A 47,523-nucleotide genomic window follows, 5' to 3' on the forward strand; every position below is an offset into this window, starting at 1 on the left:
TGCCGGCGAGGCGCAGTCCGAATTCCTGGCAGGCTCCTGGACGGTCGATACGACCTTTGATGTTGTGGCCGCCGCGCGCGACGACGCCGAAAATGCTGTCCGCTTTCGCCGCGGCTGGTTCTTGGGCGATGGCACCGGGGCGGGCAAGGGGCGGCAGGTTGCCGGGATTCTGCTCGACAACTGGCTCAAGGGCCGGCGCCGTGCGGTCTGGATCAGCAAGTCCGACAAGCTGATCGAGGACGCGCAGCGCGATTGGTCCGCGCTGGGCATGGAGCTGCTGCTAGTCACACCTCTGTCCCGGTTTCGCCAGGGCACCCCGATCCGGCTCTCGGAAGGCATCCTTTTTACCACCTACGCCACGCTACGGACCGACGAGCGCGGTGAGAAGCTTTCGCGTGTCAGGCAGATCGTCGAATGGTTGGGTTCGGACTTCGACGGAGTGATTGTCTTCGACGAGAGCCACGCCATGCAGAATGCGGTCGGGGGCAAGGGCGAGCGCGGTGAACAGGCTGCCTCTCAGCAGGGGCGCGCCGGCCTTAGGCTCCAGCACGCCTTGCCGAATGCTCGCGTGGTTTATGTGTCGGCGACGGGCGCCACCACGGTTCATAACCTCGCTTATGCCCAACGCCTCGGCCTTTGGGGCGGCACCGACTTTCCGTTCGCCACCCGCGCCGAGTTCGTCGAAGCGATCGAGGAAGGCGGCGTCGCGGCCATGGAGGTGCTGGCGCGCGACCTCAAGGCGCTCGGTCTCTACGCGGCACGCTCGCTCTCTTACGAGGGCGTCGAGTACGACTTGGTGGAGCACCAACTGACGCCGGAGCAGGTTCGCATCTACGATGCCTATGCCGGTGCGTTCAGCGTCATCCATAACAACCTCGATGCGGCGATGCGGGCCGCCAACATCACTGGCGCAACGGGAACGCTGAACGGGCAGGCCAAATCAGCGGCACGCTCCGCTTTCGAAAGCGCGAAGCAGCGCTTCTTCGGCCACCTCCTGACTTCGATGAAGACCCCGTCGCTGGTCCGATCGATCGAGCGCGACCTTGATGCTGGCCACGCTGCTGTTATCCAGATCGTGTCGACGGGCGAAGCGCTGATGGAGCGCCGGCTCGCCGAGATCCCGACTGAAGAGTGGGGCGACGCCCAGGTCGACATCACGCCGCGCGAGTATGTCCTCGACTATCTCGCCCACTCCTTTCCGGTCCAGCTCTACGAGCCCTTCACCGACTCGGAGGGCAACCTCTGCTCCCGGCCTGTCTATCGCGACGGCCAGCCGGTCGAGAGCCGGGAAGCCGTCGCACGACGCGACCGCCTTATCGAGAAGCTTGCATCACTACCGCCTGTACCTGGGGCACTGGATCAGGTCATCCAGCGCTTCGGCACCGAACTGGTCGCCGAGGTGACCGGCCGCTCGCGCCGCATCGTTCGAAAGGGCGACCAGCTGGTGGTCGAAAGTCGAGCCGGTTCAGCCAACCTCGCCGAGACCTCGGCTTTCATGGACGACGTCAAGCGCATCCTCGTGTTCTCCGACGCCGGGGGCACGGGGAGGAGCTACCATGCCGAACTGTCGGCCCGGAATCGCCGCTTGCGCGTCCACTACCTGCTCGAGCCCGGCTGGAAGGCCGATGCTGCGATCCAGGGCCTCGGCCGCACAAACCGGACCAATCAAGCGCAGCCACCGTTGTTTCGTCCGATTGCGACCGACGTGAAGGCCGAAAAGCGCTTTCTCAGCACCATTGCCCGCCGGCTTGACACCTTAGGGGCCATTACGCGCGGCCAGCGTCAGACCGGAGGGCAGGGCCTGTTTCGCCCCGAGGATAATCTCGAAAGCCAGTACGGACGTGATGCGTTGCGTCAGCTCTACGCGCTGCTCGCGCGAGGCAAGGTCGACGGCTGCTCGCTCGAGAAGTTCGAGGAGGCGACCGGCCTGAAGCTGACAGATGCCAATGGGCTCAGGGATGAGCTGCCCCCGATCACGACCTTCCTCAACAGGTTGCTCGCGCTCACCATCGACCTACAGAATGTGCTGTTCACCGCCTTCGAGCAACTCTTGACCGCGAGGATCGAAGGCGCGGTTGCATCCGGCACCTACGACGTCGGGTTGGAAACCCTCCGTGCCGAGAGCTTTGTCGTCACCGACCGGCGGACGATCTATGACCATCCGGGGACCGGCGCCGAGACCCGGCTGCTCACGGTCACCCAGCGCCAACGCAATCATCCGGTGAGTCTGGATGACGCTCTTGCTCGTCTTTCCGATCGTCAAGCCGTCCTGCTCGTCAATGAGCGCTCGGGACGAGCCGCCGTGCAGGTCCCCGCGGCGAGTGTCATGCTCGACGACGGCGAGATCGAGCGTCGCGTCCGTCTGATCCGGCCGATGGATCAGCACACGGTCCCCTTGACCACCATGGCCGAAAGTCATTGGGACGAAGCGGATCGCGAACGCTTTGCCTCGACCTGGCTGGCGGAGCTTGCCGAGGTGCCCGAGTTCACGGAAAGCACGATCCACGTGGTGTCGGGATTGTTGCTCCCCATCTGGAAGCGGCTGCCGAACGAATCCACCCGCGTCTATCGGCTCCAGACAGATACGGGCGAACGCATCATCGGCCGCAAGGTATCCGCGACCTGGGTCGCGAACGTGCTAGCGGCCGACGCTCCGGCGCTGACGCCGGATGCAGCCTTTGCCGCGCTCGCGGAAGGGCGCACCGTTCTCGACCTCGCGGAGGGGCTCCAGCTTCGTCGCGTCCGGGTGATGGGTGCTTATCGCATCGAGCTGTCGGGCTTCAACGACACGATGCGCGATCGACTGCGGGCCCACGGCCTCTTTGGGGAGATCATCTCCTGGAAGCTACGCATGTTCGTGCCCATGGACGCGAGCGGTGTGCAGGTCCTATCGAAAGTGCTCGACACTTATCCGGTAGCGCGCATCTGCGAGCGGGTGGCCGCCTGATGTCCCGCGATGCTTCCGAACTGGCACGCCGACTCGCGCGCGACGCCGAGGCGGTGTGCCGACACTATCTCTCCCACGGCAAGCGCGCGGGGCGATACTGGGTGGTCGGCGACGTCCACAACACGCCAGGCCGCTCGTTGTTTGTGCGGCTCCAGGAATCGTCGAAGGGCCCCGCCGGCAAATGGACCGATGCCGCGACCGGGGAGCATGGCGATCTCCTCGACATCATCCGCGAAAGCCTTGCCTCGCGAGACTTTCGCGAGGTCGCTGAGGAGGCGAGGCGCTTTCTGAAGCTACCTCGTTCAGAGCAGCAGCTGGCGCCGAAACCCATTCGTTCAGTCGCGCCGGCCGGATCGCAGGAAGCCGCTCGTCGGCTCTTTGCGATATCCAGCCCCATTGAAGGGACATTAGCCGAGGCGTACTTGCAGCGTCGCGGAATTACTTGCATCCACCATGGTGGCAGCTTGCGCTTCCACCCGCGTTGCTACTATCGACCGGACGAGCATTCGTCGACCGAAACCTGGCCGGCGATGATAGGCTCTGTCACGGACCTCGAGGGACGGATCACGGGCGTGCATCGCACCTGGCTAGATCCACACGGCTTTGATCGCGTGCGGCTCGGCAAGGCCCCGATCGACACGCCACGACGGGCAATGGGCGACCTGCTTGGTAACGCCGTTCGCTTCGGCGTGGTGGACGACGTGCTCACTGCGGGCGAGGGGATCGAGACCATGCTGTCGCTGCGTTATGTACTGCCGACCTTGCCCATGACCGCTGCTCTCTCGGCCAATCACCTCTCAGCCATGTTGCTGCCGTCTGGCCTACGCCGACTCTATATCGCCCGTGACGCAGATGCCGCCGGAGATGCCGTACAGGCTATTCTCACCCAGCGCGCAGAAGCCGCCGGCATTGAAGCGATCGCATTGTCGCCCCGGCTGGGCGACTTCAACGAAGATCTGCACATCTTCGGCCTCGAGGCCCTCCGAGCAGCGTTGCTACTGCAGCTCGTACCGGAGGACGTCGTCCGTTTCCTGCATTCGTCGATGGCAACCGCGGAATAGCCCCGTCAATTCCATGGGCGTCGACAGGTCGGTCGCGGTGCGGCCACTGCCGGAAGAGGACGCGACCACGGCCTTCTAGAGGGCGATCGGACGGCAAGCGGCTCGGGCCGGCAATGGCTGCGTCCGGCTATTTTCCGCCGCGCGCTGGCGACAAGAAGACACATTAGCCATCTGGCGAGCGCGCTTTGCATCGCGAAGCAAAATACCGGCCTCCGCCATCCTCCGCTGCGCTTCGGCCCTCCGCTCTGCTGCGGGTTCTGGCCCGTTCCGCCTGCCGTCTGAGTGATCGCCACGAAGGCCGCGATGGTCGCGGCCGATCCGGCAAAGGATCGCCTCCATGACCGACCACGATGACATCGAATCGCCGCACGTCTCTTCTCCGACCGAACACGTTCTTACCGAATTGCAACTTTACGGCTACCGCCGGTTCGACGATCGGCCTGATCCACGACCACTCCCCGAGGGCAGGATCATCGCCGGCGCCGTCGCCGATATATTCGATGCCCTGGTCGCGACGTTGAGCGACACCCGGCTAGAACCAGACCTCGACGATCTGCTCTGGTCGACCGTCAACTTGTTCCACCGGGCCGTCGACCGCATCGGACGCCAACTCGACGACAACGAACAGGCGCAACAGAAGAGTCAGCGCGAGCAGGACGGTTCCGAAGTTCGATCCGTCGAACTCGAACGCATCACGACGGAAGGCATCACGTTGATTGAGCGCCGCAACTGCCTAGAGCTCTTCCGTGATCAGGCCATAGAGCGCTTCGAGACTCACACCGGCTCATTCTGGCGCCCCCGATCAGGATCGCTAGTGAACCATCGTACGCTGACCGCAGCGATGATCGACTCCCGCGACTTCATCGCGGCCAAGCGCCGCGCCGAGACCGAGGTCATGCTGCCTGCTGGGCCGAAGATCGCGCTCACCGGAGGGCTCGACTTCAACGACCACCACCTCATCTGGGATCGTCTCGACAAGGTTCATGCCAAGCATCCCAACATGGTCCTGCTCCATGGCGGCTCCCCGAAGGGTGCCGAACTGATCTCATCCAAATGGGCGACGATCCGCAAGGTGCCTCAGATCGCCTTCAAGCCTGATTGGACGAAACACGCAAAGGCAGCACCTTTCAAGCGCAACGATGCCATACTCGAAATCCTGCCGATCGGCGTCATGCACTTCCCGGGCACGGGGATCCAGGACAACCTCGCCGACAAGGCGAAGCGCCTCGGCATCCCCGTCTGGAGGTTCGGCGGCGCGTGAGCGCCGTCTTCTCGACCTGAAGTCTTCGAGGCGAAATTGCTCACGCCGCAACTCCGCCTCGTTTCGGTCTCATATCCAGAGTTGCGCCGTGGTGGTGGTGGAAGGCGCAACTGGTACATCTATGCACATGGAGCCACCACTATGCTCGCACTTGGGCTCGTCCTCAACTCACTCGGCATCGGCTTGTTCTGCTGGGCGATCTTCGCGCTCGCTCTGTACGCGCTGCCATTCTTCGTCGCCCTGAGTATCGGGATGGCGGCGTTTCAGAGCGGTGCCGGCCTCATCGGCGCGCTGATTATCGCAATGGCCTGCGGTGCGCTGACGCTCGTCCTCGGTCAGGTTGCCGTCGCTATTACCCGGTCCTTGGCTTTGCGGATCGCGATCGCTACGGCATTCGCTGTTCCCGCCGCCGTCGCCGGCTATCACATGGTGTTCGCCCTGTCCCAGATCCTGGTGCCTTCGCTGGCTTGGCGTGAGGTCTTCGCTTGCCTGGGCGCGGTTTGCATTGGCGTTACGTCACGGACGCGCTTGATGGTTTTGGCGGAGACCCGCCCATTGGCGCCGGGCGGGGTGGTTGAGAACCCGTCCTAAGCAGTTCTTACGGCCGCATTGGCCGAGCGATGACCGTTCCCGCCTTCATCGAACAGGTGCGTAGATCGGCGCGGCGAACGGGAGATTATCGAAACCTGAGCGCGGAAGAGGTAGTCCTCCTCGGGACTCCTCGATCAAGCTGCCGGCATTCGGTCCGGCCCACCCAGCCGCGGCAGAGCGATGTTACCTCGATCGGTTCTTGGCGAGACGATGCCGCCTTTTGCAGGAGATTGTTTCTCTTTCCGCGCTGAATCGTTCCGGCCTCTTGTTCGTCGAAAACGAGATAGCCACTCTTCTCCAGAGATTGTGGTTCAGCACGCGGACGCACGTGGCCTCGTTGATGGCTTGATCTGGCCGAAGACCGGCTTCGCCTCGATCGTCTGAGCCGCAACGCCGTTGATGCGACTTTCTTCCCCTGGGCTTCGCCCATTCCTCGCGAGACAAGAAAGTCGCCACAACGACGTCCTCCGCTGCGCTCCGGCCCGAGCGGGTGCGTCGCCGATCGTCCTCGGCCCTAGATCGCCATCGAGGCCGCGGTGGTCGCGGGCTCGAAACACAACAGGAGAAGAGACATGGCTAACATCGGTTCTTTCAAGAAGGTCGGTAACGAATTCCAGGGCGAGATCGTGACCCTGAGCCTGAAGGCCAAGGGCGTCCGCATCGTCGCCGAGATCAACCGATCCAACGACAACGCTCCCAGCCACCGCATCTATGTGGGTCGCGCGGAGATCGGCGCGGCCTGGTCGAAGCGCTCCGAAGAGGGCCGCGACTACCTCTCGCTCAAGCTTGATGACCCCTCGTTCAACGCGCCGATCTACGCGAACCTATTCGACGACGAAGGCGGTGAAGGCTACACCCTGCTCTGGTCGCGGCCGCGCAAGACCGGCGAGTAAGAGCGCCCCACCAAGCCCCGTCCGGTCCGCCGGGCGGGGCTTCTCATCCTTCCAGGCATCAGTGAGCGCGAACCGGCCGCCGGATCGAGCGGCTCGACATCAATCACTCGGCTTGCCCCCGAGTCTTTTTCTTGGCGCTTGCGGGCGGGCGAGTGAGCAGGTCGGCGGCCTCGACACCCAGGCTGCGCGCGAGCCGATCGACAACGTCGATACCCGCCGCATAAACGCTTCGCTCGAGTGCGCTGATGTAGGTGCGGTCAATTTCAGCACGATGAGCCAATTCCTCCTGTGACAAACCACGGGCCTGCCGGAGCTTCCGCAAATTGATTGCAAGTATCTCGCGTATATCCATACGCGAGAGGGCATGTCCTTGAAGAGTATTTCACCACGGAGTATTCTCGACAAAACGCCCTCCGGACGGCTCCCGCGACAGCTTTAACGCTTCTGCTCCTTCCGGCCCGCGTGTTAGAAATTGTCTAATCTAAGGCGTGGAGTCTTATGAGGAAGCCGCCGCTCGACCCAGACGTCGCCGATGCTGCACCTGCAGATCAAATTCTCACTGCCTACGATGAGCGGCACGTGGTGACCTACATGCGCCTTCTGCAGGCCGAAAGCGACGGGGCTGACTGGACGGAAGTCGCTCGAATCGTGCTGCATATCGATCCGGTGCTGGAGCCGGACCGCGCGCGGAGCGCATATCAGAGTCATCTTGCCCGCGCCAAATGGGTGACCGAGCAGGGGCGCCTCTTGCGCGGCACCGGTTCGAAATAGAAAAAATCACCGGCTCGCGACTTGCAGGCAGAACGATTTTCTTCTGCCAACCGGTGGTCATTCCGGTGCACCACGTGGTGCCAAACTAGGGTCTTCCTACAACCGCTTCGTTCATACCTATTGCGCCGCAATCGTTGTTAGCAGCGTGCAATGGGGCGGAAGCAATGCCTGAATTCGACTGGCGGTCGCCGGATTCCTACAAGAGCCTACAAGACGCGGAAGTCACCGACATCGCCTGGGAATGTCTCCGCCGCAACGCCGACTATCGGCGTGAGTACGAGGTGATGATTGCCGACAGTCCGAACGGCGAAGTGACTGACGAATTCAGGAGGAAATGGGGCATCTGCTTTCGCCCATGACCCGCAGAGGTCGTTCGACGAACAGACGATCTTTTGGGCGCCTGAGGTTCTAGCGGCGGTCGTTCCGATCAAGGTTGCCTCGACGGCCGACCTCGTGTCGGCGTCTCAGCCACTGCTTGACCTTGCAGTTGGCCAGGTGCGCCGCGCCGTCGACGGCTGGCATGCCGTGCTGCGCATCGGTGCGGTAGATCACCGTGTTTGGTCCAAAGAGCCGCCGGTGCTCGGCGCGTCATATGCAGCCGAACTGCCGTTTGATGGCGATTTCGGCGCACGTGCGTATGCAGCCCGCCGGCTGTGGCGCGCGATGAATGGACTCGCGCCGGGGCCTGCATTTCATCAATTATCTAAACAGCGGCGCGAACGCCTGAGCGCAGCGATCCGTGCGCTCGACGCCCATGGCGCCGGCGGCAGTTATCGCGTTATCGCCGAAGCGCTGTTCGGCAAAAAGCGTATCCCCGATCGCGCCTGGAAGACGCATGATCTGCGCAATCGAACGGTCCGCCTGGTGCAAGGCGGCATCGCGTTGATGCGTGGGGGCTACCGCAAACTTCTGCGGCCCGGGCGCAGGGACGAATAGCCCTTCCGCTTGGGGGGTATCGAAAACGGCGCCCTCCATATTCGGCATCCCCCTCCGAGATCTTGCTTCTCCATGATGACCGCACACACGCTGGCCTAGCCAGGCGTAGTGCGATGTCCTCCTGGAGTCCTCAAATGCCCGATCCGATGGCCGGCCTACCACCGCGCTTCCTGCGTACGCCTGAGGCCGCGCGCTATCTTGGCCTGTCCGGTCGCACACTCGAAAAGCATCGGACATATGGCACAGGGCCGACGTATCGGAAGATCGGCGGACGTGTTGTCTACGCCGTCGATGACCTGAAAGCGTGGGCCGACCTCGGCGCCAAGACGTCGACGTCCGACCCCGGGAAGGGGACCGTGCTGCCGGCTAAAAAGCACCCGGTTCTGCGCCCGTATGCAGGCCAAGAACGTCGCTGATCACCGCGAAAGGAGAGTGATCATGCGGCGCAGATACCATTCCGAGCGCGATCAGCTTGAACTCTTTAGGGCGCTGACCGGCGATCTCGCGCCCCGCGATGCGCAGGATCTGATGGCGTATCCGTTCTTCTCCCTCGCAAAGACCAAGCGGATCGTGCCGATCGATTTTCGTGCCGGTGCGATCGCAATTCGTGTCGAAGCCGTGCCGGAACATGGCATGGCGACAATTTGGGATGCGGATGTTCTGATCTGGGCTGCGTCCCAGATCGTCGAAGCCCGTGACGCAGGCTTGAAGACCTCGCGCCTGATGGCTGCGACGCCTTACGAGATTTTGACGTTCGTCGGCCGCGGCACCAGCGCGCGCGACTACGACCGGCTGAAGGCTGGTCTCGACAGACTTCAGTCAACGACCGTGCTGACGTCGATCCGTCAGCCGGCAGAACGGCGACGGCATCGCTTCTCCTGGATCAACGAATGGAAGGAGACGGCCGATGCAAACGGTCGGCCATTTGGGATCGAGTTGATCCTGCCGGATTGGTTCTACGCCGGCGTCATTGATGACGCGCTCGTGCTGACGATCGATCGCGCTTATTTCGAGCTCACGGGCGGGCTTGAGCGGTGGCTTTATCGCCTCGTGCGCAAGCATGGCGGCCGGCAGGACGGCGGCTGGAGTTTTGATCTTGTGCACCTCCATGCCAAGTCCGGCATCATCTCACCGCTCAAGCACTTTGCTTACGACGTCCGCCAGATCGTCCAGCGCCAGACATTGCCCGGCTATCAGCTCGTGCTCACGCAAGACCGGAACGGCGGCGAGCGACTGAACTTCACCCCTCAGCCTGTTGATCCCTTAACGGCACGCTTGCGCCGCCGCGGTCTCATTCCAAATTCGGAGGACAACCTGTGAATCAGCTCGTGCTATCGGGGACCGCAACCCTCGTGCTATCGGGGACCGGACCCTCGTGCTATCGGGGACCGGAATCGAGCTTAAGAGCTTGTTTCTCCGCGCTTTCCAGCTGCTCTAACTTTACTAACCAGAAATCCTTCGGATTTCATCTAACGGACCAGGCCGCAACTTGCATGACGTGTGACCGGCAACGCCGGGCCGCCGCTCATGCTGACCTTCACAGACCGCACACGCACTTCACCGCCCCCAAAGTGCACGGCTCCCAGTTTGAGCTTCAGGGAGCGGCGGCATGAGCGACCTTACCGAAGTGGAAGTGTTGTGGCTCGAGAAGCGTATTGAGAACCGCATTCGGTTCGGTCGCATTGTCAACGAACGGAAGCTTGATCGCCATCGGCGTGTCCTGTCATTCACGCCCGGCAGCATCTTTGCTTTCGTCCGATGGACCTCGAACGACTTTGGGACAATCATTTCGCGGATCGATATCTTGCGCGCAGTCGCTCCGGGACAGCGCTGCTCGACCGTACCGTATGTGACACCCGGCGGTGAGATTCTGCTGCGCCTGTCAGGTTGGCCGAAGGTCGAGCGCGTGCTGCAAATGACCGACGCCGTTGAGGCACTCGGCATCGATCCAGCTGATGTCGCGCCTGATCATTGGCATCACGTTCATAACCGCCTGTCCGTCAACGAAAACCCGCGCCCCTACACGAAAGCCCGCCACCAAGCATGGCTTCACCGCCAAAAGGTGATGCGATGACGGGCCGCCTAATGATGCTGGCCGTGACGATTGGGGTCGCTGCTGCGCTCATCGCGACGATCGTCCTGGAGCCGCTTCCGCTTTACATCTGGAACGCATCCGCGAGCGTGCCGATTGGTCTCTACCGCCTCCGATCGGCGGACCAATACCAAGTCACTGAATTGGTCGCCGTGCAGCCGCCGGAGCCGCTCGCGACCTTCCTCGATTTGAACGGCTATTTGCCCATCGGCGTCCCCATGCTGAAGCGCGTGCTTGCCCTTCCGGGGCAGAGTGTTTGCAGAACCGGCCTCACGATCTCGGTCGACGACGTCGCGGTGGGTGAGGCGAAGGATCACGACAGACGGGGCAGGCCGCTGCCGAAATGGCAGGGCTGCCGCGTCGTCGGAGACGGCGAGCTGTTTCTGATGAACTGGCAGTCGGACGACTCTCTTGATGGCCGGTATTTTGGATTTCTTCCGGCATCAAGCGTGATCGGTCGTGCGATGCCGCTGTGGAAGTCGGAGGAGTGATCGTGCGTGTTCGACGTGTTCTCTTCGCCATTCCCTTGCTCGATCGTTTGCGCGATCATTCCTCCGTCTCGATCAATGTCCGCAAAGCCGGCGCGCGCAGCGGCACTCCAAGACGGCCGAAGGGCTGGCGCGGGCAAGCTTTACCCTGGACGGGGATGAGCACGGCGGCATGCTTGGGTCGGCCGGGCACGGGTGTTTGGGTTCTCGCTTCGCTGCTGCTCTTCTGCCCTGTTCCGCAGGGAGCCGCCATCGCCGAGAGCGGAGCCTCCGCTGTTCGAGCGGTCACTCAAACGAGCAACCCATTTGCAGGTGTCGTCGATGAAGCCGCGAAGCGCTTTTCAATTCCGGTGAACTGGATCGTTTCAGTCCTCAGCATCGAAAGTGCTGGTGACGTGCACGCCAGATCGCCAAAAGGTGCAATGGGCCTGATGCAGATGATGCCGGCGACCTGGGCGGAACTTCGCGAGCGCTACAATCTCGGGAACGACCCCTACGACCCGCACGACAATATTCTGGCCGGCACGGCCTACTTGCGCGAACTGCTCGACAGGTATGGCTCGCCTGGGGTGTTTGCCGCGTACAACGCGGGACCATCTCGCTATGAAGAGCATCTCGCAGGCGGCTCTCTGCCAGACGAGACGCGAGCCTATGTGACAAAGCTTGCAAATCTGCTTGCCATCGAACTGCCGCCGAAGTGGACGTTTGGCGGACAGTCATCGGCAGTTGCGACGCTATTCGTCAGGCGATCCGATTTCATGAAAGCGCGCAATCGGTTGCTGGCGCTCATGCCATCGAGTGGTGTCACGACTGCAATTTCGGCGCCCGATGTTTCGCACATGGTTCCCCGGCCAATTGGCGTGTTCGTCCCTCGATCGGATTCGGGAGTATCACAATGACCAGGTGTGCGGGTTCGCAAGCCGTGGCGTGCTTCACCGTGCAAGTGGCACGTGCCGATGGCATACGGGCGATGCCTTCGGCCCGCGCTCTACTCGTCGCTTCGCTCCTCACCGAGCCACCCTGCGGGTGTCTCGGCCCTTCGGGTAACGATCGCTATCGCAAGCGCCCGGAAGCAGTGGGGGCTTCGCGAGTTGGCTGCCAGGTCGCGGCGGCTCTTTCGGGAACCGGCGACCAGGAGACCACGACGGCAGGACGGCGAGATAAAAGGGCCTCGCCGGTCGAAACCCAAGCCATTGGCATGGCTTGGGTTCTGGCGTGCCGGTCGGTCGGGGCGCGTGCCGCGCCTTGCATTTTGAACAATGCAATCAAAGGCATTTTCGGCACCGTGCGCGCTTTTGATCGTTGGGAACCCCTGCTGTGAGCGTGGGCGACAGCGACCTCCGTGTTCGGCCTGGGCGCATCCGCAGCACTCGCGCGCCGAAGCAAAAGAGCTTCATCAATCAGGTACTGCGGGCCGCAAAGAAAGCCGGACATACCTCGGGTCAGGCTGCGGTTGGCAGGCGTTCTGCCGGTTACGGACGCTCGGCGTTTGGCCGGGGCCGGCTTGCCTTTAGACGCGCCAGATTGTTCAGCCCAACGCGCCGCGTTGTGGTGAAGGCACGCGTGGTTCGTCATAAGGGGCGAGCCTTCCGTTCAGCGCCACTGACTGCCCACCTCTCATATCTGAAACGTGACGGCGTGAGCCGGAGTGGTGAGCGTGCCGAGATGTTCGATGCTGGCAGCGACCGTGCCGATGGCGCGGCTTTCGCGGAACGGTGTAAGGACGATAGGCATCATTTTAGGTTCATCGTCTCGCCGGAGGATGCCGGCGACATGACCGACCTGAAGGCCTTCACCCGCGACCTCGCCAAGCAAATGGAGACCGATCTCGGCACGCGGCTCGATTGGGTGGCTGTCGATCATTGGAACACGGACAATCCTCACGTTCATTTTCTCGTTCGGGGAGTAGACGAGGAGGGGGCGGATCTCGTGATCTCCCGCGACTACATCAGCCAGGGCCTGCGCTCACGCGCCGAGGAATTGGTTGCCATCGAACTGGGTCCAAAACCGGACCACGAGATCCGCAATTCGCTGGAGAGGGAAGTCACGGCAGAACGATGGACGCGGCTTGATCGCGAAATCCGGCTGGCGGCCGATGAGACCGGCTGTATCGATCTTCGCCCCGAGAACCCGGGCAGCTTCGATCCCGAGATCAGGCGCCTGATGGTCGGTCGCCTTCAGCACCTGGAGAAGATGGGTCTTGCCGCATCCGCCGCATCGGGGGAATGGATGGTAGGGCTCGAGGCCGAGCGCAGCCTGCGCGATCTCGGCATGCGCGGCGACATCGTCAAGACCATGCACCGCGCCTTCACCGAGCGTGGGGAAGCGCGCGGCGTTGCCGACTACGTCATAGAGGGTGGACAACCGACGTCCGAGATCATCGGACGGCTGGTCGACCGGGGATTGCATGACGAACTGACTGGCGTGGCCTACGCCCTGATCGACGGAACGGACGGACGTGCTCACCATGTGCGCTTCCGAGGGCTCGAGGCCTTCGAACAGGCGCCACCGGTCGGCGGCATCGTCGAGGTGCGACGCTTCGGTCAAGCCGGCGATCCGCGGCCGACCATGGTGCTCGCAACCCGTTCCGATCTCGATCTTGGTAGCCAGATCACGGCACGAGGGGCAACCTGGCTCGACCATCGGCTGGTTGAACGTGACCCCATGCCGCTTGCCATGGGTGGATTCGGTCGCGAGACCCGCGACGCCATGGAGGCCCGTACCGAGCATCTAGTCCAGGAGGGCCTGGCGCGGCGGCAGGGCCAGCGCATCATCCTGCAGCGCGACCTCCTGAACACGTTGCGCCGGCGCGAGCTGGACGAGGTGGCAGCAAAGGTCTCGGCCGACACAGGCCTGCCTCACGTGAACGCCGCCGCTGGGGAGCATGTGGCGGGCACTTATCGCCAGCGGCTGACGCTCACCTCGGGACGCTTCGCCATGATCGACAACGGGCTCGGCTTCCAGCTCGTGCCCTGGTCGAGCGAACTCGAGAAGAGACTCGGCCAGCACGTCACCGGTGTCGTGAAGCACGGCGGTGGCATCGAATGGGGCTTCGGTCGGAAGCGCGACCTCGGCCTCTAGCAATCTCCAATGCAGTTACGGAAGGGCGTTCGCGATGTCCGGAACCAAGATTCTCTGGGGCCAAGTGATCGTTGTCGGCCTGATCGTTTTGCTCGCGATCTGGGGAGCAACCGAGTGGACGGCTTGGCGGCTCGCCTGGCAACCGGAGCTTGGGCGGCCCTGGTTTGAAATATTGGGTTTCAAGATCTATTACCCGCCCGTCTTCTTCTGGTGGTGGTTCGTCTTTGATGCCTATGCCCCGGAGGTCTTTGTCGAGGGGGCCTTCATTGCGGCGTCGGGGACCTTCGTTTCGATCGCGGTGGCGATCGGCATGTCGGTCTGGCGTGCGCGCGAGGCCAAGAATGTCGCGACCTATGGCTCGGCCCGCTGGGCAGATGTTGAAGAGGTTCGAGCGGCCGGACTTCTCGGTCCTGATGGTGTGGTGCTGGGCAAGCTTGAGCGCGACTACCTCCGCCATGACGGGCCGGAACACGTGTTGTGTTTTGCACCCACCCGCTCGGGAAAGGGTGTCGGCCTTGTCGTCCCCTCCCTGCTGGCTTGGCCCGGCTCAGCCGTCGTTCACGACATCAAGGGTGAGAATTGGCAATTGACCGCCGGCTTCCGTTCGCGGCATGGCCGCGTCCTGTTGTTCGATCCCACCAACTCGAAGTCGTCGGCCTACAATCCGCTGCTCGAGGTCCGGCGCGGGGAATGGGAGGTTCGGGACGTCCAGAACGTGGCCGACGTCCTGGTCGACCCCGAGGGCTCGCTCGACAAGCGGAACCACTGGGAGAAGACCAGTCATTCGCTCTTGGTCGGCGCCATACTCCACGTTCTCTATGCCGAGGCGGACAAGACCTTGGCCGGCGTCGCCGCCTTCCTGTCCGATCCGAAACAGCCGATCGAAACCACGCTGAAGGCCATGATGACCACGCCGCACCTTGGCGAGCAGGGCGCTCATCCTGTGGTCGCGTCGACCGCGCGCGAACTCCTCAATAAGTCTGACAACGAACGCTCCGGCGTCCTGTCCACCGCGATGTCATTCCTCGGGCTTTACCGCGATCCCGTGGTGGCCCAGGTGACCCGCCGCTGCGATTGGCGGATCGCCGATCTGATCGCCGATAGCTGCCCTGCTACGCTCTATCTCGTCGTGCCGCCCTCCGATATCTCACGAACCAAGCCGTTGATCCGCCTGGTCCTGAACCAGATCGGCCGGCGCCTGACCGAGGACTTGCACGCCCGGGATCGCCGGCATCGCGTTCTAATGATGCTCGACGAGTTCCCGGCGCTCGGACGGCTTGATTTCTTCGAGTCTGCGCTCGCCTTCATGGCGGGCTACGGCATCAAGAGTTTCTTGATCGCGCAATCGCTCAATCAGATCGAGAAGGCCTACGGGCCCAACAACGCCATCCTCGACAACTGTCACGTCAGGGTCAGCTTCGCGACCAACGACGAGCGGACCGCCAAGCGGGTGTCCGATGCGCTGGGCACGGCGACGGAGATGCGGGCGATGAAAAACTATGCCGGTCACAGGTTGAACCCTTGGCTGGGGCACCTGATGGTCTCGCGCCAGGAGACGGCGAGGCCGTTGCTGACCCCCGGCGAGGTCATGCAGCTTCCGCCGATGGAGGAGATCGTCATGGTGGCGGGCACGCCGCCGATCCGGGCGAAGAAGGTCCGCTACTACGAGGACCGGCGATTCATCGAGCGGGTTTTGCCGCCGCCTGATCCGGCGACGGCCGGCCGATCGTCGCGAACGGACGGATGGTCAGCGCTCGGACCCTTGAAGCCGACGACAGGTCCAACTGACCAAGCCGCGGAGGCAGAGGAGGACACGGCGAACAGCGGACTCCGCCGTGAGCCCGAACTCCCGGATCACGTCGCGATTGCTAAGGAGACGACCGAGCCGACCCCGTCGGAGGAATTTGCCGCCGTCCTTGACGATGACGAGGATGCTGTCCGTCAGTCCCGGCTCATACGCCAGCAGATGCGAGGTGTCGCCCGTCAGGCCGCCCTGGACCCGAATGACGGGATGGAGCTCTGAGCCGATATGCGCGACCGGATGAATGTCTATTTCCCGCCAGAGCTTCTGAAGCAGATCTCGGAGCTTGCCGATCGCAAGAAGCTTTCCCGGTCCGCGATCGTGGAAGCGGCTGTCGCTTCGTTTTTGTCACCGGACGGAGCGGACAGGCGGGAAGCAGCGTTTACCCGTCGCCTCGATCGGCTGTCGCGTCAGATGCAGAGGCTGGAGCGCGACGTTGGTTTGACGGCGGAGACCTTGGCCCTTTTCATTCGTTTCTGGCTGACGATCACGCCGCCGCTACCAAACGACGCGCAGGCTGCCGCGCAGGCAAAAGGTCGGGAGCGCTTTGAAGGATTTGTCGAGGCGCTTGGGCGCCGTTTGCAGAAGGGGCAAAGCTTTCTCCGCGAGATACCAGAAGATATCCGCCGCCAGGAACCGGCCGAAGAAACCTGATTGAACCCTGAAGAAAGACCAATTCGCCGGCCCTTCTTTTTCTACGCCAGCCTACGACTGCAGCGATTTAGCCGAACTGACAAAAGCTGGACGCGCTATCGGCGCGAGCGAGCTGAGAGCAAAGGGGCCAGCATGCAAATCTCAATAGCATGGCGTCGAATCGCGCGCGTTTTTCTCCCTTTTGCAGCTGGGTACTATCTCTCTTATCTGTTTCGAACGATCAACGCTCTGATCGCCAGCCATCTCAGCTCGGATACCGGGGTTGGGGCTGCCGATCTCGGGTTGTTTACGTCAGTCTATTTTCTTGTTTTCGCAGCGGCTCAGATCCCCGTTGGTATTCTATTGGACCGCTTTGGTCCGCGTCGCGTGCAGAGCGTTTTGCTGTTGCTCGCAGCAGTCGGCGCCGGACTATTCGCGGCATCGACCGGCTTCCTATCCCTTTTGATCGCGCGCGCATTGATCGGGCTTGGTGTCGCGGCGTCGCTCACGGCAGGACTGAAATCCATCATCCTTTGGTTCCCGAGGGAGCGAGTTGCCTTGCTCAATGGCTACATGATCATGTTGGGATCCCTTGGTGCAGTGACCGCCACGGCTCCCGTCGAATACCTGCTCGCCTGGATGGGCTGGCGGCAGCTCTTCGAGATCCTGGCGGCTGCCACCGGTGCGACGGCCATTCTCATCTATCTCGTGGTGCCTGAACGAAGCGTGGCCCCATCAACAGCGGCCACTACCCTGAGCTCCGTCTTCAGCGATCGGCGCTTTTGGCGAATGGCCCCGTTGTCGGCGACTTGCGTTGGATCGTCCTGGTCCCTGCAGGGATTGTGGGCGTCGCCGTGGCTGACAGACGTCGAGGGGCTTGATCGTGCAAGTGTCGTCAGACAGCTGTTCATAATGTCGATCATGCTTAGCGGCGGTGCCTGGTTGTTCGGCATGACGGTCCATCACATCAAACGAAGGGGAATCGGCGCGGAGACGATACTAACGATCGTTGCAGTCTTGTTTATCGCAGCCGAGCTGGCCTTGATCCTGCGAGCGCCTCTGCCGTCCATTTTGCCTTGGTCCGTTGTCGCAATTGCCGGAACGACGACCGTGGTCAGTTTTGCGGTAATAGCGGATTATTTTCCGCCAGAGCTTGCTGGTCGTGCCAATGGCGCCTTGAACGTCCTGCACTTTGGCTGGGCCTTCTTGGCGCAATCCGCAACAGGCCTGATCCTGGAGCAATGGCCTGCGAATGATGGCCATAGGTCCGTCCAAGCCTATCAAGTGGCGTTCGGTCTCAATGTAGCACTGCAGATCGCGACGTTGGTGTGGTTCGCGTTGCCTTGGCGCCAATCCGTTGCTCCATGGATAAGTTCAATTCCCTTCTTCATGCCAGCAAGTGATTCCGACGCTGTCGAAGCCGTCGGCGTGTATGAGAACTCGGTCATACTGGTACCCGCGGATGACGATGCGGAGTGGTGAGCGGTAGATCGCCGAGCACCATACGATTGAGTAGGCCTCAAACATCAGTTCTCGGTCTTTCTTTTTCTACGCCAGTCTACGATCACTGAAGCCGCTTGTTGCGCCAAGTCCATCGGTGCCTTTTCTAATCATCCCCATATGAGGACGTTCGTTGGACGTCTTCATTTTCGGTGGGGGCGAACGGTGGCAATCCATTCCATTCAATCGGAAGCGAGTTCGCGCGGCGCGCGAATGCTGCGCAGCGCGCTTGGCTCTGCGATTGCCGGCTACCTCGAAGACGAAGCGATCATCGAGGTGATGCTCAATCCGGATGGGCGGTTGTGGATCGACCGGTTGTCGAATGGCCTGATCGACACAGGCGAAACACTGTCGGCGGCGGACGGCGAGCGCATTGTTCGTCTGGTCGCGCACCACGTAGGTGCGGAGGTGCATGCCGGCTCGCCGCGGGTCTCTGCCGAATTGCCTGGGACCGGCGAGCGCTTCGAAGGTCTGTTGCCTCCGGTCGTCGCGGCACCGACCTTTGCGATCCGCAAGCCCGCTGTCGCCGTGTTTACGCTCGACGACTACGTCGGCAGGGGGATCATGACCTCGGAGCGGGCCAAGATCCTGCAGAACGCGGTCGCCGCACGGAAGAACATTCTGGTCGCCGGCGGGACATCGACCGGTAAGACAACATTGACGAATGCGCTCCTCGCCGAGGTGGCAAAGAGTTCCGATCGGGTCGTGCTGATCGAAGATACGCGCGAGCTTCAGTGCAAGGCGCCAAATCTTGTAGCTTTGCGGACCAAAGATGGCGTGGCCACGCTTTCCGACCTGGTTCGCTCATCGCTGCGATTGCGTCCGGATCGCATTCCGGTTGGCGAGGTTCGCGGTGCCGAAGCGCTCGACCTGCTTAAGGCCTGGGGCACCGGTCACCCCGGTGGCATCGGGACGATCCATGCGGGCAGCGCGATCGGCGCGCTGCGGCGGCTCGAGCAACTCATCCAGGAAGCCGTCATCACGGTTCCGCGCGCCCTGATCGCGGAGACCATCAACCTCGTTGCTGTGCTTGCGGGCCGCGGCGGTGACCGTCGCCTCGCTGAACTCGCCATCGTCACCGGGCTCGGGGCCGCCGGTGACTACAACCTTTCATCAGCAGGAGACTGACATGCGTCAGCAATTTCGCTTTCTTCGAGGTGCATCGTTGGCCGCCTTCGGCGCGGAGCTTGTGGCAGCCCCGCCGGCATGGGCGGCTGGCTCGAACATGCCATGGGAGCAGCCGCTCAATCAGATCTTGCAGTCGGTGGAGGGGCCGGTCGCCAAAATCATTGCCGTCATCATCATCGTTGTAACTGGGCTGACCCTCGCGTTCGGAGATTCGTCGGGCGGCTTCCGCCGGCTGATCCAGATCGTGTTCGGGCTGTCGATCGCGTTTGCCGCCTCGAGCTTCTTCCTGTCGTTCTTCTCCTTCGGCGGCGGCGTGGTGATCTGATGGATGAACCGGTCACAGGCTTTGTCGTGCCCGTTCACCGCGCGCTCACTGAGCCAATCCTGATGGGCGGCGCGCCGCGGTCGGTTGCGATCGTCAACGGCACGCTCGCGGCAGCCCTGGGGTTCGGACTTCGGCTCTGGATTGCGGGGCTTGTCCTCTGGTTCATCGGCCACATGGCCGCTGTCGGGGCCGCCAAGCGCGATCCCGCCTTTGTCGACGTGGTGCGCCGACATCTGCGCATTCCCGCACATCTCAACACCTGAGCCCTCTGTCATGATGAATCTTACCGAATATCGTCATTCCAACGCGCGTCTCGCCGACTTTCTGCCCTGGGCAGCTCTCGTCGACGAGGGAATCATCCTGAACAAGGACGGTTCGTTCCAGCGGACAGCAAAGTTCCGGGGACCTGACCTCGATAGCGCAGTGTCGGCCGAACTCGTCGGTGTCGCCGGTCGTTTGAACAACGCAATGCGTCGCCTTGGATCCGGCTGGGCCGTATTCGTCGAGGCGCAGCGTCATTTTGCGGGGACCTACCCGCCTAGCTCCTTTCCGGATGTCGCGTCTGCGCTGGTTGACGCGGAACGCAGGGCTCAGTTCGAGGAGGCGGGTGTCCATTATGAGTCCAGCTACTTCCTGACCTTCCTCTACCTGCCTCCAGAGGAAGGGGCCGCCAGGGCAGAGCAACTGCTCTACGAGGGGCGCGATCGGACCGTTGGAGCGGACGCGCGCGAGGTCCTCCGCGGGTTTATCGACCAGACCAATCGTGTGCTTCAGCTCGTTGAAGGGTTCATGCCGGAATGCACTTGGCTCGACGATCAGGACACGCTGACCTACCTGCACTCGACGATCTCGACGAAGCGTCACCGCGTTCGCGTGCCCGAAATTCCGATGTACATCGATGCGCTGTTGGCAGATCAGCCGCTGACCGGCGGGCTAGAGCCGATGTTGGGCTCAGCAAATATTCGGGTGCTGACGATTGTCGGCTTTCCGGGCGCGACGACCCCGGGAATTCTGGATGATCTGAATCGCCTGCCATTCTCTTATCGTTGGTCGACCCGGGCGATCATGCTCGACAAGACCGATGCCACCAAGCTGCTGACCAAGATTCGGCGGCAGTGGTTTGCCAAGCGAAAATCCATTGGCGCCATTCTCAAGGAGGTCATGACGAACGAGGCGTCGACGCTGCTCGATACCGACGCCCACAACAAGGCGCTTGATGCCGACGCGGCGTTGCAGGAACTGGGGTCGGACCAGATTGGACAAGCTTTTGTCACGGCGACCATTACCGTCTGGGACCGCGATCCCAATGCTGCCGATGAAAAGCTGAGGCTGGTCGAGAAGGTCATTCAGGGCCGCGATTTCACCTGCATGATCGAGACGGTGAACGCCGTCGAAGCCTGGCTCGGCAGTCTGCCGGGGCACGTCTACGCCAACGTGCGGCAGCCGCCGATCTCAACTCTCAACCTCGCCCATATGATCCCGATGTCGGCCGTTTGGGCCGGTGAGGCGAGGGACCTCCACTTTAAGGGGCCGCCGCTTCTGTTCGGCAAGACCGAGGGATCAACGCCGTTCCGATTCTCGCTCCACGTCGGTGACGTCGGCCATACCCTTGTGGTGGGGCCGACAGGCGCTGGCAAGTCAGTGCTGCTCGCGCTGATGGCGCTACAGTTCAGGCGCTATCCGAACTCTCAGGTCTTTGCGTTTGACTTCGGTGGTTCGATCCGGGCGGCCGCCCTTGCCATGGGCGGTGACTGGCATGATCTCGGTGGCGCATTGTCCGACGGAGGTGAACAACCCGTCGCTCTGCAGCCGCTGGCCTGGATCGATGATCCTTCCGAACGCGGATGGGCCACGGGATGGATCTGCGCAATCCTTGCTCGGGAAAAGGTCGAGATCACCCCGGAGGTCAAGGATCATCTGTGGTCGGCGCTGACATCTCTCGCTTCGGCGCCGAGGGAGGAACGGACCCTCACGGGCTTAGCCGTCCTGCTTCAATCGAACTCCCTGAAGCGCGCCCTGCAACCATACTGCCTGGGCGGACCTTCCGGGCGGTTGCTCGATGCTGAATTCGAGCGTCTCGGCGAGGCGTCGGTCCAGGCCTTTGAGACCGAAGGCTTGATCGGAACGAGTGCTGCGCCGGCCGTGCTGGCGTACCTCTTCCATCGTATTGGTGATCATCTCGATGGCCGGCCCACACTCCTGATTGTCGATGAAGGTTGGCTTGCCCTTGATGACGAGGATTTTGCAGGGCAGCTCCGGGAATGGCTGAAGACGCTTCGGAAGAAGAACGCGTCCGTCATCTTCGCCACCCAGTCGCTTTCGGACATTGATGGCTCTGCGATAGCGCCGACTATCATCGAAAGCTGCCCAACGCGCTTGTTGCTGCCGAACGAACGGGCGATCGAACCGCAGATCACTGCCATCTACCGCCGCTTCGGCCTCAATGACCGCCAGATCGAGCTACTGAGCCGGGCAACGCCAAAGCGCGACTATTATTGCCAGTCTCGTCGCGGCAATCGGATGTTCGAGCTTGGCCTTGGTGAGGTTGCGCTCGCATTCACCGCAGCTTCTTCCAAAACAGACCAGGCTGCCATCACGCACCTCATCGCCGAGCATGGACCCGACGGCTTCGTGCCGGCCTGGCTCCAGCACCGTGACGTCGCCTGGGCGCTCGACCTGATCCCCAATCTCGTCAATCTGGAGAAATCCCTATGAGGCGTCTTGGCCTATTGGCGACCGCTGGCGCGGTCGCGCTGATGCTTGGCGTTACGCTGCCCGCACGAGCGCTGATCGTCTTCGATCCCACCAACTATGTCCAGAATGTCCTGACGGCTGCGCGGGAGCTCCAGCAGATTAATAATCAGATCACCTCGTTGCAGAACGAGGCACAGATGCTGATCAATCAGGCCAGGAATCTGGCAAACCTGCCGTATTCGTCGCTGCAGCAACTGCAATCATCGATCCAGCGTACCCAGCAATTACTGGCCCAGGCCCAGCGCATTGCCTACGACGTGCAGCAGATCGATCATGCCTTCTCGACGAGCTATGCTCCGGCGACCAGCAGCCAGTCGAACCAGTTGCTGATCTCCAACGCTCAATCGCGATGGCAAAATTCCTATGCCGCGACGCAAGACGCGCTTCGTGTCCAGGCCGGCATCGTTGGCAACCTCGACACCAATCGCATCCAGACGTCTGCCCTCGTAACCTCGAGCCAGAGTGCCAGTGGCGCCTTGCAGGCAACTCAGGCCGGCAACCAGATCCTCGCGCTTCAAGCGCAACAACTTGCCGATCTCACAGCGGCCGCGGCGGCGCAGGGCAGGGCGCAGAGCCTCGAAGCGGCTCAGCGCGCTTCGGCTCAGGATCAGGGGCGAGAGCAGCTCAGACGCTTCCTGACGCCAGGACAGGGCTATCAATTCTCCAACGTGCAGATGTTCCACTGATGACCGAAGTAAGGGCATTCAAGGGGTTGTTGCTGCTTACGACAATCGGCCTAGTGGCCGTCGCGGCCTGCACGATTCAGCTGCGTGGCCGCGACGAGTCTGGGTCGGCGCCGAAGGCGGAGCAGAGGACCGATGCAGCCAACGTTGACCTCGTACGTTGTCGCGGCGTCACTCCGGAGGAGACGGCAGGCTATCGCCACTGCCAGCAGATTTGGGCGGAAAACCGGCGCCGCTTCCTTGGCAGGAAAGACGGCGTCGTAGCTGGCCACGATGACCCGATCAGCTCGATATCCGCCCAAAAGGATCAAAGCCGGATTCCGCAAGGATATCCAAACCTGCCGACACCCGAGGCGAACAAGCCATGACTGGTACTGGGATCATTGACCAGTTCCTGGAAACGTTCACGCGTTATATCGACAATGGCTTCGGGCTGCTGGGTAGCGATGTCGGATATCTCGCAACGACCCTTGCTGCGATCGACATCACGCTCGCCGCGTTATTCTGGAGTTGGGGAACCGACGAGGACATCATCGCGCGCCTAGTCAAGAAGACACTCTTCGTGGGAGTCTTCGCCTACCTCATCGGTAACTGGAACAGTCTGGCGCGCATCGTCTTCGAGAGCTTCGCCGGTCTTGGGCTGAAAGCATCGGGCGCGAGCCTCTCCGCATCCGATTTCCTGAGACCTGGAAAGATCGCCCAAGTCGGGCTCGACGCCGGCCGTCCGCTGCTCGACTCGATCTCGAACCTGATGGGCTACATCAGTTTCTTCGAGAACTTCGTGCAGATCGTCGTTCTCCTGTTCGCATGGGTCGTGGTGTTGCTCGCCTTCTTCATTCTGGCGATCCAGCTCTTTGTCACCCTGATCGAGTTTAAGCTCACGACGCTAGCCGGCTTCGTGCTCATTCCGTTTGGTCTGTTTGGCAAGACTGCCTTTGCGGCGGAGCGGGTCTTGGGAAACGTCGTATCCTCAGGGATCAAGGTTCTGGTCCTTGCCATCATCGTCGGCATCGGCTCGACCCTGTTCTCGCAATTCACTGCTGGCTTTGGCGGCGCTCAGCCAACCATTGAAGACGCAATGACGCTGGTGCTCGCGGCGCTCTCCTTGCTGGGCCTCGGTATCTTCGGTCCGGGTATCGCAAACGGCCTGGTGTCAGGCGGACCCCAACTCGGCGCCGGTGCCGCGATTGGAACAGGCCTTGCTGCCGGCGGCATTGTTGCGGCGGGCGCAGGTGTTGCCGCCGGCGGTGTTGGTCTCGCTGGCGGCGCGGTTGCAGGCGCGGCGCGCGGTGGCGGCGCCCTCGTGAGCGGAGCATCAGCCGCCTATCGAAGCGGTGGCCTTGCCGGCGTCGCGGAGGCTGGCACTTCAGCTGCCATGAGTCCCCTGCGTCGTGCGGCGGCTGCCTTCGGGGGTAGGCAAGCGGGCGAGCAGGCCGCGAGCACCTCGGCTGAAGGGCAGCCTGATTGGGCGCGCCGCATGAAGCGTGCCGAGACTATTCGGCACGGTGCGTCGGCAGCGGGCCACGCGGTCCGCTCGGGCGATCACGGTGGCAGCGGCTCTTCCGTCGATTTGTCTGAAGGAGAGCGCTGACACGCAGCATTGTACCTTCGCCGCTCACTGCACGAGCGTCTCAAATGCAGACACCGCTCGACTCGAAAACGATTACTTGATCTCAGGGGCAACCATCGATGTTCAAACGACCTTCCGTACACTACGGGCGCATGCCCGAGCCGATCACGCCTTACCAAAAGGCAGCGCAGGTTTGGGACGAACGCATTGGATCTGCTCGTGTGCAGGCCAAGAACTGGCGGTTGATGGCGTTCGGCTGCCTCATGCTGTCAGCCGGTCTCGCTGGTAGTCTTGTCTGGCAATCGAGCCAAGGCTTGATCACGCCCTGGGTGGTCGAAGTCGATCATCTCGGCCAAGCCCAAAGAGTTGCGCCGGCTAACATCGACTATCAACCCACTGATGCGCAGATTGCCTACCATCTGGCGCGCTTTATTGAGGATGTCAGAGGTCTACCGGCCGACGGCATCGTTCTGCGCCAAAACTGGCTCAGGGCCTATGATTTTACGACCGATCGCGGCGCCGCGGCGCTCAACGACTACGCGCGCAACAATGACCCCTTCGCCAAGCTGGGCAAGGCGCAAATCTCCGTCGACGTCTCGAGCGTCATTCGCGCGTCGTCGGAAAGCTTTCGGGTCGCGTGGACCCAGCGCATCTACGACAACGGCTCGTTGAGCTCGACTGAGCGCTGGACTGCAATTCTCTCGATCGTGATCGAGACGCCGCGCGATGTCGAGCGCCTGCGCAAGAATCCCCTTGGCGTGTACGTCCGCGCCATCAACTGGTCAAAGGAGTTGGGTCAGTGACCAAGACGCCGTCTGACGTTCATTCGAAATGTTTTCTTCAGCAAAGCAGGCCCAATTCGCCCCGGTCCGAGTTCGGGACCTCAAAGCGAGCGCTCCTGTCCGTGCTCTTGCTTTGTTCGTCAGCGCTTGGCGGGTGCGCGACCTATATACCGCCGGAGATCAGCTATGACGCGGAGGTCCCGCCGCTGCCGGCCGCTCCAGCGGCTCTGGACGACAGGTCGCGGCCGCTTCACGTTCCACCGCTCTGGAAGCCAGCTCTCGGCGGCAAATCGGCCGGGAAGGAAGAGCCCGAACCCGTGAGCCGGGTTGAGACGGCAAACAGCGCAGCCAGGGTCGAACCGCGCAAACGCGGGTATTTCAACGCGGCGCAAATCTACGCTTACAGTCCCGGTGCGCTCTATCAGGTTTATGCCGCACCCGGGCAGATCACGGATATTGCACTCGAGGAAGGAGAGCAGTTGACGGGATCTGGCCCCATCGCGGCCGGAGATACCGTACGCTGGGTCGTAGGAGATACGGAGAGCGGGAATGGCGACACGCGACGCGTCCACATCCTGGTCAAACCAACACGCGCGTCAATCGAGACCAACCTGGTCGTCAATACCGATCGGCGCACCTACCTGATCGAGCTCCGCTCCCGGGAGAGGCCATACATGCCGTCTGTTGCCTGGTACTATCCGAAAACATCGCGCGAACGATCCCGTTCAGTCGCGCTGAAATCCATTCTTCCGGATCCGGCCCAGCGCATATCCCGCTATGCCATCGAAGGGGACAGTCCTCCCTGGCGGCCGCTCGCCGTGTATGACGATGGCCGCAAGGTCTATGTCGAATTCCCGCAGGGGATCGTACAGGGCGAGATGCCCCCGCTCTTCGTCATCGGCCCGGACGGCAAGACCGGGCTCGTCAACTATCGCGCGTACGGCAACGTGCTGATCGTTGATCGGCTGTTTGCAGCTGCCGAACTCCGGCTCGGCGGTGAGCACCAGCAGAAGGTCAGGATTGTCAGGACCGACGGGAGGCCGTCGTCATGAACACCCCGAATGGAAGCGATCACCAGAAAGCAGTTCCGCCGGAGACACAAGTGGAGCAGTCCGAAAGCTTCCGCTTGAGAGCAGAGCATCCGCGTGTGACACGATTGTCGCGAAAAGTCCTGGCCGGAGGAAGCGCCGTTGCATTGCTCGTCGTCGGTGGAACTGTGTTGTGGTCGCTGCAGAACAATCGTCCGCGAAACTCGCCGGTCGACGAGCTTTACAGTACCGATCATCACAATGTTGCCGACGGCATTACGACGCTGCCGAAGGATTATGCTGGCGTTCCGCGCCAGCCAATTCCGCAACTTGGTCCGCCGCTCCCTGGGGACCTCGGTCGACCGATCCTTGCCGCTCAAGGCCAGTCGCCGACGATCGGTGGCGATCCGGAACAGCAGCGCCGGGACCAAGAGACTGAGGCAGCCCGCATCAGCCATTTGTTTGCCGCGACTAATGGACGAGAAGTGCGTCCGCCCACCACTGCGGCGGTTGGAGGCGACCGTGTCGTGCCGACGAGCGCAACGAGCACTGGCGACGATGGATCTGCGCAAAACGGTCAGGACCGCAAGCTTGCCTTCGTAAACGCTTCGGTAGACCGTCGCACTGTAAGCCCTGACCGCGTCGCTAAGCCCGCTTCACCCTACATCGTGCAGGCTGGAACGGTAATTCCGGGAGCGCTGATCACTGGGATCCGATCGGACCTGCCAGGCCAAATCACCGCGCAGGTCACCGAGAATGTTTTTGACACGCCGACCGGCCGCTTTCTTCTTGTGCCTCAGGGAGCGCGTCTGATCGGCATTTACGATAGCCAAGTCACTTTCGGCCAGCCCCGTGTGCTACTCGTCTGGACACGGCTGATCATGCCGAATGGACGTTCAATCGTTCTAGAGCGGCAGCCTGGCGCTGACACCGCAGGATACGCAGGCCTCGAAGACCAGGTCGACAATCACTGGGGCGAACTCTTCAAGGCTGCGGCACTATCGACGTTTCTGGCGGTCGGTACCGAACTAGGGGCAGGTTCGGACACAAATAGCAACGACAGCGCGATCATCCAGGCATTGCGACACGGCGCCTCCGACTCACTAAATCAAACTGGACAGCAGGTGGTTCGACGCAGTCTCAACATCCAGCCTACTTTGACCGTACGACCGGGCTTCCCGGTTCGTGTTCTTGTCAATCGTGACCTCATACTTACGCCGTATAGAGGCTGACAACATGCCAAGACTCAAAATAGGAGAGCTTCCAGACGACAAGCCCGTCAAAGTGAGTACGGAGTTGCCTGCGGCCGTGCATCGTGATCTCATCGCATATGCAGAAGCGCTTAAGCGTCAGGGTGGTCAAGTGGTCGATCCGACTAAACTCATCGCGCCCATGTTGGCGCGCTTTATGGCCACGGATCGAGGATTTTCTAAACTGAAACGTCAAGGCCACGTTCCGGCCGCTGAGGAAGGACAGTGACGCTCAAGGTTTTCCGAAGCGGTTGGTTGACGCTAATTAGTTGCGGAGATCAAACTTGGGCGCTGCCGAGTTGGCGCTAAGAGCTGAGATATCGTGTCGGAAAGTGTGTTCCGCGTCTGCCGAAACAACTCGATTACCAGGTTTTCTCATTTTCAGACGCGAGAGCGCTGGCGTCGACGTGCAATTATTTGGTCACCTTCAGCCGCGTTACACTGCTTCGGCCACCGACGCTGACAGGCACGTCGCCCTCGATCGTAGCCCGACGTACGACGCGATGCTGGTCCCCGTAATCGTTGACTGCGTAATGCTGCGTTGCGCGGTTATCCCATATCGCAATATCGCCCTCTAACCAGTTCCAGCGCACAGTGTTTTCGGGCGCGGTGATGTGAGACTGGAGCAGATCGAACAGCTTTTGTCCGTCGTATTTGGGGATCCCAACAAAGTGCTTCACCAAGGCGCCGAGCACTAGCGTCCGCTCGCCTGTTTCGGGATGGACGCGTACGACGGGATGCTCGGTCTCAAAAACCGTTCTGGTGAACACCTCGTCAAAGTGTTTCTTGTCGACCTCGCGGACACGCGCGATCCCGGCGTAATCGAAGACGTTGCTGTGAACGGCCCACAGGCCCTCGGCAAGCCTTTGTAGCGGCGGCGGCAAACCAAGATAAGCGGCGGCTGTGTTCGACCACAGAGTGTCGCCTCCGAACGTTGGCATTACAACGGCCCGCAGCACCAAAATCTTGGGATAGGCGTCGGCGAAGGTTCCATCCGCATGCCAAACGTCGGCGCGACCGCCGCCGCGAGTGGAGTCCAGTTCGAGCAGCGACCCCATCCCCTTGGTAGCACCGAGCATCGGATGTGGCACTAGCTTTCCGAGACGAGCGGCAAAGCGCTCCTGCTCGGCGTCATTGAGATGTCCTTGATTGCGGAAGAAGATCACCTTGTGCTCGAGCAATAGGCTGTTGATCGCGGCGATCGTGTGATCCGGTAGTTCGCCTGATAGCTTGATATTTTTGACTTCCGCACCGATGCGCGCTGCACGTTTCACAACATCGGTGCTCGGAATGACGCCAATTAAAGCGTTTGTGCTCATCTTGCTTTTCCAAGCCCTTGCAGTTCTTCCTCGCCCATTGGAGCAAATGATCTTCAGCAAGCATCGTGCCAAGCGGAAGACAAACATGTACTCGACAATGGGCAGCGATCGAATCGTGGCATTTGGCGCGAGTACTCGAACTGAGCCAGTGGTTGGGCCGAGTGACGAAAGAACTCGATCACCGACTCACCCCTTCGAATGTCGACTAGCGAAGCGGACAGCAGGAGCGCGCCTCGTAGGTGTCGTGAAAAATGGCGCCATCCTTGCCATGCATGAGCTCGATTTCATTTTTCGACATATCCAGGTTGCGGAAAAGAATGGAGAAAGGGAGCTCAAACTCCTCTCGAAACCTATCCATATCGATGATCGCGCGGCTGAAGCCGCTCAACATAGCTTTGACGGTTTGCAACGCCGCATTGGCGTCATCGACTATTGTGCTACAATGGCGAATCTCATGCGTGAACCTGGGGCACGTCATCGTCCGGTAATCGATTTGTTTCAGCTATGGCCATCCCAGGCGGTGCCGGGAAAGTCACAAAGCCGAATGGGCTTTCGAAAGTCTCGACGCTTACTATGTGCGTTGTTCGGGGCCTGACACGAGATTGTGCCTCTGTCAGAATACTGACAAGTGTCTAACCAGTGCGGCAAGCCCGACTGTTCCGTTCGTGAATTTCGCGAGGTAATTGATGGCCCGACCCCTGAAGTCTGTGAGAGCTGTAGATGTAAGATCGCCCTCCGTCGAGCGTCGCTGTTGGCGGGTCATGCACATCATCGTCTCAGTCCTGAACCAAGATAAGAGCTGCAACTTCCTGGTCCCGTGCCAGTTTGCTCGCTGCTAGTCCGGCGGCGATACCAATGCGATCAGGCGCGGGGCGGTTTTGGCTCATCTTGCGTTTGCCTTCGACCGTGGTGATCGGGATGCGCACGCCGACGATTTCACGCAACTGGGCGGCGATGAAATCCGCGGGAGCATCGCTGACGGCCCAGGGCGTCGCACGTGACGTCTCATGGATATTCGTCAGACGTGTTACAATCTCAAGCAGGCGAGTAGGATCCTCGAAGAACTCAATCGGCCCATGGGCGTGGACCGCGATGTAATTCCATGTCGGCACCACACGTTCAGCTTGTCGCTTGCTGGGAAACCAGGATGGCGTCACATAAGCCTCTGCGCCAGTAAAGATCGCCAGAGCTTCTCCGATCGGCGCCGTGCGCCATTGCGGAGTGCCCTTCGCCAGGTGCCCGTACAGCGCACCGTGTTCGCCTTCGCTCTCATCGAGGAAGAGCGGAAGAGGCGTCGCAATTGGCCCATCTGATGTCGCTGTGACCAGGTTGGCCAATCGGGCGCAGCGGATTGTTGCTCGAATGTTCTCGATGTCGTCGTCTCGAAAGTGGAGTGGTATGTACAAGGAGGCTCTCCGCTGGCGCTCGTCGAGATAAAACCCAAGTCAATAGGCTAGAAAACTGCCAGTCTCAGTCGTTCCCGTAGAGGTTCTCCGCTTCCTCTTTTGACGTGACGATTTCGAAGTTCGCGATTTCACTCAGCCGCTTCAATCCGTCGAGCTGCTGTTGGGTTGGTGTTTCCGTAGCTATTCTCCTGCGGGCTGAGCCAGGCATTCATGGACCTTTAGAGATCTCACCCCGGCGGCGCCTGTATGAGGCGATCCGGCAGCTCTCCTTACGCGCACCGAGTCGCGTTTGGCGAACTAGTCCTTGATCTCGGCAAGGTCGCCGCCGACCTCAAAAGCCGTCTTCATCGTTTCGATGAACGCCGCCGATGGGTACAAGTCGGAGGTGATCGTAACGAACCCATGTAAAACACCAAGATTCTCGTCTACATGGTGGTCGCCCTCGCCCGTGTGCGATCGCTGAGGAGATTGTCGACGATTTTCCATCGCTGACGCGTGATCAGGTTGAGGCGCGGCCGAACAGGCCAAGGCGTATCCCGAGCGAGAGTGCCTGTCCCCCTGAGTCTGAATCGGGTGCTGGCGAGCTAGCGGACCTTGGGTTCGATGACGAAGCCGTGACGGGCGAGGTTGCGCCGCGCTGGATTCCGTGACCGCGTACTTGATCGACGAGAACGTTCTTCGCGAATTTGGCGCACGCGGCAACATGAACGTGCGCAAGTGGCTTGCAACACGCTCCTGGATCAAAGCCCGCTCATATTGCGCGAGCGCGCCGCACCTGGAACAGGAATTCGCCCGAGCGCGTCGTGGTGTCCAGGTTCTCGTTCAGGGAGCGGAATGCCACTCGATTGTCCGAGCGAGCTCACGATCGCGATCAGGTGCGACAGCGAGCGCCCGCGCCAAGCCGAATGCGGTCATCCTTCGCCCGAGGCGTGATCCTCGAACAGGGGACGCGGATCAACGCTGGCGGCGAGCAGCGCATCGCGCTGCAAGTCCAGGTTCTGACGATCGGAGTCCGGCGACACGCGCATGTAGCCAACCAACATAGGCGGAGACCCATCGGAAATAGGCTTCCGTATGGTAGCGCGTGGCGAGAGAGTTTTCCGCATATTTTTAGAACCACCAGGCGTTTAGCTCAGGGGGTTACTACAAGATTCGGTAGATGGCTAAAGCCAACTTGAGGCCCTAGGATTCGGCTGCCTTCCCCGCCGATCATCATCGACGAACAGAAGTGAACGCAAGCGCACGTGAAGCCGCTGCCCGCAGCGCCTGCGGGCACCTTCCGCCCTTTCATCGCTTAGAGAGTGAAGTGCCACCGTGTCCGAACAACCCCTGCCGACGCTGCCGATGTGGCGCGTCGATCACATTGAGCCCTCGCCCGAGATGTTGGCGATACGCGCCAACGGTCCGATCCACCGCGTGCGTTTCCCGTCAGGGCACGAAGGCTGGTGGGTGACTGGCTACGACGAGGCCAAGGCGGCGCTGTCCGACGCGGCGTTCCGGCCGGCGGGAATACCGCCGACGGCGTTCACCCCGGATTCGGTAATTCTCGGTTCGCCGGGGTGGCTGGTATCGCACGAGGGGGGCGAGCATGCCCGGTTACGCACGCTCGTGGCGCCGGCCTTCAGCAGCCGCAGGGTGAAGCTGCTGGCGCCGCATGTCGAGGCGATCGCTGCGCAGTTGTTCGAGAACCTGACGGCCCAGCGCCAGCCCGCCGACTTGCGGCGCCACCTCTCCTTTCCGCTTCCGGCCATGGTCATCAGCGCGCTGATGGGCGTGCTCTACGAGGATCACGCCTTTTTCGCCCGGCTGTCCGATGAGGTGATGACGCACCAGCATGAAAGCGGCCCGCGCAGCGCATCGCGCTTGGCCTGGGAAGAACTGCGCGCCTACATTCGCTGCAAGATGCGGGACAAGCGCCAGGATCCGGGCGACAACCTGCTGACGGATCTGCTCGCGGCGGTCGACCAGGGCGAGGCGACCGAGGAAGAAGCGATCGGCCTGGCGGCGGGCATGCTGGTGGCGGGGCACGAGAGCACCGTCGCGCAGACCGAATGCGGCCTGCTGGCCATGTTCCGGCATCCGCAACAGCGCGAACGCCTGGTCGGCAATCCATCCCTGGTGGACAAGGCGGTGGAGGAAATCCTGCGCATGTACCCGCCGGGCGCGGGCTGGGACGGCATCATGCGCTATCCCAGGACCGACGTGACCGTCGCGGGCGTGCATATTCCCGCGGAGAGCAAGGTGCTCATCGGCCTGCCGGCAACGTCGTTCGATCCGCGCCATTTCGACGACCCGGAAATCTTCGACATCGGACGCCAGGAAAAGCCGCACCTGGCGTTCTCCTACGGGCCGCACTCCTGCATCGGCGGGCCGCTGGCCAGGCTGCAACTCAAGGCGGTGTTCGGTTCGATCTTCCAGCGCTTTCCCGCGCTGCGCCTGGCCGTGGCGCCCGAAGAACTGAAGTTGCGCAAGGAGATCATCACTGGCGGGTTCGAGGAGTTCCCGGTGCTCTGGTGAGGTGCGGACGCCGCTGGGGGATCGCGATCGTCTCCGCGATTTGCCGGCGCGCCTGCCGCGCACCGGTCAGATCAGCCAGCCAACAGGTAACCAAGATGGACGTGCAAGAAACAACGGCAGCATGCCGGGACGCCTTCGCCGAACTGGCGTCGCCGGCGTGCATCCACGACCCGTATCCGTTCATGCGGTGGTTGCGCGAGCACGATCCGGTGCATCGCGCGGCGTCGGGCCTCTTTCTGTTGAGCCGCCACACTGACATCTACTGGGCGCTCAAGGCCACGGGCGATGCGTTTCGGGGGCCGGCGCCGGGCGAACTGGCGCGCTATTTTCCGCATGCGGCGACCAGCCTGTCGCTCAATCTGCTGGCCTCCACGCTAGCGATGAAGGACCCACCAACGCATACGCGTCTGCGCCGGCTGATCTCGCGCGATTTCACCATGCGCCAGATCGACAACCTGCGGCCGCGCATCGTGCGCATCGTCGCGGCACGCCTGGACGGCATGGCGCCCGCGCTGGAGCGCGGGGAGGCCGTGGACCTGCATCGGGAATTCGCGCTGGCCTTGCCCATGCTGGTCTTCGCCGAACTGTTTGGCATGCCCCGGGACGACATCTTCGGGCTCGCCGCCGGCATCGGCGCCATTCTGGAAGGCCTGAGCCCGCACGCCAGCGATTCCCGGCTCGCCGCGGCGGACGAGGCCAGTGCCAGAGTGAAGGCCTACTTCGGCGGTCTCATACAGCGCAAGCGCACCGATCCCCGCCACGACATCGTGTCGATGCTAGTCGGCGCACACGACGAGGATGCCGACACGCTGTCGGATGCGGAGTTGATCAGCATGTTGTGGGGCATGCTGCTGGGTGGCTTCGCCACCACTGCTGCGACCATCGACCATGCGGTCCTAGCGATGCTGGCGTATCCCGAACAGCGGCAATGGCTGCAGGGAGACGCCATGGGGGTGAAGGCATTCGTCGAAGAAGTCCTGCGCTGCGACGCGCCCGCCATGTTCAGCTCCATTCCGCGTATCGCCCAGCGCAACATCGAATTGGGCGGCGTGGTGATCCCGAAGAACGCGGACGTGCGCGTGCTGATCGCGTCCGGCAATCGCGACCCTGACGCCTTCGCCGATCCCGACCGCTTCGATCCCGCGCGGTTCTACGGCACCAGTCCTGGCATGACGACCGACGGGAAGATCATGCTGAGCTTCGGCCACGGCATCCACTTCTGCCTCGGTGCGCAATTGGCCCGGGTGCAGTTGGCCGAGAGTTTGCCGCGAATTCAGGCGCGCTTCCCCACGCTGGCATTGGCCGAGCAGCCGACCCGGGAGCCCTCCGCGTTCCTTAGGACGTTTCGCACGCTGCCGGTCCGGCTGCGTGCGCAGGCGGCTGAGATGCGCGTCGTGGTCGACCAGGATCTGTGCGGAACCAGCGGACAGTGCGTGCTGACGCTACCGGGCACTTTTCGTCAGCGCGAACCGGACGGCGTGGCAGAAGTGTGCGGGGGGACATTACCGCAGGCGCTGCACGCCGCCGTGCGGCTCGCAGCCAGCCAGTGCCCGGTCGCCGCCATCCGGGTCATTGGAAGGGAAGCTGGCGATGACGAGCGCGCCAGCGCCGACAGTGCGCCTTCTCCGGCGGAGGCAGAGCGGCATGCCGCGAGAAACCAACGCAATCCAGGAGGACACCATGGGACGGTTTGAGGGCAAGGTGGCCGTGGTGACCGGCGCCGGGGCCGGTATCGGCAAGGCATGCGCCCTCGCCATCGCGCGCGAGGGCGGCAGAGTGGTGGTAGCCGACATCGATGGCTCGGCGGCCATGGCCTGCACGGCGCAAATCGCGGCCGAGGCGGGCCACGCACTGGCCCTGGCCATTGACATCGCCGAGGCGCAGGCGGTGGCAGCGCTGTTCGAGACGGCGGAGCGGCACTTCAGTGCGGTCGACCTGCTGGTGAACAACGCGGGCGCCATGCATCTGACTCCGCACGACCGCGCGATCCTCGACTTGGACCTGGCGGTCTGGGATCAGACCATGGCAACCAATCTGCGCGGCACGTTGCTCTGCTGCCGGCAGGCTATACCACGGATGATCGCCCGCGGCGGTGGCGCGATCGTCAACATGTCGTCGTGCCAGGGGCTCAGCGGTGACACCGCGCTGACGTCCTACGCCACGTCGAAGGCGGCGATGAACATGCTATCGGCCTCGCTCGCCACCCAGTACGGTCATGCGCAGATCCGCTGCAACGCGGTTGCGCCGGGTCTCATCATGACCGAGCGTCTCCTCGCCAAGCTGGACGAGTGCATGCAACGGCATCTGCGCCGGCACCAGCTCCTGCCGCGCGTCGGCCGCCCCGAGGACGTGGCCGCGCTGGTGGCGTTCCTGCTCTCCGACGATGCAGCGTTCATCACCGGCCAGGTCGTGTGCATCGACGGCGGCATGCTGGCGCATGTGCCGACGTACGCCGACGGTGGCAACAGCCGCGCCGTGCGGCCTTCCGGCGAGACCGCCGAAGCGGCCGCGTCGGCGCGATGCTAATGGGCATGCTGCTCAACCCGCTGAACCGTCGGCATCGGCTGCGGCACGACATCCCGGTCGTGCCCGGCGCTTTCCCCTTGGTCGGGCATCTTCCCGTCGTCGTCTGCGACCTGCCGCGCCTGCTGCGGCGCGCGGAACGGACGCTGGGCAGCCAGTTCTGGCTGGACTTCGGCCCTGCCGGACACATGGTGACCAGTCTGGATCCGGATGCGTTCGCACTGCTCCGGCACAAGGACGTGTCCTCGGCGCTGATCGAAGATATCGCGCCCGAATTGTTTGGCGGAACGTTGGTCGCCCAGGATGGCGGGGCGCACCGGCAGGCGCGCGATGCGATCCAGGCGGCGTTGCTGCCTGTGGGGCTGACCCAGGCCGGCATCGGCGAGCTGTTCGCGCCCGTCATCCGGGCGCGGGTGCAGAGGTGGCGCGACCGCGGCGACATAACCATCCTGCGCGAAACCGGCGATCTGATGCTCAAGCTCATCTTCAGCCTCATGGGTATCCCCGCGCAGGACCTGCCGGAATGGCATGGCAAGTACCGGCAACTGCTGCAGTTGATCGTCGCGCCCCCGGTCGACCTGCCCGGACTGCCCTTGCGGCGCGGCCGCGCTGCCCGTGACTGGATCGATGCGCGGTTGCGCGAGTTCGTCCGCGACGCGCGTGAACATGCCGCGCGCACCGGGTTGATCAACGACATGGTGAGCGCCTTCGATCGCAGCGACGATGCGCTCTCCGATGAGGTCCTGGTCGCCAATATCCGCTTGCTGCTGCTTGGTGGCCACGACACCACCGCCTCAACGATGGCCTGGATGGTGATCGAGCTAGCGCGGCAGCCTGGGCTGTGGGACGCCCTGGTCGAGGAGGCGCAACGCGTGGGCGCGGTGCCGACCCGGCACGCGGACCTGGCGCAGTGTCCGGTCGCCGAGGCGCTGTTCCGCGAGACGCTGCGCGTGCATCCACCGACGCCGCTCCTGGTGCGCCGCGCACTGCGTGAATTGCAACTCGGCCAACGGCGCATTCCCGCGGGCACCGATCTGTGCATCCCGCTGCTGCATTTCTCCACCTCGGCGCTGCTGCACCACGCGCCTGATCAGTTTCGCCTGGCGCGGTGGTTGCAACGCACCGAGCCGATCCGGCCGGTGGACATGCTGCAGTTCGGTACCGGCCCACACGTCTGCATCGGCTACCACTTGGCATGGCTGGAACTGGTGCAGTTCTGCATCGCCTTGGCGCTGACCATGCACGACGCCGGGGCGCGGCCACGGTTGCTGAGCGGCGTCGAAAGAGGCCAGCGCTATTACCCGACCGGACATCCGTCCATGACTATCCGCATCGGATTCTCCTGAGCTGGCATCGCATGCCTCTGCGGCGAGGCAGCGGCGCCGGCGACGCGCGGCATTGCTGCACTCGGCCCGCGCGCACGGTGCGACGCCGACAACACCGCGGCGGCTCGCCTAACAGGGAACAAGGACATGAAGAACATGCAGACCGGTTCCACGCCACCGAACGACAGAACTGGTGATAACGCGCTGGGCGAATTGGGCGCTCAGGCGCGCGGCGCATCCGGCGGGCTGTTGCCCGAGATCTGGATGCAGGACGGCGCAAAGCGGGTCGAACACGTGCTGGCGCGTCTTCTCCGCGCCGAACATGAGGCCGAGCTGATGGCGGCGATGCGCTACGCCACCTTGCATGGCGGGAAGCGCACCCGCGCCTTGCTCTGTCTGGCTGCCGGCGCACTGGCCGACACGCCGGCGCACATGCTCGACGACGTGGGCGCCGCCATCGAGATGATGCACGCCTGTACCCTGGTCCACGACGATCTGCCCGCGATGGACGACGACGTGCTTCGCCGCGGCCTTCCGACCGTGCAAGTCAAGTTCGGCGAAGCTACTGCGATCCTGGTCGGCGATGCGCTGCAGGCGCACGCCTTCCTGACCTTGGCGAGCCTGGATGCGCCGGGCGACAACCGTATCGCGCTCGTGCGCGAACTGGCACAGGCAGTGTCAGCCGAGGGTGCCGCAGGCGGGCAGGCCATGGATCTGTCGCTGGTTGGAAAGCACGTCGAGCTGGACAAGATCGTGGAGATGCACCGGATGAAGAGCGGAGCGTTAGTGCGCGCGTCCGTTCGCATGGGCGCGCTATGCGCTATCGCGGAGGATGCCGCGCACGCTGCGCTGTACTGTGCGCTCGATCACTACAGCGCCTGTTTCGGCTTGGCGTTGCAGGTGATCGACGACATTCTCGACGTGACAGCGGATACGGCGACGCTGGGCAAGACCGCCGGCAAGGACGCGGCGGCGCAGAAGCCGACCTGCGCGTCGATCATGGGAGTGCAGGCAGCACGTCAGTTCGCGCTGGATCTTTTGCGCGATGCCGGGGAGGCCATCGCACCGCTGGGGCCGCGTACGGAACGGTTGGCGCAACTCCTACAGCGGGCCAACGCGTATCTGTTCAAGCACGCGCCATGCGCATGAGCGCGCCGGTGTCGCCCTGTGCCGCTGCGATGAGTCCGCGGCGCCGATTGCAGCGGTTGCCTGCCGCGGCGCGCTGTGCGCAATCCTATGCAGCGGACCGGCGCCAGCATCGGGTCGCCGCGCCGAAGCACGGTGGCAGTCCGGCGCTGCCTATACGACGGGCCTGCGGCGACATGTGCGGCGTCTGCCCGATTCCGGTTTTCGTCGACCCTCTGCAAAAGGAACATCCCGCGTGAACGCGCTGTCCGGACAGATCATTTCCGACTTGCGCCGCCTGCTGAGCGAAATGAGCGATGGCGGCAGCGTCGGTCCGTCTGTCTACGACACGGCGCGAGCGCTGCGCTTCCACGGCAACGTCACCGGTCGGCAGGACGCATACGCGTGGCTCATCGCGCAGCAACAGGCCGACGGCGGATGGGGAAGCGCGGACTTCCCGCTGTTTCGCCATGCGCCCACGTGGGCAGCGTTACTGGCATTGCAGCGTGCCGATCCTCTTCCCGGTGCTGCCGACGCAGTCCAGGCTGCAACCCGGTTCCTCCAGCGCGAACCCGATCCCTACGCGCATGCGGTGCCGGAAGACGCGCCGATCGGCGCGGAGCTGATCCTGCCACAGTTTTGCGCTGAGGCCGCACCCTTGCTGGGTGGCGTGGCGCTTCCGCGCCATCGAGCGCTGTTGCCATTGCGGCAAGCGTGCCTGGTCAAGCTGGGGGCGGCGGCGATGTTGCCGAGCGGCCATCCGTTGCTGCACTCCTGGGAAGCCTGGGGGACGTCGCCGACCACCGCATGCCCGGATGACGACGGCAGCATCGGCATCAGTCCGGCGGCCACTGCCGCCTGGCGTGCGCACGCCGTGCCACGGGGGCGTACGCCGCAGATATGGCGCGCCGACGCGTATCTGGAGATGGCATCACGGGCGACGCGCAGCGGCATCGAAGGTGTCGTTCCCAACGTCTGGCCGATCAATGTGTTCGAGCCATGTTGGTCGCTGTACACCCTGCATCTGGCAGGGCTGTTCGCCCATCCCGCGCTCGCTGAGGCGGTCCGCGTGATCGTCGCGCAGCTCGACGCCCGTTTGGGCGTGCGCGGTCTGGGCCCCGCCTTGCACTTCGCGGCCGATGCGGACGACACCGCCGTTGCGTTGTGCGTCCTTCACCTTGCAGGCCGCGCCCCGGCGGTCGATGCGTTGCGCCGTTTCGAAATCGGCGAGCTGTTCGTCACGTTCCCTGGCGAGCGCAATGCCTCGGTGTCGACCAACATCCATGCCCTGCATGCGTTGCGACTCTTGGGAAAGCCCGCCGCCGGCACCAGCGCGTACGTCGAGGCCAATCGCAACCCGCATGGTCTATGGGACAACGAAAAATGGCACGTTTCGTGGCTCTATCCCACCGCGCATGCGGTCGCTGCGCTGGCGCAAGGCAAGCCCCAGTGGCGCGACGAGCGTGCGCTGTCGGCGCTACTGCAGGCGCAGCGTGACGACGGCGGCTGGGGCGCGGGTCGCGCGTCCACATTCGAGGAAACCGCCTATGCGCTTTTCGCGTTACACGTGATGGACGGGAGCGAAGAGGCAACAGGGCGCCGGCGCATCGCGCGGGTGGTGGCCCGTGCGCTGGAGTGGATGCTCGTCCGCCATGCGGCGCACGCATTGTCGCAGACGCCCCTGTGGATCGGCAAGGAACTGTATTGCCCCACTCGGGTCGTGCGCGTGACCGAACTCGCTGGGTTGTGGCTGGCGCTTCGTTGGGGGCGGCGCGTCCTGGCCGAGGGAACAGGAGCGGCGCCATGATCCAGACGGAACGCGCGCGGCAGCAGGTGCTGGAGTGGGGGCGTTCCCTGACCGGGTTCGCCGACGAGCATGCCGTGGAAGCGGTCAGGGGCGGCCAGTACATCCTGCAGCGCATCCACCCGAGCCTGCGCGACACGAGCGCCCGCACCGGGCGCGATCCGCAGGACGAAACGCTGATCGTGGCGTTCTATCGCGAACTGGCGCTGCTGTTCTGGCTCGACGATTGCAACGACCTTGGCCTGATCGCGCCGGAGCAGGTCGCGGCGGTGGAACAGGCGCTGGGGCAGGGCGAGCCGTGCGCGCTCCCCGGATTCGAGGGCTGCGCTGTGCTGCGTGCCTCGCTGGCCGCGCTCGCCTACGATCGTCGCGACTATGCTCAGCTTCTCGAGGATACCCGGTGCTACTGCGCGGCGCTGCGCGCCGGACACGCGCAGGCGGCAGGGGGGGAACGCTGGTCCTACGCCGAGTACCTGCACAACGGCATCGATTCGATCGCCTACGCGAACGTGTTCTGTTGCCTGTCGTTGCTGTGGGGGCTGAACATGGCGACCTTGCGCGCGCGTCCGGCCTTTCGCCAGGTCCTGCGACTCATCTCCGCGATAGGGCGCCTGCAGAACGATCTGCATGGACGCGACAAGGACGGGTGGGCCGGCGAGGCCGACAACGCGGCGATCCTGCTGCTGCAGCGCTATCCAGCTATGCCTGTGGTAGAGTTCCTCAATGACGAACTGGCCGGCTATACGCGCATGCTGCACCGGGTGATGGCGGAAGAACGCTTTCCGGACCCGTGGGGACCGTTGATCGAGGCCATGGCGGCCATCCGCGCGCAGTACTACCAGACCTCGGCCAGCCGCTACCGAAGCGACCCTGCGGGAGGAGGCCAGCATGCGCCGCCCTGAACGCGCGGGAGCGGCGGCGTGCGCGCTGCCGCGGTCCGATCCGACGCAACGCCGTCGTCCGATGCGACGGATGGAGCGAGCAGGAGCGACACCGCCCTGGGCCGGCGCAAGGACGACCATCTGGACATCGTGTTGGATCGGCGAGCGGCCCCGGCCACGGTCGCAGCCGGCTGGGAGCACTGCGCATTGCCCGGTTGGACCTGACGCAAATCGAGCTGCGCGCCTCGCTGCTGAGCAAGACCATGCGCCGCCGCTGCTGATCAGCTCCATGACCGGCGGCATGCCACGCGCCGAGGCCATCAACCGGCATCTGAGCGAGGCAGCGCAAGCCTTGGGGATCGCCATGGGCGTCGGTTCGCAGCGCGTGGGTCTGCAATCGCGGCGCTGAGCTCTGCGCCCGCAAGCGCGACCGAGATAGTAGGCCGGGCCAACGTTATCGATGGTGACACTCTCGAAATCCGCGGCAGGCGCATCCGATTGTTGGGTATCGATGCGCCTGAACGCGATCAACTTTGCCGCGGTGACGATAGCTTGCCGTATCGCTGCCGTGCGAATGCCGCGAATGAGCTTGATCGATTCCATTGATGCGCGGACCGTGGCTTGCCTAGCCGTTGATACCGACGGATACGGCCGAACAATTGCTTCATGGTACCCATTCGGCGTAGGCCGCCGGGGTTACCGCCTGAGTAGTCCAGGGTTGTCTTTATAGAACTTGATGAGCTTCGATGAGGTTCTCGATTCCGAAGTAGGTAAACGCCTAGACGCCGTCTTCTCCGATGCCATAGACTCAGATGACGCCGTCCCCTCGATCTCCATCTCGTTGGCAATGTCCCACAACCAATCCTCATCTTCACCGAGGTCCTTCGCGACCTTGGTAATGGTGGTGACGTGATGGACCTTGTTGGGTGGTCATGCGGCTTGAGCGGAAAGCGCTGGCGTCCAGTACCAGGGCAGAAGTTCGTCGAGGCGATGAGCCGGATGGGCGGCAATGCAGGCAAGAACATCGGCCAGCCAGGCTTGCGGGTCGACGCCGTTCAATTTCGCTGTGACGATCAGGCTGTACATGGCAGCCCGCACGCCGTCGATCGCGATCAGATCCGCAGAACAGCCAGGACTTCCGGCCAAGTACGATGCCTCGCAAGCCTCGTTCGGCGGCGTTGTTCGAGAGGCAAACTCGCCCCTCCTCCAGGAACAGCGTGAAGCTCGCCCAACGCTTGAGAATGTAGTCGAACGCCTTGGCCGGGTCATGGCTGCGGGACAGTTCGGCGAGCTGTTCGCGCATATAGACCTGCAGGTCTTCGATCAAGGGCTGGCTCAACATCTGCCGCACCTTAAGGCGCTCCTCGACGCTCTTGCCCCGATCGAGCGTTTGGTCTCGAACAGCGCGTCGATCCGCCGCACGACCTCAATCGCGATCGGAGTGAGCGGGATTTCCGGGCGCCCTTGCCCCGCCCATTCTCTCCGATGTCGGTCATGGAAAAGAACGGGCGCCTTCCATGCGGCCAACAGGCAGCTTCCCGGATCGGCTCGGGCTGGCGCCCGGCCAGATAGAGCTGGTTGTAGGCGTCATAGGCGTCGGCCTGTAGGATGCCGGCATATCGAGCCAGATGCCCCTGGGAATGCTTGCCCTTGCGGTCGTGTGCGGTCTGGCCTATCAGATCGGCGCGCGCATTCGGGCGACGTCGAAATGGATACAACCAAGTGGATGGAAGGCGTTGCGACCTACTATGATGGTGCGTTTATCGCCATCAATGTCGACAAGATCGACGGCAGTGGCACGCTGGCAGATTGGATTTCAATGTTGCTGGTCAGTTCGGGGCCGGCGATCTGACGAGCGCGAACAACCTGTCTGAACTAACTGCAACAGCGGCGACGGCGCGCAGCAACTCAGTATCAAACAAAGCGTCCAGTTAGGCGCGTCGCAAGATTTCAATGCCGTTGTTGCTCCCGGCACTTATTATTCACCGAACTCGACCGGCACAAACACCCCGGCCGCAAGTGTCTTCTGGTATCTGACGGTAGAAGCATTCGGAGCAAGCACATACATCAAGCAATTGGCCACGCGCGTTAATCTCCCCGGCGAAACGTATGTGCGCGTTTGCGTCGCAGGCACATGGGGCTCATGGCGCCGCGTCATGACTGGGCGACAACAACCTGTCGGAAGTAGCGAACGCACCAACGGCGAGGGACAATCTAGGCGTGCGGCAGACCTACGGACAGTGCCGATTGACACTGCCCGGCGGAAACCTGGTGCTGGCGCCTCGTAAGGGAATCCTTTTAACGATCGCACGCGCTCCGCAGATCGTTCCAGACGCGGGCGTTTCGCTTACGGCAACCGGCCTGACGCCGGGCACGACTTATCTCATTTACGCTTATATGAATTCCGGCACAATGACGCTTGAAGCGTCAACGACCGCTCACGCCAAATCGACGACGGGCCGGCAACAAAGGCACCGAGATCAAGAGCGGCGATGGTACGCGGTCGCTGGTCGGCATGGCGCGCGTCATCACTGGCCCAGCACGACACAGCGGCGCAACGCCTCGTTGCCTCAACCGTGGTCGCCGGGGCGTCACGGGTGCGATAGACGGAGTGTCCACGGACACCGGAAGGGGCACCTACACCGAGAAGAAAGTCTCCAAGGCTGAGTTCGTAGCTTGGCCGATGAGGTCATTGACGCTAAAATCACCGAGACACTGACAAAACTGTACAAATGCGGGCGCGTGCGGTCTCGCGATCTTCTTTGACGGCGTGGTCGGAGATAACTGGGACGTCAATCCTCAAGGAGCGATGTATCGCATCCCAGCCTGTGGCCTCGCGACCCAGAAGGCGGGGACGGACCGCTACCACTATGTGTCGTTCGGCTTGCGCGCCATCGGGGGCGGCACAGCGTCGGCGGTCTATGGGCTGAAAGTATTGGCCACGGTTGGGTAGGGGCCGCGCGGGAAGACCAATGCCCAACGACGACTTTCAACCGGCAGATCAACCAGCTGCCGATGCCGCCCCTTGGGGCGTTGCCTCCAGCCCGATGCCGGTCATCGGCTCAATACCAGCGGTTAGCAACAGGGGTTTGACCGATCCATGTTTGTTCACAGAACATATTACGTGAGATTCTAAGCAGGCCCGCAGCGTGACGGCGATCTATAGCCGCCCGTCTTGTCAGCTTTCGGAAAGGTAGTCCGCGTAAAACGCCTTTGCAGTTAGTGGCGAGTGGCAGGGACAGCGCAATGGCACCAGAACGGTCAGCGCCGAGTCATGTTCCCGCTAACTTCAAATGGTAGCGCGGGCGGGTCAGGGACAGCGTCTGATCCAACGCAACCGAACAGCGCCGAGTCTCGCCCGCAAGGCCTGCGACCTGAGACTGATCGCCAAGTCAGCGCCCTGTCTTGGTAGTTGCTCTAGGGCATTCGTCCGGAGAATACACCGCTGTCGGCTTCTTGCCCCCGCTTGAAGCTGATAAGTTAGCGGCACGTGGCAGGGACAGCGCTTTATCGGTCCACTTCAAAGCGCCGAGTCACGTGGCCGCTAACGTTCCCAAATGCGTCCGCTACACGGTTAAGTAAAGCGGCTGGCGTTGCGGGAAAATCTGTCCCCATCTCGCGCCTGAGCGCCTCGAATTCGGATAAGGTCGAAAGAGGGCAATCCGCCATCGCGTCCATCTTTGGGCCGATAACTTCAACCCGGGATCGCCAAGCGGCCAGCTATTCTTCAGTTCGCTATGGCCCGTACGTGTCTTCTGCCGGTGTATGGCTTGGCCGATGGACGTAGTCCGTGAATGCTTGGATTGCCGCTACCACTTCGCTCCTAGGCACGGCGGTTACTCCTTTGAGCGGAGCCAGCTCGAACAGTCGCAGGTCGAGGGTTTTAATATGACAGGCACGCGGGGATGCGGCAACCCACCGATGCTGGTAGGTGCTCTCCGTTAGGTCTCACGATACTCCTTGATCGCACCCCTTGAGAATTTGAGCCTCTCGGGAGCAAAGGTGGCCAGCCTCAGTCTTCGAGGACGGGCTGGCCACCGAAGTTTGCGGCGCAAACCCATAGAGCAGTACGGGCCAACGGATGCACATATTTGAGCGGCAAATCACATCCCTGCGGTCGCAAGCGCTTGCGGTGCTCGCAGCCAATCAGGCCCGCGCGGCCGATCAGTCACTGAGCCCATCAGACCGCGAAGCCGCGACATCTAATGCCTCCGAGGCTCAGGCAATGGTGAACATACTCGATTGCGTGAAACCCAATCTCGGGCCGAAGGAAGCACGGAAAATCGCTGCACGCATACGCGCTCTTCTAGGGGCGCCGCGTGAGTGCAAACCGGTTCGAGTGGGATGCCTGTGAGACTTTCGCTAGCCCGCCGCGCCCGTACTGCTCCCGGTGTGAGACTGGGATCATCACGCGGAGGGTGCCACGCAAACGCGCGGTGCACCGTTGGCCCGACAAGGTCGGCAAGCCGGCGTAGCCAGAGCCGATGGACTGGAGGTGAGGCGGGTGGCGGCGTGAGGGCGATCGAGGCCCTTAAAAAGTGCATTAATCATCGTCTCCATTGATGGTCGCCGTCCGGGCCGATTCGCGCTACCCCGATCCTAAAGCGGGCGGGGAGGTGGATTGGTTAGAGAATTTGCCGCCGGGATGGGCTGCGCGCCGACAATCCGATTGTCGTCGCCAAGAAGGTGAAGCTGAAACCACCGGCCATCGCACATGGACGGAAGACCACATCACCAAAATCCGCGAGCACCACAAGGTTGGCACGCCCCTGCGGCTTGCAATGGAGCTGCTGTTGAACACCGGGCTGCGCCGCAGCGAGGCGGTCCGGCTGGGCTGGAAGCATCTCACTAAGGACGGCTTCGTCATCAGCACAAAGAAGAGCCAGGGCACGTTGAGTTGTGCATTCCGGTGCACACCGACTGGCGCGCTACATGACGGACTGCCCGAAGGATGGCCCGGCCTTCATTGCAACCATTCACGGCCGAGCGCGCAGCAGAAAGCATTCTCGGCTTGGATTAGCGAGGCTGCGGCGGACGCCGGCCTGCCTCCGCGCTCCTTTCCACATGGTGTGCAGCAAGGCTGCGTGCCGTGGCTTGGCTGAATCCGGAAGCACAGCGCTCGAAATCATGAGCATTACCGGCCACACAGATATCCGCGAAATTGACCGCGCCGCCGCGCAAGGGTTTGGTAGTTGCGGCGATGGCGAAGCTGCAAGCCGGTTTCGATATCAGATTGCCTAACCCATCAGAGAAGTTAGGCAAAACTGCCAGCAAATCATTGAAATCATTGACGGAAAGATCTAACTAGTCGGACCTATAACCGGCGGAGTAGAAACCTGCTGGATACCGAGCATTATCAATGGCTTGGCTACCCCATGTTGCGCTGGAGTTGCCTCAATCAGGAAGGACTATATTTTTCGTGCGGCTTGCCGATACGTTCGTCTTGCGTCGAAACCGATCAGGGTGCTCCCGCAAATACTCTTCCACCATTGTCCTGATCAGCTCAGCCTTGCTTTTGTGGGTATGTGCTGACAGCCGTTCTAATACGGCAAATTCCTCGTCGTTGAATGAGATCGAAATTCGGTTCGCGACGGACATCAGTGGAAGACTACCAATACTTCGTGGACGACGAAAGCGAGGCCTAGCACGATCGCCATTCGGAGAGCTTCAGAGCCCCCAAGGGGCAACACTTTCCAGCCGAACAGCGCCTTTGCCACGGTAAGTAGTACGAGCGCGGCGCCGGCCAAAATCCATATAACGTCCATAGCGTCTCTCCGGAGTTTCTTTCCTCCGGCCAGACTGAACGCAGGTGCTTAATGAAACCTAAAAGGTGCACCACTTCGACTATGAGCCTAGCAATCCCGTCTGAATTTCTGTCGCCGCACGCCGATCCTCATCAGCGTCTTGGAACAGGTGACCGTATACATCAAATGGTGGGTTGTAATCCCCGCCCAGGGCTACGAGGAAGTGCACCTGTTATGCCGATCCCCGTGATTCAGCAGCGCGCTATGTCTGCGCATCGGGCAATTGGGGAGTGACCAACCTTGCGCTCCAAAAGAACCTCTATCTGGCGCACATGGTCCATCTCGGGCGGACTGGGGAACGCCTGGTCGATGGAGAATTTCAGGCTTGGGACTATGGTCCCGTGAATCCCGAGCTTTACGAGACGGTCAGCATGTTCGGCGATGAGCCGATCAAGGATGTTTTTTTCGGCGCCCCTCGGATTTTCGGCAGCCGTGAAGAGGAGACCTTGCGCGATGCCTGCGAGCACCTGCTCCGCCGGCATGCGAGCGAGCCTGTCGCCATGACACATAGCGAAAGGGGAGCGTGTCCTAGAGGCTCTCGTTCTACGCTCGATCAGTCGAGAGCAGGTGCCGAGCCGAATCCCTGACTTCATCTGTAGGCACCGAGGGACCGCCGGCAACGCGCATTTCGATTGCACCATCGATGCTCCGCTGACCGAGGACGGATGGCTCAGGCGCGTCGACGCGCTTGCATTCGAGCAATGGAAAGAGGGCAACAAGGTTTAGGGCCCGGGCCATGGCTTTCGCCCCTAACGGACCTGAGATATCGTTTGAGGACCATGCCGCGAAGCACGAAGCGTCACCTTCCGAAATCGGCAGATCTGTTGGTCGCCAAAGACGGGCTTCTTGCTGGTCGGCGGGTAATGCTAGCCGTTTCAGCGGGGCCGCGGCTCAGTGGCCGGAAAGGGATTGTCCTTGGACCCGGAGCCACGGCCACTCAGGTCAAAGTGCTTTTGGATGGGGCCAAGGGGCATGTCACCCTGCATGCGCGATACGTTGATCTGGAACGCCCAGCTTAGCCAAAGCTTCCCACGGACAGCTTGAGCGACGAATTTCGTTTCGGCTTGAAACGAAATTCGCTCAGCTCCGATGACCGGATGAAGCAGCGTTGGTTATATCTCGCGAGTGGACTGCGGTTGCAGCCAGGCCATGATGAGATCCGCGCACGCCGTTCCCAATAAATGGTTCGGGCACGAAGCCCGCTTTTTTGCACAGGGCTTACGGCATGTTGATCCACTGTTTCG

General features: G+C 62.4%; 45 protein-coding genes and 2 pseudogenes (1 of these 47 cut by a window edge). 40 read left to right on the top strand and 7 right to left on the bottom strand.

All coding sequences use genetic code 11. The features are described from left to right. From CV770_RS10505 to CV770_RS10535, 5 genes are all read left to right on the top strand, one after another. Positions 1-2,947, top strand: the 3' portion of a protein-coding gene (locus CV770_RS10505) for a strawberry notch-like NTP hydrolase domain-containing protein (protein ID WP_104462264.1). Its footprint begins 1,376 nt before the window's first position; the window shows 2,947 of its 4,323 coding nt (coding positions 1,377-4,323); its start codon lies off the left edge, out of view; the stop codon is at positions 2,945-2,947. After that, entirely contained in the window at positions 2,947-4,008 is a 1,062-nt protein-coding gene (locus CV770_RS10510; RefSeq protein WP_104462265.1) for a DUF7146 domain-containing protein, read from the top strand. The genes CV770_RS10505 and CV770_RS10510 overlap by 1 nt, the downstream gene beginning before the upstream one ends. Positions 4,009-4,345: 337 nt before the next feature. Further along, on the top strand, positions 4,346-5,269 hold the full coding sequence (locus CV770_RS10515) for a DUF2493 domain-containing protein (protein ID WP_104462266.1): 924 nt from the start codon (positions 4,346-4,348) through the stop codon (positions 5,267-5,269). A 141-nt stretch (positions 5,270-5,410) separates the two neighbouring features. Further along, positions 5,411-5,860, top strand: coding sequence for a hypothetical protein (locus CV770_RS10520; protein ID WP_104462267.1), 450 nt, complete (start codon positions 5,411-5,413; stop codon positions 5,858-5,860). A 572-nt stretch (positions 5,861-6,432) separates the two neighbouring features. Continuing rightward, the gene (locus CV770_RS10535; protein ID WP_104462269.1) at positions 6,433-6,753 is read left to right on the top strand and encodes a DUF736 domain-containing protein; all 321 of its coding nucleotides are present in this window, start codon (positions 6,433-6,435) and stop codon (positions 6,751-6,753) included. Between the two features lie 103 nt (positions 6,754-6,856). Here CV770_RS10535 and CV770_RS10540 read toward each other — a convergent pair whose 3' ends face one another. Further along, entirely contained in the window at positions 6,857-7,105 is a 249-nt protein-coding gene (locus CV770_RS10540; protein WP_104462270.1) for a helix-turn-helix domain-containing protein, read from the bottom strand. A 146-nt stretch (positions 7,106-7,251) separates the two neighbouring features. Between CV770_RS10540 and CV770_RS10545 the strand changes: the two genes are divergently transcribed. From CV770_RS10545 to CV770_RS10655, 23 genes are all read left to right on the top strand, one after another. Then, positions 7,252-7,524 (top strand): DUF2285 domain-containing protein, encoded by a 273-nt coding sequence (locus CV770_RS10545; RefSeq protein WP_104462271.1) that lies wholly within the window; start codon positions 7,252-7,254, stop codon positions 7,522-7,524. A 164-nt stretch (positions 7,525-7,688) separates the two neighbouring features. Beyond that, entirely contained in the window at positions 7,689-7,883 is a 195-nt protein-coding gene (locus tag CV770_RS10550) for a transcriptional regulator domain-containing protein (protein ID WP_104462272.1), read from the top strand. 136 nt (positions 7,884-8,019) lie between these two features. Then, positions 8,020-8,460, top strand: coding sequence for a DUF2285 domain-containing protein (locus CV770_RS10555; RefSeq protein WP_349627972.1), 441 nt, complete (start codon positions 8,020-8,022; stop codon positions 8,458-8,460). Positions 8,461-8,594: 134 nt separating this feature from the next. Beyond that, entirely contained in the window at positions 8,595-8,876 is a 282-nt protein-coding gene (locus CV770_RS10560; RefSeq protein WP_007594540.1) for a helix-turn-helix transcriptional regulator, read from the top strand. 22 nt (positions 8,877-8,898) lie between these two features. Beyond that, positions 8,899-9,780, top strand: a complete 882-nt coding sequence (locus tag CV770_RS10565; protein ID WP_104462274.1) for a replication initiator protein A — start codon at positions 8,899-8,901, stop codon at positions 9,778-9,780. A gap of 289 nt (positions 9,781-10,069) precedes the next feature. Further along, complete coding sequence (locus tag CV770_RS10570) at positions 10,070-10,534, top strand: DUF2840 domain-containing protein (protein ID WP_104462275.1); 465 nt, start codon at positions 10,070-10,072, stop codon at positions 10,532-10,534. Further along, positions 10,531-11,043, top strand: coding sequence for a S26 family signal peptidase (locus CV770_RS10575; protein WP_104462276.1), 513 nt, complete (start codon positions 10,531-10,533; stop codon positions 11,041-11,043). Before CV770_RS10570 ends, CV770_RS10575 begins: the two co-directional genes overlap by 4 nt. Then, on the top strand, positions 11,040-11,939 hold the full coding sequence (locus tag CV770_RS10580) for a lytic transglycosylase domain-containing protein (RefSeq protein WP_245453719.1): 900 nt from the start codon (positions 11,040-11,042) through the stop codon (positions 11,937-11,939). Before CV770_RS10575 ends, CV770_RS10580 begins: the two co-directional genes overlap by 4 nt. Positions 11,940-12,357: 418 nt before the next feature. Continuing rightward, positions 12,358-14,121 (top strand): relaxase/mobilization nuclease domain-containing protein, encoded by a 1,764-nt coding sequence (locus CV770_RS10585; protein ID WP_104462277.1) that lies wholly within the window; start codon positions 12,358-12,360, stop codon positions 14,119-14,121. A gap of 34 nt (positions 14,122-14,155) precedes the next feature. Next, a complete protein-coding gene (locus CV770_RS10590; protein ID WP_104462278.1) occupies positions 14,156-16,144 on the top strand; it encodes a conjugal transfer protein TraG in 1,989 nt (662 codons plus the stop codon). Between the two features lie 6 nt (positions 16,145-16,150). Next, the gene (locus CV770_RS10595) at positions 16,151-16,576 is read left to right on the top strand and encodes a ribbon-helix-helix domain-containing protein (protein ID WP_104462279.1); all 426 of its coding nucleotides are present in this window, start codon (positions 16,151-16,153) and stop codon (positions 16,574-16,576) included. A 132-nt stretch (positions 16,577-16,708) separates the two neighbouring features. Further along, complete coding sequence (locus CV770_RS10600; protein ID WP_104462280.1) at positions 16,709-18,037, top strand: MFS transporter; 1,329 nt, start codon at positions 16,709-16,711, stop codon at positions 18,035-18,037. Positions 18,038-18,268: 231 nt separating this feature from the next. Continuing rightward, positions 18,269-19,183 (top strand): P-type conjugative transfer ATPase TrbB, encoded by a 915-nt coding sequence (trbB, locus tag CV770_RS10605; RefSeq protein WP_201759789.1) that lies wholly within the window; start codon positions 18,269-18,271, stop codon positions 19,181-19,183. A gap of 1 nt (position 19,184) precedes the next feature. Then, on the top strand, positions 19,185-19,508 hold the full coding sequence (locus CV770_RS10610; RefSeq protein WP_104462282.1) for a TrbC/VirB2 family type IV secretion system protein: 324 nt from the start codon (positions 19,185-19,187) through the stop codon (positions 19,506-19,508). Beyond that, entirely contained in the window at positions 19,508-19,771 is a 264-nt protein-coding gene (locus CV770_RS10615) for a VirB3 family type IV secretion system protein (protein ID WP_104462283.1), read from the top strand. The genes CV770_RS10610 and CV770_RS10615 overlap by 1 nt, the downstream gene beginning before the upstream one ends. 10 nt (positions 19,772-19,781) lie before the next feature. Continuing rightward, positions 19,782-22,223, top strand: a complete 2,442-nt coding sequence (trbE, locus tag CV770_RS10620) for a conjugal transfer protein TrbE (RefSeq protein ID WP_104462284.1) — start codon at positions 19,782-19,784, stop codon at positions 22,221-22,223. Continuing rightward, a complete protein-coding gene (gene trbJ / locus CV770_RS10625; RefSeq protein WP_104462285.1) occupies positions 22,220-22,948 on the top strand; it encodes a P-type conjugative transfer protein TrbJ in 729 nt (242 codons plus the stop codon). The genes trbE and trbJ overlap by 4 nt, the downstream gene beginning before the upstream one ends. Next, entirely contained in the window at positions 22,948-23,313 is a 366-nt protein-coding gene (gene trbK-alt / locus CV770_RS10630; protein ID WP_104462286.1) for a putative entry exclusion protein TrbK-alt, read from the top strand. The genes trbJ and trbK-alt overlap by 1 nt, the downstream gene beginning before the upstream one ends. Next, entirely contained in the window at positions 23,310-24,536 is a 1,227-nt protein-coding gene (trbL, locus tag CV770_RS10635) for a P-type conjugative transfer protein TrbL (protein WP_104462287.1), read from the top strand. Before trbK-alt ends, trbL begins: the two co-directional genes overlap by 4 nt. Before the next feature lie 98 nt (positions 24,537-24,634). Continuing rightward, entirely contained in the window at positions 24,635-25,318 is a 684-nt protein-coding gene (trbF, locus tag CV770_RS10640; RefSeq protein WP_104462288.1) for a conjugal transfer protein TrbF, read from the top strand. Continuing rightward, a complete protein-coding gene (gene trbG / locus CV770_RS10645) occupies positions 25,315-26,349 on the top strand; it encodes a P-type conjugative transfer protein TrbG (protein WP_201759790.1) in 1,035 nt (344 codons plus the stop codon). Before trbF ends, trbG begins: the two co-directional genes overlap by 4 nt. Continuing rightward, entirely contained in the window at positions 26,346-27,557 is a 1,212-nt protein-coding gene (locus CV770_RS10650) for a TraB/TrbI/VirB10 family type IV secretion system protein (protein ID WP_104462289.1), read from the top strand. The genes trbG and CV770_RS10650 overlap by 4 nt, the downstream gene beginning before the upstream one ends. A gap of 4 nt (positions 27,558-27,561) precedes the next feature. Then, positions 27,562-27,804, top strand: a complete 243-nt coding sequence (locus CV770_RS10655) for a DUF2274 domain-containing protein (protein WP_104462290.1) — start codon at positions 27,562-27,564, stop codon at positions 27,802-27,804. Positions 27,805-27,988: 184 nt separating this feature from the next. Here CV770_RS10655 and CV770_RS10660 read toward each other — a convergent pair whose 3' ends face one another. From CV770_RS10660 to CV770_RS42535, 4 genes are all read right to left on the bottom strand, one after another. Beyond that, complete coding sequence (locus tag CV770_RS10660) at positions 27,989-28,894, bottom strand: TauD/TfdA dioxygenase family protein (protein ID WP_104462291.1); 906 nt, start codon at positions 28,892-28,894, stop codon at positions 27,989-27,991. Between the two features lie 205 nt (positions 28,895-29,099). Then, complete coding sequence (locus CV770_RS10665) at positions 29,100-29,303, bottom strand: hypothetical protein (RefSeq protein ID WP_146101267.1); 204 nt, start codon at positions 29,301-29,303, stop codon at positions 29,100-29,102. A gap of 367 nt (positions 29,304-29,670) precedes the next feature. Then, positions 29,671-30,300, bottom strand: a complete 630-nt coding sequence (locus CV770_RS10670) for an FMN-binding negative transcriptional regulator (protein WP_104462293.1) — start codon at positions 30,298-30,300, stop codon at positions 29,671-29,673. A gap of 297 nt (positions 30,301-30,597) precedes the next feature. Continuing rightward, positions 30,598-30,786 (bottom strand): hypothetical protein, encoded by a 189-nt coding sequence (locus tag CV770_RS42535; protein ID WP_201759792.1) that lies wholly within the window; start codon positions 30,784-30,786, stop codon positions 30,598-30,600. 828 nt (positions 30,787-31,614) lie between these two features. Between CV770_RS42535 and CV770_RS10685 the strand changes: the two genes are divergently transcribed. From CV770_RS10685 to CV770_RS10720, 8 genes and pseudogenes are all read left to right on the top strand, one after another. Beyond that, complete coding sequence (locus CV770_RS10685; protein ID WP_104462294.1) at positions 31,615-32,817, top strand: cytochrome P450; 1,203 nt, start codon at positions 31,615-31,617, stop codon at positions 32,815-32,817. Positions 32,818-32,912: 95 nt separating this feature from the next. Continuing rightward, positions 32,913-34,511 (top strand): cytochrome P450, encoded by a 1,599-nt coding sequence (locus tag CV770_RS10690; protein ID WP_104462295.1) that lies wholly within the window; start codon positions 32,913-32,915, stop codon positions 34,509-34,511. After that, positions 34,498-35,343, top strand: coding sequence for an SDR family oxidoreductase (locus CV770_RS10695; protein WP_104462296.1), 846 nt, complete (start codon positions 34,498-34,500; stop codon positions 35,341-35,343). The genes CV770_RS10690 and CV770_RS10695 overlap by 14 nt, the downstream gene beginning before the upstream one ends. Next, positions 35,343-36,686, top strand: coding sequence for a cytochrome P450 (locus tag CV770_RS10700; protein ID WP_104462297.1), 1,344 nt, complete (start codon positions 35,343-35,345; stop codon positions 36,684-36,686). The genes CV770_RS10695 and CV770_RS10700 overlap by 1 nt, the downstream gene beginning before the upstream one ends. Positions 36,687-36,821: 135 nt before the next feature. Beyond that, positions 36,822-37,814, top strand: a complete 993-nt coding sequence (locus CV770_RS10705) for a polyprenyl synthetase family protein (RefSeq protein WP_201759791.1) — start codon at positions 36,822-36,824, stop codon at positions 37,812-37,814. Between the two features lie 232 nt (positions 37,815-38,046). Continuing rightward, positions 38,047-39,597 (top strand): hypothetical protein, encoded by a 1,551-nt coding sequence (locus CV770_RS10710; RefSeq protein WP_104462299.1) that lies wholly within the window; start codon positions 38,047-38,049, stop codon positions 39,595-39,597. Continuing rightward, the gene (locus CV770_RS10715) at positions 39,594-40,496 is read left to right on the top strand and encodes a terpene synthase family protein (protein WP_104462300.1); all 903 of its coding nucleotides are present in this window, start codon (positions 39,594-39,596) and stop codon (positions 40,494-40,496) included. Before CV770_RS10710 ends, CV770_RS10715 begins: the two co-directional genes overlap by 4 nt. Positions 40,497-40,592: 96 nt before the next feature. Beyond that, positions 40,593-40,878 (top strand): annotated as a pseudogene (locus tag CV770_RS10720) (type 2 isopentenyl-diphosphate Delta-isomerase); the annotation flags it as partial. A 527-nt stretch (positions 40,879-41,405) separates the two neighbouring features. On the opposite strand, the pseudogene tnpC reads toward CV770_RS10720, so the two are convergent. Further along, positions 41,406-42,139: pseudogene (gene tnpC, locus CV770_RS10735) on the bottom strand (IS66 family transposase); the annotation flags it as partial. A gap of 44 nt (positions 42,140-42,183) precedes the next feature. On the opposite strand from tnpC, the gene CV770_RS42100 reads away from it, so the two are divergent. The 3 genes from CV770_RS42100 to CV770_RS10745 all read left to right on the top strand — a co-directional run bounded on the left by CV770_RS42100 (position 42,184) and on the right by CV770_RS10745 (position 45,577). Further along, complete coding sequence (locus CV770_RS42100) at positions 42,184-42,327, top strand: hypothetical protein (protein WP_161499983.1); 144 nt, start codon at positions 42,184-42,186, stop codon at positions 42,325-42,327. Positions 42,328-42,388: 61 nt separating this feature from the next. Next, positions 42,389-42,763 carry a pyocin knob domain-containing protein gene (locus CV770_RS44205; protein WP_502693594.1) on the top strand — a complete coding sequence of 125 codons (375 nt, stop codon included), beginning with the start codon at positions 42,389-42,391 and terminating at the stop codon, positions 42,761-42,763. 2,274 nt (positions 42,764-45,037) lie between these two features. After that, on the top strand, positions 45,038-45,577 hold the full coding sequence (locus tag CV770_RS10745; protein WP_245453721.1) for a tyrosine-type recombinase/integrase: 540 nt from the start codon (positions 45,038-45,040) through the stop codon (positions 45,575-45,577). 292 nt (positions 45,578-45,869) lie between these two features. Here the strand turns inward: CV770_RS10745 and CV770_RS44210 are convergent, their stop codons facing one another. Further along, positions 45,870-46,073 carry a ribbon-helix-helix protein, CopG family gene (locus CV770_RS44210; RefSeq protein ID WP_104462303.1) on the bottom strand — a complete coding sequence of 68 codons (204 nt, stop codon included), beginning with the start codon at positions 46,071-46,073 and terminating at the stop codon, positions 45,870-45,872. A gap of 436 nt (positions 46,074-46,509) precedes the next feature. Here CV770_RS44210 and CV770_RS10755 point away from each other — a divergent pair, with 436 nt between their 5' ends. After that, the gene (locus CV770_RS10755) at positions 46,510-46,866 is read left to right on the top strand and encodes a Panacea domain-containing protein (RefSeq protein WP_104462304.1); all 357 of its coding nucleotides are present in this window, start codon (positions 46,510-46,512) and stop codon (positions 46,864-46,866) included. The last annotated feature ends 657 nt before the right edge of the window (positions 46,867-47,523 follow it).

The organism is Bradyrhizobium sp. AC87j1, assembly GCF_002936975.1.
In the GTDB taxonomy this organism is placed as follows: Bacteria; Pseudomonadota; Alphaproteobacteria; order Rhizobiales; family Xanthobacteraceae; genus Bradyrhizobium; species Bradyrhizobium shewense.

Bases quoted from the DNA above. Each gene is read 5' to 3' on its own strand.
- CV770_RS10510 (WP_104462265.1), top strand. From the start codon at position 2,947: ATGTCCCGCGATGCTTCCGAACTGGCACGCCGACTCGCGCGCGACGCC.
- CV770_RS10515 (WP_104462266.1), top strand. From the start codon at position 4,346: ATGACCGACCACGATGACATCGAATCGCCGCACGTCTCTTCTCCGACC.
- CV770_RS10520 (WP_104462267.1), top strand. From the start codon at position 5,411: ATGCTCGCACTTGGGCTCGTCCTCAACTCACTCGGCATCGGCTTGTTC.
- CV770_RS10535 (WP_104462269.1), top strand. From the start codon at position 6,433: ATGGCTAACATCGGTTCTTTCAAGAAGGTCGGTAACGAATTCCAGGGC.
- CV770_RS10540 (WP_104462270.1), bottom strand. From the start codon at position 7,105: ATGGATATACGCGAGATACTTGCAATCAATTTGCGGAAGCTCCGGCAG.
- CV770_RS10545 (WP_104462271.1), top strand. From the start codon at position 7,252: ATGAGGAAGCCGCCGCTCGACCCAGACGTCGCCGATGCTGCACCTGCA.
- CV770_RS10550 (WP_104462272.1), top strand. From the start codon at position 7,689: ATGCCTGAATTCGACTGGCGGTCGCCGGATTCCTACAAGAGCCTACAA.
- CV770_RS10560 (WP_007594540.1), top strand. From the start codon at position 8,595: ATGCCCGATCCGATGGCCGGCCTACCACCGCGCTTCCTGCGTACGCCT.
- CV770_RS10565 (WP_104462274.1), top strand. From the start codon at position 8,899: ATGCGGCGCAGATACCATTCCGAGCGCGATCAGCTTGAACTCTTTAGG.
- CV770_RS10570 (WP_104462275.1), top strand. From the start codon at position 10,070: ATGAGCGACCTTACCGAAGTGGAAGTGTTGTGGCTCGAGAAGCGTATT.
- CV770_RS10575 (WP_104462276.1), top strand. From the start codon at position 10,531: ATGACGGGCCGCCTAATGATGCTGGCCGTGACGATTGGGGTCGCTGCT.
- CV770_RS10590 (WP_104462278.1), top strand. From the start codon at position 14,156: ATGTCCGGAACCAAGATTCTCTGGGGCCAAGTGATCGTTGTCGGCCTG.
- CV770_RS10595 (WP_104462279.1), top strand. From the start codon at position 16,151: ATGCGCGACCGGATGAATGTCTATTTCCCGCCAGAGCTTCTGAAGCAG.
- CV770_RS10600 (WP_104462280.1), top strand. From the start codon at position 16,709: ATGCAAATCTCAATAGCATGGCGTCGAATCGCGCGCGTTTTTCTCCCT.
- trbB (WP_201759789.1), top strand. From the start codon at position 18,269: ATGCTGCGCAGCGCGCTTGGCTCTGCGATTGCCGGCTACCTCGAAGAC.
- CV770_RS10610 (WP_104462282.1), top strand. From the start codon at position 19,185: ATGCGTCAGCAATTTCGCTTTCTTCGAGGTGCATCGTTGGCCGCCTTC.
- CV770_RS10615 (WP_104462283.1), top strand. From the start codon at position 19,508: ATGGATGAACCGGTCACAGGCTTTGTCGTGCCCGTTCACCGCGCGCTC.
- trbE (WP_104462284.1), top strand. From the start codon at position 19,782: ATGATGAATCTTACCGAATATCGTCATTCCAACGCGCGTCTCGCCGAC.
- trbJ (WP_104462285.1), top strand. From the start codon at position 22,220: ATGAGGCGTCTTGGCCTATTGGCGACCGCTGGCGCGGTCGCGCTGATG.
- trbK-alt (WP_104462286.1), top strand. From the start codon at position 22,948: ATGACCGAAGTAAGGGCATTCAAGGGGTTGTTGCTGCTTACGACAATC.
- trbL (WP_104462287.1), top strand. From the start codon at position 23,310: ATGACTGGTACTGGGATCATTGACCAGTTCCTGGAAACGTTCACGCGT.
- trbF (WP_104462288.1), top strand. From the start codon at position 24,635: ATGTTCAAACGACCTTCCGTACACTACGGGCGCATGCCCGAGCCGATC.
- CV770_RS10650 (WP_104462289.1), top strand. From the start codon at position 26,346: ATGAACACCCCGAATGGAAGCGATCACCAGAAAGCAGTTCCGCCGGAG.
- CV770_RS10655 (WP_104462290.1), top strand. From the start codon at position 27,562: ATGCCAAGACTCAAAATAGGAGAGCTTCCAGACGACAAGCCCGTCAAA.
- CV770_RS10660 (WP_104462291.1), bottom strand. From the start codon at position 28,894: ATGAGCACAAACGCTTTAATTGGCGTCATTCCGAGCACCGATGTTGTG.
- CV770_RS42535 (WP_201759792.1), bottom strand. From the start codon at position 30,786: ATGGAAAATCGTCGACAATCTCCTCAGCGATCGCACACGGGCGAGGGC.
- CV770_RS10690 (WP_104462295.1), top strand. From the start codon at position 32,913: ATGGACGTGCAAGAAACAACGGCAGCATGCCGGGACGCCTTCGCCGAA.
- CV770_RS10695 (WP_104462296.1), top strand. From the start codon at position 34,498: ATGGGACGGTTTGAGGGCAAGGTGGCCGTGGTGACCGGCGCCGGGGCC.
- CV770_RS10700 (WP_104462297.1), top strand. From the start codon at position 35,343: ATGGGCATGCTGCTCAACCCGCTGAACCGTCGGCATCGGCTGCGGCAC.
- CV770_RS10705 (WP_201759791.1), top strand. From the start codon at position 36,822: ATGCAGACCGGTTCCACGCCACCGAACGACAGAACTGGTGATAACGCG.
- CV770_RS10715 (WP_104462300.1), top strand. From the start codon at position 39,594: ATGATCCAGACGGAACGCGCGCGGCAGCAGGTGCTGGAGTGGGGGCGT.
- CV770_RS42100 (WP_161499983.1), top strand. From the start codon at position 42,184: ATGGATACAACCAAGTGGATGGAAGGCGTTGCGACCTACTATGATGGT.
- CV770_RS10745 (WP_245453721.1), top strand. From the start codon at position 45,038: ATGGTCGCCGTCCGGGCCGATTCGCGCTACCCCGATCCTAAAGCGGGC.
- CV770_RS44210 (WP_104462303.1), bottom strand. From the start codon at position 46,073: ATGTCCGTCGCGAACCGAATTTCGATCTCATTCAACGACGAGGAATTT.